This window comes from Vibrio sp. 1F255, assembly GCF_041439145.1.
In the GTDB taxonomy this organism is placed as follows: domain Bacteria; phylum Pseudomonadota; class Gammaproteobacteria; order Enterobacterales; family Vibrionaceae; genus Vibrio; species Vibrio crassostreae_C.
Genome location: NZ_JBGONQ010000031.1, coordinates 1 through 57,671 on the forward strand (window position 1 = coordinate 1; position 57,671 = coordinate 57,671).

Below are 57,671 nucleotides of genomic sequence, written 5' to 3' on the forward strand. Positions count from 1 at the left end.
GGTATTGTGAATCAGAAGCACATGCTAAAGGGCTCTGGGAGGCGTGGTGGGCACATCTTAGGTTCTGCTTATATCGAGATTAAGTTACCCAGCCAAGAAGTAGTTGTGTTTTCTGGCGACTTGGGCCCAAGTAACACACCACTGCTGCCGGATCCTCAGCCACCACAGCAAGCCGATTATCTGTTTATCGAATCCACTTATGGCACCAGTACACATGATGATATTGCTACGCGAGCTGAGCGTCTCAAAGCAATCATTGATCGTTCACTGCTCGACGGTGGCGTTATTCTAATTCCGGCATTTAGTATCGGCAGAACGCAGGAATTGCTTTTTGATATCGAACACCTGATCTTTGAGCATCAACTCAGTAGCGATATTCCTATTATTCTCGATTCTCCGATGGCTCAAAAAGTGACGCGTTCATACCGACGTTTTAAAGAGTTGTGGGGACAAGAAGCAAAGCAGCGTCTTGAACTGAAACGCCACCCACTCGCTTTTGAGCAGTGCATTACCGTTGATGGACATAGAATGCACAAGAAAATCGTGAATCGCCTCAAGTCGACAGGTGAACCTGCGATTGTGGTCGCAGCTTCTGGGATGTGTCAGGGTGGCAGGATAATGAACTACTTATCCGCCTTGCTTCCCGATAAACGAACCGATGTAATTTTAGCTGGCTATCAAGCGCACGGAACGCTCGGACGAGAGCTGCAACAAGGGGAAATGCAGGTTTATATTGATAACAAAGACGTTGAGGTTAATGCTCAAATTCATGGCATGTCTGGCTATTCTGCCCATGCTGATAAAGAGGATCTTTACCAATTTATAGACGGCATCGCGACGCCACCGAAAGAGGTGCATTTGATTCACGGCGAGCCAAATACTCAGTCTGAGTTCGCTAAAGAATTACAGGCGCGAGGGTTCGTAGTTGTTTGAAACAGGCATCAAATTAACAACTTTTACTAGGTAGATATTAAGGCCTCAATTATCAAACCTTCAAAAGCCATAGTCTCATAGACCTGCTAGCTCACCTGATGCAGGTGATATATTCCAACCTACTTATCCCACCATCCATATGTCAGCCGTTTATGCTAATCGGCTTTAACCGCTGTTTTGCGCAATTTCGTTTCTTATGCGCACCTCAAGATCCCCTTTCTGTATTAATCACTATTTATTCACTTTTCAAAACACAACAAATAACAACTAGTTGCATATCAGATTAAATGGAACGATTATAGAATTAGCACTAAGCATTAACAAACACCCTCTATAACTTGCTTTATGTCACAGTAATCCTAATGCGCAGTTAAATAATTTAACACTCGGGTTACAAGTGAAGTATTGTGTTGTTCGAAAAACAATCATAAGCAAAACTAACAGGGAAAATACTCATGCAGTCATTCGTTGATTTTTTGAATGGAATAATCTGGAGCCCAGTACTTATCTACCTATGTTTAGGTGCAGGTTTGTTCTACTCCATCATGACTCGATTTGTTCAAATCCGTCACTTCTTTGAAATGTGGCGCTTGCTACTATCGGGTAAAAGCTCATCAAAAGGCATCTCGTCTTTCCAAGCTCTAGCCGTTTCGCTATCTGGCCGTGTCGGTACAGGTAACATTGCTGGTGTTGCTGCCGCTATCGGTTTCGGTGGCCCAGGTGCCGTATTCTGGATGTGGGTTGTAGCCTTCTTTGGCGCCGCAACTGCTTACGCAGAATCTACGCTAGCGCAAATCTACAAAGAAGAAGACGAAGGCCAGTTCCGTGGTGGTCCGGCTTACTACATTGAAAAAGCAATGGGTCAGAAGTGGTACGCATGGATCTTCGCTATCGCGACTATTTTTGCATGTGGTATTTTGCTTCCAGGTGTTCAGTCAAACAGTATTGGTAATGCTGTAGAAGCTGCATTTGGATCAGGTGATATGATTGAAACAGCTGTCGGTACATTCAGTTTCGCTAAAATTTTCACCGGTACTGTTGTTGCAATCATCCTTGCTTTCATCATCTTTGGTGGTGTTAAACGTATTGCGAACTTCACACAAATCGTTGTTCCTTTCATGGCATTGGCTTACATCATCATCGCGTTCGTTATCATTCTGCTAAACATCAGCCAAGTGCCAACGGTTTTCGCAATGATTGTTGGTGATGCATTCACACCTATGGCAGGCTTCGGTGCTGCAATTGGTTGGGGTGTTAAACGTGGTGTTTACTCAAACGAAGCGGGTCAAGGTACTGGTCCTCACGCGGCAGCGGCTGCAAGTGTTGATCACCCAGCTCAGCAAGGTTTGGTACAAGCATTCTCTATCTACATCGATACTCTTCTAGTATGTTCTGCTACAGCGTTCATGATCATCATCACTGGTGCTTACAACGTTCACGGCGGCGCTGAGGGTGTGTTCCTTGTTCAGAACCTAGCAGCAAACATCGGTGCGAATGGTCCTGTATTTACACAGCTTGCTATTGAAAGTGCACTACCAGGCATTGGTAAGCCATTCATCGCATTTGCTCTGTTCTTCTTCGCATTTACAACGATTCTTGCTTACTACTACATCGCAGAAACGAATATTGCTTACCTACGTCGTACCATCAAGATCCCTGGCATGATGTTCGTACTTAAGCTTGTTCTTATCACTGCAGTTTTCTATGGCACAGTTAAAACAGCGAACCTTGCATGGGCAATGGGTGATGTTGGTGTTGGCTTGATGGCATGGTTAAACATCGTGGGTATTCTGATCATCTTCTTCATGTCTAAGCCTGCGCTTAAAGCTCTAGCTGACTACGAAGAACAACAGAAACAAGGTGTGACTGAGTACACATTCAACCCTGTAAAACTAGGCATTAAAGGTGCTACTTACTGGGAAGAGAAGTACAAGCGTAAAACAGGCAAGTCTCCTGAAGCAGAAGCTGCAGACACTAAACCTGTAGAGCAGCCTTCAGCTTAAGCTTTCCTTAGCAAATAGATCGCTTTAACAAATAGCGCTATTAATAACGCATAAAAAAGGGGTTAGCCATTTCGGCTAACCCCTTTTGTTTTATTCATAACCAATAAATGGCTTATAACAAACTAACTGTTCCCGAGTTAGAGTATTAAGCAGCGATTTCTTGTGTTGCCATTTGAGGTGCTTTCTTCTCACCGATAGGCAGTACTGTGCGGCCGTATTCGTTGTTGATTACTTGTGCCATTGCAAAGTAGATAGCTGAAGCGCCACAGAAGATACCTTCAAAACCAGCGATAGTACCGATTAGTTCGCTGCCAGTGAAATCACGAGCTGCAAGTAGGAAGAACAAGATAGTTAGTGAACCGAATACTACTTGCTTCGCCACTGGGTAGCATAGAGAGCCGATGAACATGAAGCCTGTGAAGATGCCCCATAGTAGTAGGTACCAACCCATGAATGCTGCAGGGCTTGCAGGTAGGCCCATGTAAGGCATCACGATTAAACCAACCAAAGACAACCAGAATAGGCCGTAAGAAGTAAACGCAGTTGTACCGAACGTGTCACCACGTTTGAAACACATTGTGCCCACGATAACTTGGCTCAAACCACCGTAAAAAATACCCATAGCAAGAATCATTGAATCGATTGGAAAGAAACCTGCGTTGTGGATATTAAGAAGAATAGTGGTCATACCGAAACCCATTAAGCCTAGTGGCGCTGGGTTAGCTAGTTTGGTCGACATTACGAATTTACCTTATTAAAGTGGTTGATTAAAAAAAAGCGATAAAAATTATCAGAAAATTTTAATCTATAAACCGTACAACTAGGTAATCCAGTTATCGAAAACTAAGATTGTACAAATGATCTTATGGAAAATAGGTTTCATAATGAACCTATTCAATTCACCGAAACTATCAATAAACAGATTCCCTATCACGTTCGTTCCTCACTGTAAGGAATGACGAGTGAGGTAAGTGTTGAGGCAATGAGACAAAGCCTGGTGCTACGTCACTCTAGAATCGAGGGACGAGATATCTGGAATCTCCTCTTCGATATAAGCACGTTTGGCGCACTAAAGAGATTCCCTATCACGTTCGTTCCTCACTGTAGGGAATGACGGAAGTTTGCTTAGATGCGAGTAAGTGAAATGAAGAACAAGAGAGCGAGCTTTTCGTTACTCGTTTACTCGCATCCCGTATCTACTCACTCACCTGTTATCTTAAATTATGCTTGTTGAGCTTTAGACTCAGACACTTGAGATTGAACGTCTGAAGAAGCGTTTTTACTCGCATCGCGCTTGGCTAACAACGTCACGACAATCAACTGAGCAACAAGAGCGCCTAACACAACCAATGCACTTCCCGTAAAGCCTGCGACTACAAAACTAATCAGAGCAATAGAGCCGTTCATCAATGCGTAAGGAAGCTGCGTCTTAAAGTGTTCAAACTGATCACACCCAGCCCCGGTTGAAGAAAGAATCGTGGTTTCAGAAATCGGTGAGCAATGGTCACCAAACAAGCCACCAGACAACACAGCGCCAATTGCGACGAGAAGCGGAGCATCTATCGCAATCGCGGTTGGAATAACCAATGGCATCATTATCGCGAAGGTTCCCCACGACGATCCCGTTGCGAATGAAATGATAGCCGATAATAAAAACGCGACCGCAGGTACTAACCAATATGGAAAGCCGCTCTGTGCTTGCTCAGCAATATAAGCTGCCGCACCCAACTCTTTACCAACGGTGCTTAATGCCCAAGCCAATACCAAGATGATCGCGACTGGCATCATGTTTCCCATGCCTTTTAAGTACACAGAAACACCATCAGACAACTTTCTTACACCGTAGTAAGCCATTAACGAAATTAATGTAATCGCCGCAAAGAAATAAGCCGATGATAACGCCGCTCTAAATGATGAACCTGCGACCTTTTGGAACGGGAAGCCTTGTGGAACCAACATGGCACACAACACCACCAGCATCACTAACAATGGTGCCCAGACAAAAGATGCCTTTGCATTTTTATGCGAGAACGGATTTAGTGATTCGTTATTCACGCCAGAGTTAATTCCCGCCTGGCAATCACGCTCAGCTTTTGCCATTGGCCCAAAATCTAAACCTTTAACGGACACGAGCGGAACGATGAAAATCGCGAGGAATGCGTAGAACTGAAAAGGAATCGCACCGATGAACGCATCCCAATCAGACATATTGACATTCAACGCCGTAAACTCTTTTTGAATCAGGCTCATGATATACACGCCCCACCCGATAAAAGGGATAAGGATCGCGACGGGTGATGATGTAGAGTCGATGATGAATGCCAACTTCTGTCTAGAAAGTTTCAGTTTATCGAAAAGAGGGCGAAAGACAGGACCAACAATCAACGGAGTACCTAAGTCAGAGAAAAATATAACGATTCCACCCAACCATGCTGACAATTGAGCTTGGCATTTATTGCTTACCCACTGAGTCACTCGCTTTGCAAACGCGACGCCACCACCGGACTTTTCCATCAATGCGACAAAGCCACCGATGAATACCAACAGCATGATCACACCAGCGTTATAGCTGTCGGTAAGTTGAGGGACTAGGTAACCTTTCACCATGGTACCAAACGTATCAAGCGGGTTAAGTTCGCTAAACATGCCAGTCAGCATTGCAACACCACTCAGCACACCAGCAAAAAGGCCTATCACCACATTCCTTGTCGCCAATGACAACACCAAAGTAATCACAATGGGGATGAGTGACGTGATATCTGTCTGTTCCATAGGTACACCTTAACCCTAAAATAATAGAATAAATATAAATTAAATTTGAATATAAATTCACAAGCATCATTTGTACAGAACTTTATCCTCTAACTGGATAATTAGTCTTTAAATGCGCTCCAACATAGCCAAATAGACCAATCACCCTGCTTAAATAGCCAAGTTCGAAACGGAAAAAAGCCGAAAGTAGACACTTTCGGCTTTTGATTATTTATATCGCTATGGTCGTACTACTGAGCTCGTAACTTAGGCCACCTCTTCAGTATTCAGACTATCAATTACAGCTGATTTCATCCCAGAACCAATTCGATTGAACTGGGCTTTCCCAAACACCTGGGCCGTTTTTAGCCACGAAGCACTTACCGTTATGCGTCACTTTATCGCCATTACTCACTTGGCTAACACCGGCTTGCCACGTAATAAATTCAGATGGATCGACAACCACTGGCGGTTCTGTCACAGGTGGTTCAACGGGTGCAGGGTCTACTGGTTCTGGATCGACAGGGGCAGGATCAACAGGCGTTGGATCTGTCACAACTGGTGGTGTTGGCTCGCCCGCTACTAGTTTCCAAGGGCCACCATTGGCAGGGTCATCCCCTTGTGTCCACCATTTCGCTTCGTAGGTTGCGCCATTATGAGTCACTTGGTCACCCGCGTTGTAAACCTTGCTCGCACTCCAACCATTACCACCGGGATTGGTTCCTGGATCTACCGGATCCAGCTTATCGACCACTTTCACTTCAGGCCAACTCGCATGTGACCCATAAAAATTGGTCACACACTTCTCGTAATCGCCAGCCACCAACGCAGAATAAGCCGTTTGGAAACCAACAAGCTCACACTCAAACGAGTAACCTTCTGGGCGGTCTGCGTAGTATTTCCAGTTACCATCCCAGTTGGTGTACAACACATCCGTTGCTCCGTTGAGGTTTAAGCTTCCGTAAGGCGTTTGCTGCCAACAAGTATTGGCTTCATCCGCTTCTACCGGAATTTCATAGTGCGCTGCTAACCCTTCCCAATAACGAATACGGTTAACGGGTTGGCCTTTGTCTTTGTTCTGCTCGCCACATTCAATACCACCATTGATCACGTTGATTGTGGTACCAAAGCCATAACCAATACCCGCATCCAATTCGCGTTGAGATGGCGTCCAAGTGCGGTCGATGACATGCAGCATAGCTGGTTTAGGTGCTTGAGGGGTAAGGAAAAACCAAATAGCAGAAGCTAAGTTCAACCAAGAGTCCGCCACTAAGCCCGGATTGTTGAGAAGCACCGTCGCGTCACCATCAAACATCACTTCAGAGAACGCGCCATAATTAAAATGGTAAGAAAGCTGTTTAGCACCACGTCCGAAGTAGCCCTGTCCCGCAGCACATGGCCAACGGGCATTCTGCCAATCGTTCTGACCACAACCGGTGGTGTAACCTTCTTGGCCTTCAGACCAACCCATTTCGCGAACATGCACCAGCGCTTGCTGCCACTCTTCTAGAGCTAATGGATTATCAGAGGTGTTGTCTATCGCGATATGCCCACCCGTCTCTTGTGAAAAGTGAGCAAAGGCCGTGATGATGGATTTCTTACAGATAGCATCAGAATCACGGCCATCGGTGTACTCTCCACAGAACGCTGGGAATTTACCGATCGCGCGTAAGAAGCGAGTGTAGGTGTATTCTGGCGCTGCCATCTGAGTGAGGAAGTCCCATTCAGATTGAGGGAACACGCGCTCTACACGCTTTATGTTTTCAGGATTCGAGGGGGAACCGGGTTCAATCGCTTCAACGATTGTATTCGGGCGAGTTTGAAGGGCCTGTGACCAGATCGCATACATAGGATCGGATGTTTTCGCTTGTTCAGCAGCTTGTAGAGCCGACTTTTCAACAAGGTAACCATTCGGATTTTGCGGATCAGGTTGAATGTTCAAAGACGCATGACTTTGCGCTGCTAATGTGCAGCCCAGTACTGTCGCCAAATATTTGATTTTTAACATGATGGATTCTCTTATCTGTCCTTAATAAGTCCATCAAAGAGTATGCTTCACATGTTAAATGGCCTAGCTGTAGCTGTGTGAATTTATAAAAAGTGCGAGTGATCTTTTTGATACATGGCTCAGCACAACAAAGCGTCTCATGGTTTCTTGAGCTAATATCTAGTTTCCAACTCATTTGGTTTCTAGGTATTGTTCATTTGATTTCGAGGTATTGCTCATAAGCCTTTAATGTAATGAATCAATATAATGAATCGACAACGAAAAAAGCCCCGAACTGAGTTCGAGGCTTAAGATCTTAATCAAAGCTGGTTAAATCTCTAAGAGATTATTCCCACTCGATAGTTGCTGGTGGCTTACCAGAAATATCGTAAACAACACGTGAAATGCCGTTAACTTCGTTGATAATACGGTTAGAAACCTTACCTAGGAAGTCGTATGGTAGGTGTGCCCAGTGAGCAGTCATGAAGTCGATAGTTTCTACGGCACGTAGAGATACAACCCAATCGTACTTACGGCCATCGCCCATTACGCCAACTGAACGTACTGGTAGGAATACCGTGAATGCTTGAGATACTTTGTGGTAAAGGTCAGCAGCGTGAAGCTCTTCAATGAAAATAGCATCTGCGCGACGCAGTAGATCACAGTACTCTTTCTTCACTTCGCCAAGTACACGAACACCTAGACCTGGACCCGGGAATGGGTGGCGGTAAAGCATGTTGTATGGAAGACCAAGCTCTAGACCGATCTTACGTACTTCATCTTTAAACAGCTCACGTAGAGGCTCAACAAGGCCCATTTCCATATCATCAGGAAGACCACCAACGTTGTGGTGAGATTTGATTACGTGTGCTTTACCTGTCTTAGATGCAGCAGACTCGATTACGTCTGGGTAGATAGTACCCTGAGCAAGCCATTTAGCATTCTTCAGTTTCTTAGACTCTTCATCGAAGATATCTACGAATACGTGACCAATGATCTTACGCTTAGCTTCTGGTTCAGCTTCGCCTTCAAGAGCATCAAGGAAACGTTGCTCAGCATCTACTTTGATGATGTTTAGGCCAAACTTGTTGCCGAACATCTCCATAACCTGCTCACCTTCGTTTAAACGAAGAAGGCCGTTATCAACAAATACACATGTTAGTTTGTCGCCGATAGCGCGGTGAGCAAGCATCGCAACTACAGATGAATCAACACCACCAGAAAGACCAAGGATAACTTCGTCGTCACCTACTTGTTCTTTAATACGTGCAACTGCATCTTCAATGATTGAAGCTGAAGTCCACAGACCTTCACAACCACATACGTTAAGAACGAAGTTCTCAAGCATTTTCAGGCCGTTTTTAGTGTGTGTTACTTCTGGGTGGAATTGAACACCGAAGTACTTCTTCTCTTCGTTTGCCATTGCAGCGTATGGGCAAGTGTCTGTTTCAGCGATCTTTGTGAAATCAGCTGGAATCTCAACTACTTTGTCGCCGTGGCTCATCCAAACATCTTGAGTAGACTCAAGGTCAGCGAAAAGTGCAGATTCACCAGTTACTTGTACAGCAGCGTAGCCGAACTCGCGTTCAGTAGACGTTGCTACTTTACCGCCAAGTTGCTCAGCCATAGTTTGCATGCCGTAGCAGATACCGAATACAGGAACACCTGAATCAAATACGTACTGAGGTGCACGTGGAGAGTTCTCTTCCGTTACACTTTCAGGGCCGCCAGATAGGATGATACCGTCTGGATTGAATTCACGAATATCCGCTTCTTCTACGTCCCAGCTCCAAAGTTCACAGTAAACACCGATCTCACGAATACGACGAGCTACTAGCTGTGTGTATTGAGAACCGAAGTCCAGAATTAGAATACGTTGGTCATGAATATTTTTAGTCATTGTAAGCAGTCTTATTGGCTATGTGATAAAACGGAGGTGAGTTTACTCACCTCTGATTAACTCTTCAAGAAATAAAGCAAACGTTTTCGTTAGATATCTTTAACCACGTGTTTTGAGACAATCGGACTTTTAACAAAACAGGCGGTAGATATAATACCAATCACAGTAAGTAAGTAAGTAAGTAAGTAAGTAAGTAAGTAAGTAAGTAAGTGTTCAGGAATAGCGTAGGAAAAAAGCCTGAGAACAAGGCTGCTCTATTCGACAAAGAGTTCTGATAAGTAGTTATTCTACAATCAAAAATTCTAACGAAGTTATCGAGGTTTTTAACAAGCTAGGATGACCAGTTATTTACTACGATTGGTATATTAATGTGCCGACTAAATCAGCACATTATTCAAACGTTTGGACGTATTATTAACCTAAACGGTAGTTAGGTGCTTCTTTCGTGATTTGAACATCGTGTACGTGAGATTCTTTCATGCCCGCACCAGAGATACGAACAAACTCAGCTTTAGTACGCATGTCTTCAACAGTTGCAGAACCCGTTAGGCCCATGCTTGAGCGTAGACCGCCCATCTGTTGGTGAACGATCTCTTTTAGACGACCTTTGTATGCGATACGACCTTCAATACCTTCTGGAACAAGCTTGTCTGCAGCGTTGTCAGATTGGAAGTAACGGTCAGAAGAGCCTTGAGACATAGCGCCAAGAGAACCCATACCACGGTAAGACTTGTAAGAACGACCGTTGTAAAGGATAACTTCACCCGGTGCTTCTTCAGTACCAGCGAACATTGAACCAACCATCACACAAGATGCGCCAGCAACGATAGCTTTACAGATATCGCCAGAGAAGCGGATACCGCCATCTGCGATTACTGGAATACCGTATTCGTTTGCAACTTCCGCTGCGTCTGCGATTGCTGTTACTTGAGGAACACCAACACCAGTAACGATACGAGTCGTACAGATTGAACCTGGGCCGATACCAACTTTAACTGCACTAACACCCGCTTCGATAAGAGCACGTGCGCCAGCACCAGTTGCTACGTTACCACCGATGATTTGTAGATCAGGGTATGCAGCGCGAGTTTCGCGGATACGGTTAAGTACGCCTTCAGAGTGACCGTGTGAAGAGTCGATAAGTAGAACGTCTACGCCAGCTTCAACTAGAGCAGCAACGCGCTCTTCGTTACCAGCGCCAGCACCAACAGCTGCACCTACACGTAGGCTGCCGCGCTCATCTTTACAAGCGTTTGGTTTACGTTCTGCTTTGTGGAAATCTTTTGCAGTGATCATTCCAGTAAGTTGGAAGTCATCATTTACAACAAGAACTTTTTCAACACGCGCTTCGTGCATTTTCTCTTGAACTTCTTCACGAGTTGCACCTTCTTTAACAGAAGCAAGGCGAGCTTTAGGTGTCATTACTACATCAACTTTCTTAGAAAGATCAGTAACAAAGCGAACGTCACGGCCAGTAATAATACCAACAAGTTCGTTTGTTTCAGTAACAACAGGGAAACCGGCAAAGCCGTGTTTTTGGGTAAGGGCTACAACATCAGCGATTGTCGCGTCAGGGCTTACAGTTACTGGGTGAGAAACCACACCAGCTTCGTAAATTTTAACCTGGCGAACCATTTCAGCTTGCTGCTCGATTGACATATTCTTATGAATAAAGCCAATACCACCTTCTTGCGCAAGGGCAATTGCTAGGCGTGCTTCCGTAACAGTATCCATCGATGCAGAGATCATTGGGATGTTTAAAGAAATGTTTTTCGTTAACTGAGTGCGAAGATCAGCTGTGTTCGGAAGAACGGTTGAGTGTGCTGGGACGAGTAAAACGTCATCAAAAGTTAAAGCTTCTTTTGCGATTCGTAGCATTTGCAATATCTCACAACAAAGGTGTTAAAAGGAGTAAACCCAACTTTATCGTTTCGCATAATAAAGTGATTTGGATTTGATATTGCAGACGGATTATACGCACGGCGAAATCGCTTGGCTACACATTTTTGTATTTTTAATTTGCATTTACCCCCTTGCTATGTATTATATTGCCGCTATCTTCCATACTCACGCCCTGTGAGATTCCAAGAAAGACCTTCCTTCAAGGAAAGATAGTGCTTCTATGACTAATCCAAACATCTTTACTGTTTCTCGCCTCAACTCAGAGGTTCGTCTCCTATTAGAAAACGAAATGGGAATAGTCTGGCTCGTTGGTGAAATCTCAAACTTCTCTGCACCTGTCTCTGGTCACTGGTACCTCACGCTAAAAGACTCTCGCGCTCAAGTTAAATGCGCCATGTTTCGTGGCAATAACCGCCGTGTGACCTTTAAGCCTCAGAACGGCAATCAAGTTTTAGTCAAAGCTCGCCTATCTCTTTACGAGCCACGCGGTGACTACCAACTGATCATCGAAAGCATGCAGCCAGAGGGTGACGGTAAACTTCAGCAAGAATTTGAAAAGCTGAAGATGAACCTTGCCGCAGAAGGACTGTTTGCTCAATCAAGTAAGCAACCACTTCCTGAACACCCAAAGCGCGTTGGCGTTATCACCTCAAAAACGGGCGCTGCGCTGTTTGATATTCTTGATGTACTGAAAAGACGCGATCCTTCATTGCCTGTTGTGGTTTACCCGACCATGGTTCAAGGCGAAGAGGCGGCAATTCAGATTGCTCAAGCGATTGGACGAGCTAACGAACGCAATGAGTGTGATGTGTTGATCGTGGGTCGTGGCGGCGGTTCATTAGAAGACTTATGGTGCTTCAATAACGAGATCGTTGCTCGCACAATTGCAGCAAGCCAGATCCCGATTATCAGCGCAGTTGGCCACGAAGTTGACGTCACTATCGCCGATTTCGTCGCAGATATGCGTGCTCCAACGCCGTCAGCTGCTGCAGAATTGGTTAGCCGTGACAACAGTCATAAAGAGCAAGCTTATGCCTCTAAACGTGCTCGCTTGGTGAGTGCGATTCGTCATGTGTTAATCAAACAAGCACAATCCACTCAAACGTTAAAATACCGCTTGGAGAAACAGCACCCGAGCTACCAACTGCAAAAGCAGAGTCAGCAGCTTGATGACCTAGACATGCGTTTGCGTCGTGGTATGACTCAATACCTAAAACAACATGCACAGCGTGTTGAACGTAAACAGCACCAACTTCAGTTGAACTCACCAGTGAAGCGCCTTGGTGAACAAAAACTGCATCTGCAACGTTCAGAGCAAAAGCTATTAGATGCGATGGATAAAACACTGCTAACCACTCGCCATCAGCTAGCCATGGCTGCAGAGAAGCTAGAAACCGTTAGTCCACTGGCAACCCTAAAGCGTGGCTACAGCATTACTCATTCCGCATCGAGCAAGACAGTATCATCAATTAACGATGTCGAAGTCGGTGAAGTGATCACCACTCAAGTTGAAGACGGTGTGATTGAATCGCAAGTGACAACAAGAGTCGCTAAGAGTGAGCTTTAGGTTCGACTAGAACGTTGAAAATCATTTAAAACCAGAAAGCCCTATCGATAATCGACAGGGCTTTTGTATATCTACTGGCTGTAAAAGAAAACAACCTGATTCAAACCTTACTCACGACTCCGTCGTAGAAGGCTCCTTCATGGTCAGCATCCCTTCCGTCACAATAAAGTTGATGATGAAATCTAAACCTTGGCTCTCTTTGAGGTTGGTGAACACGTATGGCTTAGTTGGTCGCATGCGTTGAGTGTCTTGCTCCATCACTTCAAGTGACGCGCCAACATACGGTGCTAAATCGATCTTGTTGATGACTAACAGATCGGATCGTGTAATACCCGGACCACCTTTACGTGGGATCTTCTCCCCCTCCGCTACATCAATCACGTAGATGGTAAGATCGGCTAATTCAGGGCTGAACGTCGCACTCAAGTTATCACCACCGCTTTCGACGAATACCACATCGAGGTTTTTGTGCAGCTTAGCCAGCTCTTCAACGGCCGCTAGGTTCATCGACGCATCTTCACGAATCGCAGTATGCGGGCAACCGCCCGTTTCAACACCGATGATACGGTCAGGTTCTAAAGCTTCAGCGCGAGTGAGGATCTTTGCATCTTCTTGGGTGTAGATGTCATTGGTTACGACTGCAATATTCAGCTTGTCTCGAATTGCTTTACACAGCACCTCTAACAACGCTGTTTTACCAGACCCTACCGGGCCGCCAATACCAATTCGAAGGGGTTGCTTATAACTTTCCATTGTCTACTTCCTTATATTCTTTTCTTGCTACCTCGTTCGCGCTGACCGCTACGAACGAAATAGTCTCGTGTATTGTGTTTCGTGCAGTGAGCTTGCTAATGCCATTGATGGCGAAAAACTGCCTACCATCCAATCTTCTATCGCGTGGGCCTTTTCGATCACCTCAGGAAAGGTGTTGGTGATATTAATCAATGCCAACTGCCCGTCGGTTTGACCTAAAGGCACCAGTTTCACGCCTGCGGTAACGATATTTTCAAGCCAGCTCCATAAGTAACCTTGCTTGAGGCTTTCTAAATCAATGCCCCAATGCTGAGCCGCCATACACATGCCCAACAATTGGTTTGGATGACTATCAACAGAATCCACAAGCGAAATATCGATATCCAAGCGCTTCAACAAGGTGTTCAATGCATGCCCACGCTGCTTTTCTTCCGCTCGCAATTCACTGGTTTCACGGCTTGAGTATAAGTAGTTACACCAATGCTCAATCTCATCGATTTCACCCTTTTCTAGCGCGTGATAAAGACGCTCTAAGATAGGTAATTCCAAAGTTGCGACACTGGAACTGACGATGGTATTAAGCCACTGTTCCATGCTGTTGCGATCGGTCACCCACCCCGCTTCAACCGCTAACTCTAAGCCTTGCGAATAAGTGAACCCACCAATCGGCAACGATGGACTGATCAATTGAAACAGACGATAGACGGCTACATTTTCTGTTGTGGTCATAATCGTGCCCTCAGTCTTCCAGAATCAAATAAGTTCGAGAGCCTACGCGCCTAACAACAATAGTGCGCTTGCTGAAGCCACGCCGACTGACAACCATTTAGAGTAAACCGCGCGACCAACAAAAGTACCGATAACCATCAGAGCCAAAGCACTGATACTCATGCCTGTTGCGAACTGAGTCAGGTTGCTCGCGGCTTCAACGCCGTGTGCGTAACCATGGAAAAACAACATAGCAATCGAAGCAACTAATACGCTGTTTACACGCTTGGTTGATGGTGAGAATACATGCCATAAACATAAGCTGACGACAAACAGAGAAGCGATAATGGCAGGCTCAACAATCACAGAGAAACCTAGGGCTTGGCCTGCGATAAGCCCTACCACTAAAGACACCAATCCACCGCCAATCAGAGCGGCTTTTATCTTGGTTGAAAATGACAGTGCGCCAATTAACAGACCAAAAGCGATCAGCATGATCAGATGATCCATGCCAGTCACAGGGTGAGTTAAGCCAGACATAAACGAGTGAGACTCATGAACTGAATGCGCCCCATGTCCTGGGTGAGCGAAAGCCATCGTTGATGTTGTTAGAGAAGCTATTGTGAAAGTGCATAAGCCTGCAGCTGTTTTAAAGTTCATCGCGAGTTCCTTGCTTTATACCAATCGTAGTAAATAATTGCTCACCCTAGCTTGCTAAAATGCTCGATAACTGCGTTATAATTTTTGATTGTAGAATAACTACTTATCGAAAAATTATGCCTTGTTCTCAAGCCTTTTTTCTGCGCTATTGTTGATCACTTACTTACTGTGATTGGTATTATTGTTATTAATATCGTTGTTATATAAATCGTCTAGTGAGCCATCAATGACTCGATTAATGATGGTGATGATGTCCACCAGAGCGACCGCCATAAGCACCGCCTTCTGGTTCAAACGGTTGTTTCTCAGTGGTCACTTTCGCGCCTAAGCCTTCAACCATTTCATCTAAAACATGGTCGTGTTGATAACGAACCCAACCCGCTTCCACTTGCAGCGGAACATGACGGTTACCAAGGTGATACGCCACTCGCGTTAACAGGAGCAAGTCTTCACAGTAAACAGTCGAAACGGTTTCTGGTGCCGCTTTCACTTCTACGACTAAACCGCATTTACTTGAGAGTTGTTCGCCACCACGCAAGATATGACCTCGTGGTAGAAACAGTCCGGCATTGCGCCCGTCATCGAGCATCACCTTAAGACGGCTCTTAATGCGGCTATCGATCGGCAGGCTTAAGTAGCCGTCCGGTGCATTTTGTATTTGAGTATTCAGTTGAGTCAGTTCAATCATGCTATTACCTCAATCTCCTTGTGAGATTTATAACGTTTAAATTAGGAGCCTTCAGCCTAAAAGCCCTTAGCTAAGAGCTAGAACAAGAGCCTTCAGCTCAGCGCTAAAATAAAAGCCTTCAGCCGAGCTCTTAAAATAGAAAATACCGTTGTGCCATTGGTAGTTCTTCAGCAGGCTCACAAGTTAGCAATTCACCATCGGCGCGTACTTGATACGTCTGAGAGTCGACTTCAATCTTCGGCATCCAATCATTGAGCTTCATGTCGGCTTTGCTGATGTTTCGGCAGTTGCTCACAACACCAATCAAGCTCTGCAGACCCAATTGCTTGTCGATGTTCTGCGCCTTGGCTTCTTTAGAGACAAACAGCATTGATGTGTTCTGACACGCCTTGCCGTAGCTACCAAACATCGAGCGATAGTGAACTGGCTGAGGTGTTGGGATTGAAGCGTTTGGGTCACCCATCGGCGCCATGGCGATCATGCCGCCTTTCAAAATCACGCTTGGTTTCACGCCAAAGAAGGCAGGCTTCCACAGTACTAGATCCGCCAGCTTTCCAGCTTCGATAGAGCCGATCTCATGTGCCATACCGTGCGTAATCGCAGGGTTAATGGTGTATTTAGCGACATAGCGTCTTAGGCGGAAGTTATCGCTGTAGTCGGAATCTTCTTTTAGGCTGCCGCGCTGAACTTTCATCTTGTGCGCAGTTTGCCAAGTTCGAGTGATCACCTCGCCTACACGTCCCATTGCTTGTGAGTCCGAAGCGATCATCGAAAAGGCACCTAAGTCATGAAGAATGTCTTCTGCGGCAATGGTTTCACGGCGGATACGTGACTCTGCGAACGCGACATCTTCAGCAATCGATGGTGACAAGTGATGACAGACCATCAACATGTCTAAGTGCTCATCGACGGTATTGATGGTGTAAGGGCGTGTTGGATTGGTTGAGGAAGGCAAAACGTTCGGCTCACCTGCAGCACGAATAATATCGGGAGCATGACCACCGCCCGCACCTTCGGTGTGATAGGTATGAATCACGCGGTCGCCGATTGCGCCAAGTGTCGATTCAACAAAACCAGATTCATTCAGAGTGTCGGTATGAATCGCAACTTGTACGTCCATCTCGTCAGCCACACTCAAACAGGTATCGATTGAAGCGGGAGTGGTTCCCCAGTCTTCGTGTAACTTCAAACCCACCGCGCCTGCCGCTACTTGCTCACGCAGTGCTTCAGGCTGACTGGCATTGCCTTTGCCTAACAAACCAAAGTTCATCGGGAATTGATCGAGTGACTCTAGCATGCGGTGCATGTTCCAAGGCCCCGGTGTGCATGTGGTCGCGTTAGTACCTGTGTTTGGTCCAGTGCCACCGCCGATCATGGTTGTCACACCCGACGCCAGTGCTTCTTCAATCTGTTGTGGGCAAATAAAGTGGATGTGTGAATCAATGCCACCAGCAGTCAGGATTGAACCTTCACCTGCTAAAATTTCCGTGCCCGGACCAATCACAATATCAACGCCCGGCTGAACATCTGGGTTGCCCGCTTTACCCAATGCCTGAACTCGACCATCTTTGATGGCGACATCGGCTTTTACGATGCCCCAGTAGTCCAACACAATCGCGTTGGTGATCACCAAATCCGGCGTTTCGGCACTTGGACGTTGGCTTTGCCCTTGTCCGTCACGGATAACTTTGCCGCCGCCGAATTTCACTTCGTCGCCGTATACGGTGTAATCTTTTTCAACTTCTAGCCATAAATCAGTGTCAGCAAGACGCACTCGGTCACCGACTGTTGGCCCAAACATTTCGGCATAAGCCTGTCTGGATATCGTCGCCATGTTCAATCCTTTGTTGTTTTCATTATTCCGTGGGAGCGCTTAGAGCTTGCCCATCACCTTTCCTTGGAAGCCATAGATCTCTAACTTACCGGCGTAACGCACTAACTCGACGCTACGCGACTGACCCGGCTCAAAGCGAGTTGCAGTACCCGCAGGAATATTGAGTCGAAAACCTTTAGTGGCTTCTCGGTCAAAGATCAGTGATGGATTTGCTTCATAGAAGTGGTAATGAGAGCCAATTTGGACAGGACGATCGCCAATGTTTTGTACCTTAACGGACGTTGTGTCTCGGCCTTCATTGAGAGTGATGTCACCCGGTGCGGTTTCTACTTTTCCGGGAACGAATCCTGAGTATTGTTTTGTGGAACCAGCCATATTACTTCTCCCTACACGATAGGTTCATGAACGGTCACCAGCTTGGTGCCATCAGGAAAAGTGGCTTCGACTTGTACATCAGGGATCATGGAAGGGATCCCCTCCATAACGTCATCGACAGTAAGAAGTGTGCGTCCAAAATCCATTAATTCTGAAACGGTTTTACCCTCGCGGGCACCTTCGAGAATGGCACTGCTGATCAGTGCGATAGATTCTGGGTAGTTGAGCTTTAAGCCTTTTTGTTTGCGCTGCTGTGCCAGCATTCCTGCGCAGAAGATAAGTAGCTTATCTTTTTCTCTTGGTGTTAATTCCATTTAGCCGCCCGCTGTTAGTGTTGTTTTCTTATTGCTCAAAAACGCATGAGCAGTAAGTGGGATTCAATCACAGCAAGCTTGAAAAAATGTACCTAGGGTCGGAAGTCACCCTAGGTACAAAAAGGGCTAATCGCTAAGTCGCCCAAATCCTTGGTAAATCAGGAGTCGTACCACATAAATGAGAGCGAGTTGCTTGCCAAATCTGACCAAAGGCTTGGAGGATATCTTCACTCCAATTACCCAAGGCTCGCACCACAATCAATCCTTCTATCTGAGTAGCACCCAATATTAATGTGGGTTCACTCGACGTTTTTGATGTAACTGATTGCTGTGAAGCTTGCTGTGTAATAGATATGAGCAAGCTCTGTACCAACTCTAGATCTTGCTTCTCATTTGAAGTGATATAAAAGGTTCCCATCATTGAATAATCAAGTAACCCCATATTTATCATTAACTTATCGCCACCATGAAAATTAAAGCCTTCAGTCAGAAGCCTTTGATTATCAAGATAGATTTCTGTTTTCCCAACGAGATGACCGTGCTCGAATCCCTCATTCTGTGCAGGACGTCCAAAACAGTGCATCTCCCAACCCCAAAATTGTGCACCCTTTTCAAGGCGAATTTCAGTGTCTAAACGAACGTGTGCATTCGGGAAAAAGATGTTCTCTTGCGGCATCCATTCCAAGCGAGCATCTTTCTTCACTCGTAAGGTCTGCTTCTGCTTGGCGTACTTGTTGTTTGAGCGATAAAACTTGGTCGCACCGGGTGTAGTGATCAACGCATGCGCACCGCTTTCGATGGTCGCTTCAATATTGAGTGTGTCACCACCTACCACTCCGCCGGGGGGATGAAGTAAGTAGGTGTGACACGTTTCCCCATCAGGATACAAGGGGCGTTGCACCGCAAGCGGACCAGACTGCTGACGATTCTTTAATACGGTTTTATCACCGCGGTCGACAAAAGTGAGGTTCAAGCTCGCTTGCCAACCGTCTCGAATATCTTGTTCGATGGTCTCATTCAAAGACAACACTCCCGCTAAAGAAGTGTTTATTGCTTCACTCGAAGAATATAGAGAGCTCATACGGTTAGGTACTCCTTAATCAAGGACTCATTGAGCCCTTTCATTTCACCTTCTGCTACCTGACGACCACGGTCGAGAATGCAAAATCGGTCACCGACCTTTCTCGCAAATGGCAGCTTCTGTTCAACAAGCAGGACTGTGAGTCCCATCTTCTCGTTGAGCATGCGAATGATGTCACCAATCTCTTGCACGATATTGGGCTGAATACCTTCGGTCGGTTCATCCAAGATCAACAGTTTTGGATTGACCACCAGCGCACGCCCAATCGCAAGTTGTTGTTGCTGACCACCAGATAAATCACCACCTCGACGATGCAGCATCTCTTTTAACACTGGGAATATATCGAAGATGAACTCAGGGATCTTACGGTCGCCCTTTTCTCGAATCGGCAAGCCTACTTCTAGGTTTTCTTGAACGGTAAGCATCGGAAAGATCTGACGGCCTTGCGGCACATAACCGATACCTTGGCGAGCACGCTCTTCCGCATCGGTTTTCAAAAGCGACTCACCCGATAACGAAATGTCACCGCTCTCGACCTTAACTAGCCCCATGATGCATTGCAGCAACGTCGTTTTACCGACACCGTTTCGTCCCATTAACACTGTGCACTTGCCTTCAGGGATCTGCATATCCAAATCCCACAGCGTGTGGCTCTCACCGTAATATTGATTAACTGATTTAACCTCTAGCATCCTATTCTCCGAGATAAACTTGTTTAACTTCAGGGTGAGCCTGCACTTGATCCATAGTGCCTTCAGCCAACACATGACCTTGATGAAGCACGGTGACATGGCTTGCGATAGAACGAACGAAATCCATATCGTGTTCAACCACGACCACTGAGTGCTTGCCTGCCAGTGAGTTAAGTAACTCAGAAGTACGATCCATCTCTTGGTGAGTCATCCCTGCAACGGGTTCATCCACCAGCAATAGCCTAGGGTTTTGCATCAATAACATGCCTATCTCTAACCACTGTTTCTGACCGTGAGACAGGTTACCTGCCAAATTCGCCGCTTCGTCTTTTAAATGAATCAGCTCAAGTACCGAGGTCAGTTTGTCTTTCTGCTCACCAGACATCACAGCAGTGAAAGTCGCCCACACTGAACGGTCACCAGCCATGGCTAACTCAAGGTTCTGCCACACGGTTAAACACTCAATCACGGTCGGTTTTTGGAATTTACGCCCAACGCCTGCATTGGCGATTTCGGCTTCGTTCATCTTCAATAAGTTGATGTTCGAACCCAACCACACCTCGCCGGTGTCTGGCTTAGTTTTACCTGTGATAATGTCCATCATGGTGGTTTTACCTGCGCCATTAGGACCTATGATACAGCGTAGCTCTCCCTCTTTGATGTAGAGGTTGAGGTCGTTTATCGCTTGGAAACCATCGAAGCTTTTGTTGACGCCTTCGACATACAACAGCACGTTATGTCGAGTATCGATGGCAGGATGAATATCGGGTTTGAGGTAATCAAAGACTTCGTCTCGACGAGTGAACGCCTGAACCGATTCCTTTACGCTATTAAATGTGGTCATGCGATCACCTCCTTGGCCTTGTGCTGATCATCCTTATCTTTATCTTGGTTTTTCCCATTTGATGCCTTGCGCAGCTGCTGCCACTTTTCACTGACAAAGCCAATCACACCTTGTGGGAAGTACATGGTTGAGAGTACGAATAGTCCACCCAGAGCAAACAGCCACACCTCCGGGAACTCAACCGTAAACCAACTCTTGGCGTAGTTGATGATCAATGCACCGACAATGGCACCAAACAGAGTGGCACGACCGCCTAAGGCTACCCAAACCACAATCTCAATCGAGTTAAGAGGAGCAAATTCTCCCGGATTGATAATACCCACTTGAGGGACATATAAAGCCCCGGCAATACCGGCGATAACCGCAGAAAGAACGAAGACCCACAGCTTGATGCCATCGACGTCATAGCCCATAAAGCGAGTGCGTGATTCCGTATCACGAATCGCTAATGCCACACGACCTAATCGACTGGTCACCACCATGCGACAAGCTATGTAGCTGAGAATAAGCGCAATACCAGTCGCGACAAACAGACCTATCTTGACCGCATCACTCTGCAAACTCAGACCGATGATGTCTTTGAAATCCGTCAGTCCGTTGTTGCCACCAAAGCCCATTTCGTTGCGGAAAAATGCCAGCATCAATGCGTAAGTTAATGCCTGAGTCATGATAGAAAGATACACCCCGGACACACGAGAGCGGAAAGCTAAATAACCGAACAAGTAAGCCAATGCGCCCGGCACTAGCACCACCATCAGGCAAGCAAACCAGAACTGGTCAAAGCCCTGCCAGAACCACGGCAACGCAGACCAATCAAGGAACACCATGAAATCTGGTAAGACTGGATCACCATAAACCCCACGGTCACCAATCTGACGCATCAAGTACATGCCCATCGCATAACCACCAAGCGCAAAGAAAGCACCGTGGCCAAGGCTCAAGATTCCGAGATAGCCCCACACCAGATCGAGCGCCAACGCCAACATTGCGTAGCTCAGATATTTGCCCATCAGCGAGATAGTAAAAGTCTCTACATGGAGCGGGTGCCCACTTGGTAACATGGTGTTAGCCAGTGGGATAAGAATAACGGCCGCTAGAATGGCAAGGATGGTCAGTTGGCCACCTTTGTCACCACGCATTGCCGAAAGTACAAATGATTTTGACTGCATGATGTTGTCCTTAACCTTCAGCCGCACGACCACGTTGCGGGAAGAGTCCGCGTGGGCGTTTTTGAATAAATAGAATGATGAAAACCAGTACCAGAATCTTGGCGAGAACCGCACCAGCCCATGGTTCTAAAATTTTATTGAACAGACCAAGGCTTAAGCCTGCGACTAGCGTGCCCCATAGGTTGCCAACACCGCCGAATACCACCACCATGAATGAGTCGATGATGTACGCCTGTCCCATATTAGGGCCAACGTTGGTCAGTTGAGACAGTGCCACGCCTGCAACACCCGCAACGCCAGAGCCTAAACCGAAGGTCATCGCATCAACTCGCTCTGAACGAATACCCATCGCACGAGCCATGCCACGGTTTTGAGAAACCGCACGAACCTGCAAACCTAGTGGTGTCTTTTTCAGAACCATTAATAAGCCCATAAACACCAAACCACAGAAGAGAATGATGTAAAGGCGGTTGTAGGTCAGGGACAACATTGGGTTTAATTGAAGTGCTCCAGACATCCATTCAGGCGTGCTCACTGAGCGGTTCAAAGGAGAGAAAATAGAACGAACAGCCTGCTGCAAGATTAAGCTAATACCAAAGGTCGCGAGTAAGGTTTCCAATGGGCGACCATAAAGATGACGAATCACACTTCGCTCAATCGCAATGCCCACTAAGCCAGAAACAATGAATGCCGCTGGAATGGAAAGTATCAGCGCTAGGCCAATATGATTCGGCATCAACAACTGCAATACGTAGGTGGTGTAAGCGCCAATCATGATCAGCTCGCCATGAGCCATGTTGATAACGCCCATCACACCAAAGGTAATCGCTAAGCCAATGCCTGCCAGTACCAATACCGAGCCTAAACTCAAACCGAAGAATACTGTTTCTACACCCGAATAGAGTGCTTGGCTTTGTTGATAGCTATCCATCGCACGTTCTGCTGCAGCGGTAATGCTTGGATCTTGCTCACTGTTCAGTAGTTGGTTCAGTGTTTTCAGAACGACCGAGTGTTTGAAGTCGCCAACTCGTTCAATTGAAGCCACACGATCTTCAATGGTGGCACTGTTATTAAGAGAAGTGGCAATCGCTAACGACAAATCCATTAGCTCAGCTACTTTGCCATCTGATTCATTGGCTCTGAGTTCAGTTAGTCGTTCGATAATGTCAGCGTCTTTGGTTCCTAACAAATCCAAAACCGCCTTATAACGCACATCAGGGTTGCCGCTGTTCAGTCCAATCGAGGCTATTTCCCCGCGTAATATCCCGCGAAGTTTGTTATTCACACGAACCTTTTTAAACTGTCTCGCATTCTCGATATTAAGCGTTGAATCATCCCATACTGACTGAGCTGACGTCGCTGTTTTGATACTTTGAATGAGGTAGAGCTGTTTGTACTGCTCGCTCTGTTTCTCATTGAAGTAGTAAAGGTTTCCGTTTAACCAGCCATCTAAAATAGCTTTCGACACATCTTCCGTTTGCGTCTCAATCACCCAATCGATAGCTAATTCTTTATCCGATGTTTTCTTACCAACTAGCGCCTTGGTAAAGCTAGCTTCATCCGTTATTCCAGCAAAAGCCAACTGAGTACTGACTGCCATGAGCAACAGCGCTTTAAATACGTTTAATACGTTTTTCATCCCTGCTTCCTTAACCAACCAAGTTAGATATTGTTATTTTTACTTGGAGGATGTGTGGATAGTGGTTGTTACCTGAAACGATGAGCCTTCCGTTCGCTTCGCCCGTTAAACAGACGCGTTCTTCCCAAACCGGAAGGCTCAATATTCCTGAATTGACGATCTAGTTACCGCCAGAACACTTCTTCGTTTCGACGTTAAACGCACCACATGAGAATGGCTTCGACCAGCTAGAGAACAGTTTTGCCGATTCAGGTAAGTAACTCGACCAAGCATCACCCGCCACTAGTCCAGTGGTTTCCCAAACGATATCGAATTGACCATCGCCTTGGATTTCACCGATCAGGACTGGTTTAGTAATGTGGTGGTTTGGCAGCATGGTAGAGTAGCCGCCAGAAAGGTTAGGTACAGACACGCCAATCAAGGCATCTTGCACAGATTCAGGATCGGTTGTGCCCGCATTAGTGACCGCTTGAGCCCACATATTGAAGCCAACATAGTGCGCTTCCATTGGGTCATTGGTGACACGCTTTTCACTCTTGATGAACGACTGCCACGTTTCAACGAACTCTTCATTAGCTTCAGTATCAACACTCATGAAGTAGTTCCATGCCGCTAGATGACCAACCAATGGTTCTGTGTCCATGCCTGACAGTTCTTCTTCACCAACAGAGAATGCAATAACTGGGATGTCTTCAGATGAAATGCCTTGAGCGCCTAGCTCTTTATAGAAAGGTACGTTCGCATCGCCGTTTACAGTAGAAACCACAGCGGTTTTCTTGCCAGCTTCACCGAACTTTTTGATGTCTGAAACGATAGATTGCCAATCAGAGTGACCAAATGGCGTGTAGTTGATCATGATGTCTTCTTCTGCGACACCTTTATCTTTTAGGTAGGCTTCTAAGATCTTATTGGTTGTACGTGGATAAACGTAATCGGTACCTGCAAGTACCCAGCGCTCGACTTCAAGCTCTTCCATCAAGTAATCCACTGCTGGGATCGCTTGTTGGTTTGGCGCGGCACCGGTGTAGAAAACGTTTTTAGAAGACTCTTCACCTTCATACTGTACTGGGTAGAAAAGGATGCTGTTGAGTTCTTCAAAGACAGGTAGCATGGATTTACGTGATACCGACGTCCAACCACCGAACACCACATCCACTTTCTCTTTTTCGATAAGCTCACGCGCTTTCTCAGCAAATAGCGGCCAGTTTGACGCAGGGTCAACCACGACAGGCTCTAGCTTCTTACCAAGCAAACCGCCCTTTTTGTTCTGCTCTTCGATGAGCATTAGCACGGTATCTTTTAGCGTTGTCTCACTGATCGCCATGGTGCCAGAGAGTGAGTGTAGAACACCGACCTTGATGGTCTCATCAGCAGCAAACACTGTTGCAGAAGAAAATGAAAGTGTTGTACACAGTGCAGCTAGCGATAAATTGAACACCTTGTTCATGATATTACTCCATAATTGTATTTTTGTTATTCAATTACAGAGTTACAAGAAGAGTGCCAAACTTATAAACCAACGAAGTTATTTATAAGTAATTGTATTAATAGAATTTAAAAGAAACTCACACCAATAGAGTGCATAGCAATCATGTAACTATGTTTCATACTGGTGCAGTGACGGTGGGAATGAACCAAGATGACACATTCCTGTTCTTCAGATACAAAAAAGACCCAACACTTTAGTATTGAGTCTCTGGTATAACATCACCGATGGTCGTTCAAACCATGAGTTTAAGGCTATTCCGCTGGTTTAAATTCGAATTTTACTCTCGACTTAGATTTCAACTCGTTGCAATCACCGTTGCAAAAATAGCTCGCCGCACCACAGGCTTGAAGCTTCTCAAGTTGGCTGCTGCACTCAGGACAAAACCCAACTTTAGTAAAGTGAGCCTGACAACTTTCACAGTGATACTTGCCATCCCAAGCTAGCTCAGACTGGCATTTAGGGCAGATATTTTCACTCATTAGCATTTCCTAATTTACTACTATTTTTACAATCTACTACTGCTGAGACTTGGCTTGCTTGATTTGATACATGTTCTTATCAGCTTGTGCGATCAACTGGTCTAATCCTTGAGGATCTTTCTCACAAGACAACCCAACACTCACTGAGAACTGCACATCATTGATATAAAGCGCTTGTTGCAGTGCTTTCTCTAAGCTGTGGTAGAAGCTAACAACGCTTTCTTGATCATCAAAGCAAGAGAACACCACAAACTCATCGCCACCATAACGGCCTATCTTGGCACATGCTGTGGTTGCCTCATCAAGAACTTCGGCAACCGCCAACAGCACATCGTCACCGAAACTGTGGCCATAGGTATCATTTATCGATTTGAACTTATCGACATCAACAAACAAACACGCCATCACCTTTTCAGAAAAGCATCGCTTGGCCAACACTTTCTCCGCTTCATTAAACAATGCGCGACGATTCAAGCAATGGGTTAAAGAATCTCGATTAGCGAAAAAGTTTAGCTAGTTCTCCAGCTCAAACTTCTCTAGTGCTACCGAATACAGGGAAGCCAGTAGCTCTAAGATCTCGAGCTCAAATTCATGTGGTTCAGAGATGTACTGGCTATAAATAGCGAAGGTAACCAACACATTACCGCGCGACGAGATAATGGGGACCGACCAACAGGCATGTAAATTCGCTTGATTGGTTAAGACCAGAAAAGGTGCCCAGTTTGGGTGTGCATTTATGTTGGAGACCATCACTGCTTTCTTAAGCGCAGCTGCCTCGCCACAAGAGCCTATCCCCGCACCAATTCCTATCCCTTCAATCTGTTGATTGTAAAAATCAGGCAGGTTTGGGGCATACTCAAGGTGTAACGTTTTAGACTCTGAGTTGAGCAGTAAAATTGAAGCCATGCGCTGCTCGGTAAGCTGAATAATCTTGTGATTTAAATCTTTGCGATCCATCCCAAGCACAAGCACAAGCTTCCGCAGCAAACTATTGACGGCTCGATGACCTTCTAATAAAAATTGTTGTTCCATTCACTAAGGCTTTCAATTGTGTAATCGGGTACAGCTTGTTCTTATGCAAGCTTGTTATTGGTTAATAATAGCACACTAAATTAGTACGACACACAATCGAAGATCATAGGTTGATCTTTCGCTTTATCTATTTTGATCAGCGATCTACCCCAAAAAGAATATTTATATCACCACACACCGAAAGCATAAGTTACATATGCTGCATTTCAATTTCAAATGGTCATTTATATCAAAAGTGGCATGTAAAAATAAAATAAACAGCACAAGCCATTTCGATCTGTAGTCTAGATCATCGAATTACATGCGTCAGCATTTCAATATGCTGGTCATCTAACTGGGTTAACTTAACGGATAATGCCTTAAGTTCTGAGGTGTTCTCAATGTGAGTACCACCACACGGAATAGACACTAAAGTGTCGGCATCCAACTGCCATTCCCAATAGCGAGAGTCTGTTAATGCTTCGCCTTCCAGTCGCATTGCAACTGGCGTCGGCTCTGCAAACCAGCCCGCAATCATTTGGTTGATATCAGCTTCGATGTCATCAAGACTTGCTAGCATATCTGCAACGTTCAAACCACGCTTCTTCAGGGTTTTGCCTAAGCGATACTTATCGGTACACAGCTCTGGAGTCACAAAGCTCGTCACTTGTGCGTAGCTATTGAAGTCGTAACTGCCAAGCGGATCTTTTCTGTCCGCATCTTTACGCCAGTAGCTTTCAGCCAATACTTTATTCAAGGCTAGGAAAGCGATGTGACCAGCACTGTGACCACGGCTCAAACTGGCTTGGTACTCTTTATCAACCGACAACACGACTTCGTCGTTAACCTTAATCATAGAAGCAGATGTAGGTAGCTGGTGGACAACAACAAACGCCCACCCTTCCGTATCACGCTTAACAGGGATATCTGCTGCGATATGAAGCTTGCCAGTAGATTGTTCTATAGCACCAACAAGGCAGTCTTCAACGGGAAATTGCACGTCACCAACATTCACAAAGCCTTGGTCTGCAGGGTGATCGGGCCAAATATGACTCACTGGGTGGAAAGGTGTTACGTCGGCAATCAGGTAAGTTTTGCTGTCGTCGCTTTCAACGTATAGCGCTTTAGCATTGAGCTGCCAAGCCTGATGACAAAATTGAATAATGGTTGGTGTGATTGCTGACGCTGGTGTAATCAAATCGCTAGTAGTCATATCGTTCTTCTTTTGGAATCTAGTCTGATTCGTTAAGCCATGATGATAAAAACATATTGTTATGGCTTAACGTGAATTTTGCTTAAAAAAATACCCGAGACAGGCTCGGGTATCAAATCTATTGGAAAGGTTTACTTACGACCTTTAACCATGCTCATCATACGCTTACGTTTACGTTCTTGAGAAATTGTCAGCTTGTTTGTCTTAGCTTCAAATGGGTTCTCGCTGTTCTGGAATTGAATGCGAATAGGTGTACCCATGATTTCTAGTGAACGACGGTAGTAGTTCATCAAGAATCGTTTGTATGAATCTGGCAAGTTACGAACTTGGTTGCCGTGGATAACGATAATCGGTGGGTTGTAGCCACCAGCGTGCGCGTATTTCAGTTTCACACGACGGCCACGAACCATAGGCGGTTGGTGATCATCAGTCGCCATCTTCATGATACGAGTTAGCACAGAAGTACCAACACGAGTAGTCGCTGATTTGTAAGCTTCTTGTACAGACTCAAACAAGTGACCAACACCTGTACCGTGAAGTGCAGAGATAAAGTGAATACGTGCGAAATCAACGAAGCCTAAGCGACGGTCTAGCTCTTTCTTAACGCGTTCTTTAACGTCGTTATCTAGGCCATCCCACTTGTTTACGGCAATAACAATTGAACGACCAGCGTTCAACGCAAAGCCTAGCAAGCTTAGATCTTGATCAGAGATGTTTTCGCGAGCATCGATAAGCAGCAATACAACGTTAGCATCTTCAATCGCTTTCAGTGTTTTAACCACTGAGAACTTCTCTACCGTTTCGTTGATGTTTTTACGACGACGAACACCCGCAGTATCGATTAGAACGTATTCACGCTCGTCACGCTGCATTGGGATGTAGATAGAGTCACGAGTCGTACCTGGCATATCGTAAACAACCACACGCTCTTCACCAAGAATACGGTTCGTTAGCGTTGATTTACCTACGTTAGGACGGCCAATGATCGCTAGTTTGATCGGTTGATCTTGAAGACGCTTGAATTCTGCTTCAGCTTCTTCTTCTGTAAATTCAACCTGCTCTTCTTCTTCGTCTTCAAACTCAGTTAAGTCGCTTACTTCGCCATTCTCAGCTTTTAGCGCTTCTGCGAATGGGTTAAGAGCAAGGTCAATAAGTGCAGTAACACCACGACCATGCGCCGCAGCGATTTGGTACATGTCTTCTACACCTAGTTGCCAGAAGTCAGCACTTGCAGCATCAGGGTCGATACCATCAACCTTGTTTACTACTAGCATTGAAGGCTTTTCTAGTTGACGTAGGTGCTTAGCAATCGCCACGTCTGAAGGTGTTAGACCCGCACGGCCATCTACCATAAATAGAACGACATCAGCTTCATCAATCGCCGCTAGCGACTGTTCAGCCATTTTAGTTTCAACACCTTCTTCAGTACCGTCGATACCGCCAGTGTCAATAACAATAAAGTCATGCTCGCTAAAATGAGCATGACCGTATTTACGGTCACGCGTTAAGCCAGGGAAATCCGCAACCAATGCATCACGAGTTCGAGTCAATCGGTTAAATAACGTAGATTTACCTACGTTCGGACGCCCTACTAGAGCAACAACAGGTACCATAACAACCTCTACAATTTCTTCTCTAAATGTAGTTATAGGTAAGCACTTGTTCGCAAGTTTAAACTCTTACCTATAACCACACGGTTTATTAATTTTTAACAACAAAACGGCTCCTGGCTGTTACCAACCAGGAGCCGACTGTGAATTATATCACGCTTTTATTGGCTAATCGTTAGTTTCTTTACATCGCCATTGCGAGTCGTCACTAAGTAGCCTTCAGGCAGTTCAATTGGTGCAACCGCAAAGCCGCTATCATCGACAAGCTGTTGAGCAACAAACTCACCCGATGAACGATCCAACCAGTGCAGATAACCTTCAGTATCACCCACGACTACATAACCATTAATAATAGCAGGTGCTGTCAGTAAGCGGTTTTCTAACAATGGAGTGCTCCACAGTTCAGTACCACTACGCGCATCAACCGCAACCACATGGTCTTTGTCGGTAACAACGAACAAACGGCTACCATCACTTGCTAAATCAATCGCTGATGAGTAGTTACGTTTCCAAATTGGCTTACCAGAACGAAGGTCGATAGCAATCAGCTGACCATTGATACCTACGGTATACAGGGTGCCACCAAGAACAATTGGAGATGCATCAACATCAACCAAACGATCAATTTCCGTTGCACCTTTTGGTGTGCCTACTGGCTGTTGCCAAATAAGCTGACCACGATCAACGATAGCCGCAGCTAGACGACCATTTGCTGTACCCCAGAATACACCACCAGAAACTGCAACAGGCGAGCTATCGCCACGCAGTGTTAGGCTTGGTACTTCCGTACTGATGGTCCATTTTTGTTCACCGCTTGCTTGATCTAACGCGATCAACATACCGCGACTGGTATGAACAATGACCATGTTGCTATCAGTTGCTGGGGATGCAAGCACCTCGCCATTGACTGATACACGCCACAGCTCTTCACCGGTCGATTCTTCCAGTGCGATCACTTCGCCATTTTCAGAACCAACAAAAACTTTACCGTAAGCCGCCGTTAAGCCACCCGATAAACGAGCCAATACGTCTTTCTCAAGATCGACTTTCCACAGCGCTTTACCTGTATCAGGATCAAGCGCTTTAACCATACCTTCACGGCTTGCAACAAACACTTTGTCGTAAGCCAATTCTGGCGTTAGTTTTGAAAAGTAGTGACCAACACCATCACCAACCGACGTAGACCATTCCTGACTAGGAGTGAACTCGCTGTTTACCGTTGGGACTGGAGCCATGATTACGGTGTCTTCTTCACCCGCACAGCCAGCTAGTAGGCCAAGAGCAATCGCACACAACGCCGCTTTTGGAAACATCTTCTTCATTCAAAGCGCCTTATTTAGCTAGGTCGTCAAGTTTGATTTGAAGCGTTTGGCTAGCGTCAACAGCTTGCTGTGCTTCTGTGTAAGCACTGTATGCTGCGTCTGTGTCGCCTTTACGAAGTGAGATATCACCACGCAGTTCAGCAACACGGCCTTTCCAAGATTCGTCTGTCATAGCAGCAAGATCAGTCAGTGCTGCGTCAAATTCACCTTGCTCAGCTTTAATACGTGCAACACGGTAAGTAAGTAGTGGCGCAAGTGCCGCGTCCTTAGTTGCCGATTTTGCCCACTCGAGCTGTTCAAGTGCCGCCGCTAGATCGCCTGCTTGTACTTGTACTTTTGCTAGTTGCATAGCAGCAAGTACTGAGTACTCAGCATCTTTGTTTGCGTCGATGAAAACTTGAATATCAGATTGAGCATCAACACCCTTAACATCAAGAGCTGAAATTACAGAGGTGTAGCTTTCTGAAGCTGCTTCACGCGCTTCAACTACTGAATCTTGGTAATAGCGCCAGCCAAATAGACCACCTAAACCAATAACCGCACCAAAGATTACGGCTTTACCGTTCTCTTTCCACCAATCTTTAATGGCTTCAACTTGTTGCTCTTCGCTATCGTAAAGTTCCACTTCCTGTCCTCTTTAATTCTTTAAACGCCAGCATAGTGCTGACGTTAGTATTCATTATGAGCGTTTGCTCAATGGCTAATTAGATTAGCGCAGCAACTTTCTCTGCAACTTCCGTTTGAGACACGGTTTCTTGCTCGCCGCCAACCAGATCTTTTAGCACAACTGTATTGTCAGCAACTTCGTTCTCACCAAGTACCAGCGCCACAACAGCACCTACTTTGTCAGCACGTTTGAATTGCTTCTTGAAGTTACCACCACCGAAGTGGTTCATTACACGCACGCCTTCAACGGTGTCGCGTAATTGATTCGCTAACTGCATGCCCGCGATCATAGTACCTTCGCCAGCAGCAACTACGTATACATCAACGCTACGACGAACTTCTGTTAGCTCTAGCGTTTCCATCATCAGAACCAGACGCTCTAGACCCATTGCGAAGCCAACTGCATTGGTTGCTTTGCCGCCTAGTTGCTCAACAAGACCATCGTAACGACCGCCGCCACATACTGTACCTTGAGCACCAAGGCTATCTGTGATCCACTCAAATACGGTGCGGTTGTAGTAATCTAGGCCACGTACTAGACGCTCATTAACTTGGTATTCGATACCAACAGCGTCAAGAAGTTCACACAAACCAGCAAAATGTTGCTTCGATTCTTCACCTAGATATTCAGATAGTCGAGGTGCGTCACCTAAGATAGCTTGAACATCAGGGTTCTTAGTATCAAGTACACGTAGAGGGTTAGTGTGCATGCGACGTTTGCAGTCTTCGTCAAGCACATCAATGTGTTGCTCAAGGAAAGCCACTAAGGCAGTGCGGTAGCTAACGCGATCTTCTTGAGAACCGATTGAGTTCAGCTCTAGGCGAACGTGCTTGTCGATGCCTAGCTCACGCCATAGACGTGCTGTCATCATGATAAGTTCTGCGTCAACGTCTGGACCGTCTAGGCCAAACACTTCAACACCACATTGGTGGAATTGACGGTAACGACCTTTTTGAGGACGCTCGTGACGGAACATAGGGCCCATGTACCATAGGCGCTGTTCATCACGGTTGATAAGGCTGTTTTGAATACATGAACGAACACAACCTGCTGTGCCTTCTGGACGCAGCGTTAGGCTATCGCCATTGCGGTCGTCAAAGGTGTACATCTCTTTAGAAACAACGTCTGTCTCTTCACCAACTGCACGGCTAAATAGGTTTGTTTCTTCAACGATAGGCATACGTACTTCGTTGTAACCGTATGCGCTCACCACGCTTTTAACTGCGCTTTCTACTTTCTGCCACAGTGGTGATTGAGTTGGAAGGCAGTCGTTCATGCCTCGAATTGCTTGGATATTTTTAGCCACAGTATTTATTCCGTAATTTCTCACGACCAGGTGTTAGTGCGAATAGACAATCACACCCCATCGCGTTGTATTAATCTTCTAAGTTTTCTACATCAATGCGATTTGCTTTATCAAGCACTGACGCTTTTGCACGAATCTTAGCTTCAAGTTTGTCGACAAGGTCATCGTTGTCGAAGCGCTCTTTCTGACGCTTACCGTCTTCGTAGAAGGCACTCTTACGAGCACTACCGGCTAAACCTAAGTGAGACACTTCTGCTTCACCAGGGCCGTTAACCACACAACCGATGATTGACACATCCATTGGAGTAATCACGTCTTCTAAGCGTTCTTCAAGGGCATTAACGGTGTTAATAACATCGAACTCTTGACGAGAACAGCTCGGGCACGCAATGAAGTTGATGCCACGCGAACGAATGCGCAAAGATTTAAGAATATCAAAGCCAACTTTGATCTCTTCAACCGGATCAGCCGCTAGCGAGATACGCAGCGTATCGCCGATACCTTCAGAAAGAAGCATACCTAAACCTACCGCTGACTTCACAGAGCCAGCACGCGCACCACCCGCTTCGGTAATGCCAAGGTGAAGAGGTTGATCAATCTGCTTAGCCAGCAAACGGTAAGAACCGACTGCTAGGAATACATCAGACGCCTTAACGCTGACTTTGAATTGATCAAAGTTCAGACGGTCTAGGATATCTACGTGACGCATTGCTGATTCAACAAGCGCTTCTGCTGTAGGTTCTGTGTATTTCTCTTGGATCTCTTTCTCAAGAGAACCGCCGTTAACACCAATACGAATCGGAATATTCATATCACGTGCACAATCAACAACTGAGCGGATACGGCTTTCGTTACCGATGTTGCCTGGGTTAATACGCAGACAGTCAACGCCGTATTCGGCCACTTTTAGGGCGATACGGTAGTCGAAGTGAATATCAGCAACCAAAGGAACAGAGACCTGCTGCTTGATTAGCTTAAAGGCTTCAGCGGCATCCATAGTCGGTACAGATACGCGAACGATATCAGCGCCAACTTTTTCCAGAGCTCTAATTTGAGCAACGGTCGCGGCTACATCTGTTGTTCTTGTGTTGGTCATGGATTGCACAGCAATTGGTGCGCCATCACCGATCGGCACATCACCCACATAAATACGGGTTGATTTGCGACGAATAATAGGAGATTCGTGTTGCATATTAACTCTAAGGTAAGGTTATTCTAGCTACTTTGCCTGAAGTATACCCAGAAAGGTCGACAGGTTCACTTGCAAATGTCATTGATACGCCTTCTGGCGCACCTAGAATCACTTTATATGGCGCAGTTCCTGAAAGATTTAACGACTGACCTGCTTTTTTGATGCCAGTAGATAATGTTTTGCCCGAAGCATCTTTCACTTGGATCCAACAATCAGCAGAGAACTGCATGACTAGCTCGTTAGCCACAGCTTCAGGAGCCGTGCTAGCTTCAACCGTTTCTACATTCGCAGCAGCTTCAGCAGTTGGCTCTGTCTCTGTTGCTTGTTGTGCAGGAGTTTCGTCAGCTGGAGTAACAGCACCTGAAGTATCTTCCGCATCGCTTATTGCAGCAAGGCCTTCAGTACCTTCAACAACAGAAGCACCCGCTTCGTTTTGTTCAGCTTCAATCACTTCTAAAGAGGTGAATTCAGGGGCAAGTGATTCTTCTACCGCTAGCTCTTCTGAGCTTTCAGTATTCGCTAAAGATTGAGATAGGGTGTCTTGTTGTTGGTTCTGCCACCACCAAAGTGAGGAGATACCCGCAATGACCGCAAAAATACTCCAAGTCAGGATCATAATACGGCTGTTGTGCTTCTCGGTTTTGGTCTTACGAGAAAAGCTCAACATTTCTTGCTCTTGATGCTGAGCATCACCGGCATGATGCAGCGCACTCAATACGACTTTTTCGTCAAGATTGACGTATTTCGCGTATGAACGAATATAGCCACGCATAAACGTCGCCACTTGATCTGACTCGAATTGGTTTTCTTCAATTTGTTGGATCAGCGTAACGCGAAGTTTCAAGCGATCAGAAATCTGCTTTTGCGTTAAACCAAGAGATTCTCGTTTGTTCTTAAGCAGCGTTCCCGCTTCCAAAGCTGGAGCTACGGTTTCTTGCGTTTGTGTATCTTGTTCTGTGTTCATAGAGAGTGAACTTCTAAAGTATTATCGCAGGTTGAGGAGAGCGTTTTCTTATTGTCGTTTAAGCTCAATCTAACAACCCACGTTATGTGGAATTTTTCCTGCTATCTAAATCATCAACCCTTAAAGGCGAACATCATTCATTTGTTATGGATGACCTTCTCAGGAAGCTAGTTTATCAAGTAGCCAACCTAAATAGACATATTGATGATCAGTAGCAAGCGAGCACTTAAATTAATTTAAGATTAGTTAATCATAAGCTAATGCCATTACAAGGCAAAAACACTTTAAACAAAATTTACCGTCAGCTCATGGTTTTGTCCAAAATTTGACGAAAAATGTAAGAAAGCGTGGGCAAGAAGTCCAAAAAATCAAAAACTGTACCCCAGAAAAGCAACAAGCCAGAAGTAGGACTTCTGGCTTGTTTAGGTTCTAATCGCGTTTTATACCGCTTTTACTTCAATCACACCACCGGCAATCAAGTTCGCTTCAGAGGCTGCTTTGATCATTTTGGTACGTTTGGTTCTATCAATCACATCACCGACTAACTGACCACACGCGGCATCAATATCATCACCACGAGTCTTACGAACGGTTACTGTGTAGTTGTATTCCATCAGCGTTTTTTGGAAGCGATCAATGCGAGAGTTGCTTGGCTTCTTATAAGGCGAACCCGGGTAAGGGTTGAATGGAATCAAGTTGATCTTACAAGGCGTCTCTTTCATTAGCTCTGCAAGTTCACGTGCGTGGTCCATATCATCATTCACATGATCCAATAGCACGTACTCAACCGTTACTTTACCGCGGTTAGCGTTTGAAGATGCAATGTAACGACGAACAGATGCTAGGAAGTCTTGGATATCCCAACGGTCGTTGATCGGCATGATTTGGCTACGTAGTGCATCGTTTGGCGCATGTAGAGAAATAGCCAATGCGACATCGATGTTGTCTGTCATTTGGTCAAGGCCAGAAACAACACCAGAAGTTGATACGGTTACACGACGCTTAGACAGTGCGAAACCTAGATCATCAAGCATGATTTCTAATGATGGCATTAGGTTCTTCATGTTCAATAGAGGCTCACCCATACCCATCATTACAACGTTAGTAATTGGACGACGACCGGTTTCTTTTTCTAGGCCGATTTCGCGAGATGCGCGCCAGATTTGGCCAACAATCTCTGAAACTTTTAGGTTACGGTTGAAGCCTTGTTGAGCTGTAGAACAGAACTTACATTCAAGTGCACAACCAACCTGTGAAGATACACATAGCGTCGCACGGTCACCATCTGGGATGTATACCGTTTCAACGTCTTGGTCGCCAACGCTCATCGCCCATTTAATTGTGCCATCTGAAGAGTGTTGAGCTTCAGAAACAACAGGTGCAACAATCTCACAGCGACGTTGAAGTTTCTCACGTAACTTTTTGTTGATGTTATTCATTTGTTCGAAGTCATCGACACCGAAGTGATAAATCCACTTCATCACTTGCTCTGCTCGAAACGCTTTCTCATTCAGTTCCTCTGTGAAAAATTTACGAAGACCTTTACGATCAAAATCGAGTAGATTGACTTTAGCTGTGGTCATGATGCCTCTCAATGACGGAACAATAATTAAGGGCGCGAATTGTACAGGCTTTACGCAACTTCAACAAGCATTGTAAAACCCTGTGTTTATTAAGACATTCAAACTTAAGCGATTAAAATTTGAACAATTGTATTTATCGGCCTGAGATTACCCAATTTAAACAAAGATTCCCGATTACACTCCTTCGTCGCTTTCGGGAATGACGTAAATAATCACCAATTGCTCGATAATATTTACCACGAGATGGTTGCTCCAAAGTTCCCCGTCATTCCAGAACTGAGGAACGAAGTATCTGGAATCTCCAATAACAAAAACAGATTCCCGATTACGCTCCTTCGTCGCTTTCGAGAATGACGACTAAATTGATTATCGAGAGCGTAAAATCCACTTACAAAAAAGGCCTCACCGAAGTGAAGCCTTTAGAATCATTTGCTGTGCCGATTATTGAGCTGGGCGTGGGCAAATTTCAGATTCTGGGAAGAAGAATTCGATTTCGCGAGCTGCAGACTCAGGGCTGTCGCTGCCGTGTACTGAGTTGTAACGCATGCTGATTGCGTAGTCAGCACGGATAGTGCCACATGCCGCTTCTTCTGGGTTTGTTTTACCCATAAGCTCACGGTAACGAGCGATAGCGTTTTCGCCTTCAAGCACTTGAACCATGATAGGACCAGAAGTCATAAACTCTTTAAGAGCTGGGAAGAACTCTTTACCTTCATGTTCAGCGTAGAAGCCACTCGCTTGCTCTTCAGTAAGACGAACCATTTTAGCAGCAATAATTTCTAGGCCTGCTTTTTCGATACGGTGGTAGATTTCACCAACAAGGTTACGCTTAACTGCATCCGGCTTAACAATTGAGAACGTTCTTTCTAGAGCCATAGGGATTCCTTCACTTCATTTTTTTGTTATTAAATACTGAAATTACTGAGATCTTTCGATCTGAGCTTTATGAATGAGCGGCACAAAATACCGCTCACCCTTATTATTATTTTGCTTGGTCGATAAGAAGACGAGCCAGTGTGCGAACGCCCATACCCGTTGCGCCTGCCGCCCACTTGTCACTTGCTGACTTACGGTAAGTACCCGCGCAATCCATATGAATCCAACCTTTTTTGTAGTCATCTACAAAGTAAGAAAGGAATGCCGCAGCTGTACTTGCACCCGGTGTGTAATCGCCCGTGCTGATGTTTGAAAGATCAGCAAAGTTTGAAGGCAACATACCACGGTGGAAATCAGCAAGAGGCAGTGGCCATAAGCCTTCTTTCTCTTGGTTTGCCGCTGTTAGCGCTTGGTGAGACAACTCATCATCGAAGCTTAATAGTGCGTGGTAGTCGTTACCTAATGCGTTTTTAGCCGCGCCTGTTAGCGTTGCACAGTCGATGATCAGCTCAGGGCTTTGTGCACTTGCGTACATCAGGCCATCAGCTAGCACTAAGCGACCTTCCGCATCAGTGTTCATGATCTCAACTGTTTTACCGTTTTTGTAGGTAATGATATCGCCAAGCTTCAATGCGCGACCAGAGATCATGTTCTCTGCGCAACATAGAATAAGCTTGATGCGCTTGTTAAGACCGCGTTCAATCGCAAGACCTAAACCACCAGTAATCGTTGCTGCGCCACCCATGTCAGCTTTCATCGCTGTCATGAATTGGCCTGGCTTGATACTGTAACCGCCCGAATCGAACGTAATACCTTTACCGACTAAACAGGCAAATACAGGTGCGTTTTCATCGCCTGTTGGGTTGAAGTCCAGTTGCAGCATTGCTGATGTACGCTCAGAGCCACGACCTACCGCGTAGATGCCTTCCCAACCTTCGGTTAGTAGATCCTTGTCTTTAACAATCTTCGCTTTAACAGTGCCCGCTGGTGCCACTGACTTGATGTATTCTGCAGCCATTGTCGCAAGTTGACGAGGTGCCACTTCTTCAGCGGTTTTATTAATAATGTCACGCGTCCAGTCAGTTGCGCGAATACGAGCTTCAAGCTCAGTTTGATCGGCTTCTGAAAGTGCATCCCATTCCAATGCATTCTTTTTCTTTGGTCCACGGTAGCCTTGGTAGAAAGCCCAAACGCTTTCTAGATCCCAACCTTCACCACGAAGTGAAACGAATGCGATACCTTGTCCGTCAAGCGTACGACCCGCACGTTGAACTGCGCCTAGATCGTGGCCTTCACCAATGTGAATTGTCGCTCCCGCTTCTGAGAACGATAAAATAGCTCTTGCTCCCCACTGAGGCTGGGCAGCTTCTTGACTTAAAAATACTGACATCTGTGTAGACATGATTTCTCCTTGTCATGAACCACTGTGAGTGTGTGATTCTGATTATTTTTTATTAGCGCACTGATGTTAGCATTATGTAGGAGGAAAATGTCATTTTGATAAAAAAACGGACCATAAGGTCCGCTTTTTTTAGTAAGAATTGTTAACTTGGCTGCGTTTTATATTGGACTGATACCAACCCGCGACCAAATCATTAGACAAGAGGATTAATCCATCTCATCCATCCAGCACAAAATAATAGCCTCTAAGATTTTCTCATTCGAGTGGTTAGGCTCGTCGTCGAACTCTTCAAGGTCTAGCACCCATTGATGCAGATCGGTAAAACGTACCGTTTTAGGATCAGTATCAGGGTACAAATCACATAGCTCAATTGCGATATCTCGCGAATCAATCCACTTCAAGCTCATAACACTTCCTTATATTTATCAGCGACGCTTGGTCACCTTTATGATCTATATTCTAGGCCAGTTTTCTTAGTATGTTTGTCTAAGCAATAACTCTCTCAGTCATCGCTGTATTAGCCATGACTGAGAACAGGTTCTTAATGGTCTTCAGAAGCCAGGTTCAACGTGTACTTTGGAATCTCTACAACAAGATCCGTATCAGCCACTTTAGCTTGGCAACCCAAGCGAGATTCCATCTCTAAGCCCCATGCTTTATCTAGCATGTCGTCTTCTAGATCATCACTCTCTTCTAAAGAATCAAAACCTTCACGAATCACAACGTGACATGTTGTACATGCGCACGATTTCTCACATGCGTGTTCAATACCAATACCGGCCTTCAGTGCAACATCAAGAACCGTCTCACCAGTTTTTGCTTCTAAAACAGCGCCTTCTGGACATAGATCTTCGTGAGGTAAAACAATAATCTTTGGCATGTTTATCTATTCTCTAACTATTAAATATTATCGACTGACTGACCTGACAGTGCAGCACGAATTGATTTATCCATACGACGAGAAGCAAAGTCTTGGCTCGCTTTGTCGGTATTCTTAATTTCTAGTTCAATAGCATCAGCGTTGTCGCCATTACGCACTTCAATCAGTGCTTCAATCGCTTGAACAAGTTGTTGTTTGCCTTGCTCATCAAGTAGCTCGTCACCGTCGGCTTGCATTGCAGCGATAAGGCCTTCGATAACGCGATCCGCTTCTACGCGTTGCTCAGCAAGAGCACGCGCTTGCATGTCTTCTTTTGCAAACGTCATCGAATCTTTCAGCATGCTAGCCACTTCGTTGTCGCTTAGACCGTAAGAAGGCTTAACTTGGATTTCAGCTTGAACGCCAGTGCTCTTCTCCATTGCGGTAACCGATAGCAGGCCATCAGCATCCACTTGGTAAGTAACACGAATATGAGCAGCACCTGCAGTCATCGGCGGGATGCCTTTCAGAGCAAATCGAGCCAGTGAACGACAGTCATCAACCATCTCACGCTCGCCTTGCACGGTGTGTACTGTCATTGCAGTTTGACCGTCTTTGAACGTGGTAAACTCTTGTGCACGAGCAACTGGGATCGTGGTATTACGAGGGATGATCTTTTCGACTAAGCCACCCATGGTTTCGATACCCAGTGACAGAGGGATAACATCCAATAGCAGCATCTCAGAGTCAGGCTTGTTGCCAACTAAGATATCCGCTTGAATCGATGCGCCAATCGCAACCACTTCATCAGGGTTAATACTGGTTAATGGAGTACGACCAAAGAAGCCACCGACCATTTCACGAACAAGTAAGGTACGAGTTGAACCACCTACCATCACGACTTCTAGTACTTCATCCGCGTCAACTTCCGCATCTTTCAGTGCTCGGCGGCACGAAAGCAGCGTTTTCTTAACGAGCGGTTTGATGATCTCTTCGAACTCTTCACGAGTTAAAGAGCCAGACCAACCTAGTGCTTCAACATTAACGCTTTCAGCTTCAGATAAGCCAATCTTCGCTTCTGTTGCGGCGTCTAGAAGAATACGATTCTGTTCTGCTGTTAACTCTGATAAGCCCATTTGTTCTTGGAAATGATCCGCAACTAAATGGTCAAAGTCATCGCCGCCTAATGCAGAGTCACCACCGGTTGCTAAAACTTCGAAGACACCTTTAGACAGGCGTAGGATAGAGATATCAAACGTACCACCGCCTAAGTCATAAACAGCGATTACCCCTTCTTTACCTGAATCCAAGCCATAAGCAATCGCGGCTGCAGTGGGTTCATTAAGAAGACGTAACACATGAAGACCAGCAAGTTGCGCTGCGTCTTTGGTACCTGCACGTTGTGCATCATCAAAGTACGCAGGGACGGTAATCACGGCACCAGCCAATTCACCACCTAACGTCGACTCAGCACGTTGACCGAGTGCACGAAGAATATCTGCAGATACTTGAATTGGGTTCTTATTTCCTTGCGCTGTGTTAATCACAGGCAGGCCATTATCACTTTCTTCAAACTGATATGGCAGAGATGGGTATCGCTGTTGAATATCTGACAGTGAACGACCGATTAATCGCTTAACTGAGATAATGGTATTTTTAGGATCAGTTTGTGCATTTACACGCGCTTCATCACCAGTGGTGTACGACTCTGACTGATAGTGAACAACGGAAGGGAGAATACTGCGACCTTGTTGATCAACAAGCGTGCTTGCCTCACCACTGCGCACTGACGCAACCAATGAGTTTGTTGTACCTAAATCAATACCCACTGCAAGCTTGTGCTGGTGAGGAGCGGCGCTTTGCCCTGGTTCTGCAATCTGAAGTAGTGCCATGGATGTGTCCTTGTTATACGAACTAGCCGATCAAACGATCTTCAACTAACTCGATTTCATTCTTTAATTTTGCAATAAACTTAAGCTTTCTTACTCGGTCTGCAGCTTCTAACCAAGCTTCGCTGTCGAGTTCTTGTTGGATAGCGCTTAATTGTTGTTTATACATTTTGCTAACCTTTCCTTCAAATGCAAACAAAGCATCTTCAGGATCAGAACTGTCGGCGATATCTTCCAGCTCTTCACGCAATTCCATTTGCTCCATCAGGAACATAGGATCTTGCATAGTCTGCTGCTCACCACGAATATCCTCACCATGTTGAACTAACAGGTATTCAGCGCGGCTGACTGGATTTTTCAACACCTGGTACGCATCATTGATTTGCGCAGCTTTTTGCACAGCCAGCAAGCGATCTCGCTCAGAAGCCGTGGCAAATTTATCAGGGTGGAATTGGCGTTGCAGATCTCTAAACTGAGAAGAAAGAAGGCTACCATCCAGTTGAAACTGAAGTGGTAGCCCAAATAATTCGAAATGATTCATGTAACGGTGGTCCTAAGTTTAGGCTCTTTACTTAGAGCCTAATTTTATTCTTCGCTCATTATAAACGCTCAACGATTGAGGCGTTTATACATTGAAGCTCTCACCACAACCACATTCGCCTTTCGCGTTAGGGTTGTTGAATTCAAAACCTTCGTTTAGGCCTTCTTTTACGTAATCAAGCTCAGTACCGTCTAGGTAAACTAGGCTCTTTGGATCAATGATGACCTTAACACCTGAATGCTCGAACACTTCGTCTTCTTCGTTGAGCTCGTCAACGAATTCCAGTACATATGCCATACCCGAACAGCCAGTAGTTTTTACCGCTAAGCGCAACCCGATACCTTTACCTCGGTTATCTAGGAAAGCTTGAACTCGGCTTGCTGCCGTATCTGTCATGGTGATGGCCATACTACAACCTTGTGTTTTATATAAATTGAGAACTCAGGGGGAGCACAAAGGGTGCTCCCAAATATTACTTTTTTGAAGTGATTACGTTGTAGAAACGATTAGTGCTTCTTTTTGTAATCCGCAACCGCTGCTTTGATTGCATCTTCAGCAAGAATTGAACAGTGAACTTTCACTGGTGGCAACTCTAGCTCTTCTGCGATTTCAGAGTTTTTAATAGCAGCTGCTTCATCAATACTTTTACCTTTAACCCACTCAGTGACTAGTGAGCTAGAAGCGATTGCGCTACCGCAACCGTAAGTCTTGAATTTTGCGTCTTCAATAATACCTTCTGCAGATACTTTGATTTGCAGTTTCATTACGTCACCACAAGCTGGTGCGCCAACCATGCCGCTACCTACACTTGGATCTTCTTTATCAAACGAACCTACGTTACGTGGGTTTTCGTAGTGATCAATTACTTTTTCGCTATATGCCATGATAGTTACCTCGAATCCTCTATTTCCGTGAGATTAGTGATGAGCCCACTCAACAGTGTTCAAATCAATCCCTTCTTTATACATATCCCATAGAGGAGACATGTCGCGTAATTTATTTACTGCTACACGGATTTGTGCAATCGCGTAGTCGATTTCTTCTTCCGTAGTGAAACGGCCGAATGAAAAACGTACTGAGCTGTGTGCCAGTTCATCGTTTAAGCCAAGAGCGCGTAAAACGTATGAAGGCTCAAGACTCGCTGATGTACATGCAGAACCTGATGATACCGCTAAGTCTTTTAAAGACATAAGCAGAGATTCACCTTCAACGAAAGCAAAGCTCACGTTTAGGTTATGTGGTACACGTTGATCTAAGTCGCCATTTACCGTTACTGCTTCTAGATCTTGAACCCCTTTCAATAGACGCTCGCGAAGTGCTAGTGCGTGGTCATAATCTTTCTGCATGTCTTGTTTAGCGACAGCAAAAGCTTCACCCATACCCACGATTTGGTGAGTAGCAAGCGTACCAGAACGGAAACCACGTTCGTGACCTCCACCGTGCATCTGTGCTTCAAGACGAATACGTGGCTTACGACGAACGTACAAAGCACCAATGCCTTTAGGGCCGTATGCTTTGTGTGCAGAAAGAGAGATAAGGTCAACTTTCATCTCTTTTACATCTAGTGGGATTTTACCCGCAGACTGAGCCGCATCAACGTGGAAGATGATCTTGCGTGAACGACATAATTCGCCGATTGCAGAGATATCTTGGATTACACCAATCTCGTTGTTTACGTGCATAATAGAAACAAGAACCGTATCTTCACGCATTGCTGCTTGTAGCTTGTCTAAATCAATGATGCCGTTTGCTTCAGGCTCAAGATATGTAACCTCAAAACCTTCACGCTCTAGTTGGCGACATGGATCAAGAACCGCTTTATGTTCTGTTTTGCACGTGATTACGTGCTTACCTTTCTTCTCGTAAAAGTGCGCTGCACCTTTAATCGCAAGGTTATCTGACTCTGTAGCACCTGACGTAAAAACAATCTCACGTGGGTCTGCATTTAGTAGGTCAGCAATTTGCTCACGAGCATTATCTACTGCTTCTTCTGCCTGCCAGCCGTAACGGTGTGAACGAGATGCAGGGTTACCGAAGTTACCGTCCATCGTCATGCACTGAACCATTTTCTCAGCAACTCGTGGATCGACTGGGCATGTAGCTGAATAGTCAAAGTAAATAGGCAGTTTCATTTTCTACTCCAATGTAAAAACTGACCGCTAAGAGCGGGCATTAACACCGTGAGGTGCTGCACTAATCGTTGTAGTGCTCGTATTTTTATGTGCAAAACCATTATTAACCGCAAGATCAATATCTTGACGATCAGAAATTTCTAAAACTTCGTTATCTTTCATTAGCTCACCGAGCGTAATGTCGTTTAAGAAGCTGCTGATTCGGGAGCTTAAATCACGCCATAGAGTGTGAGTTAGACAACGACTGCCACCTTGGCAATCTGCTCGACCGTGACACTTAGTTGCATCAACTGATTCGTCTACTGCAGCAATTACAGTTCCGACAGCGATGTCGCTCGCTTCAGCACCTAAACGGTAACCACCGCCAGGACCACGAACACTAGCAACTAAGCCAGCTTTACGTAACTTAGAAAATAGCTGTTCTAAGTAAGATAATGAGATGCCCTGTCGCTCTGAAATATCAGCCAGAGGAACTGGGCTTTTTTGCGAATGCAGTGCTACATCTAGCATAGCTGTTACCGCATATCTTCCTTTAGATGTAAGTTTCATATCACACCGAATCCACATTGTTTATGTGGTTGGAATCTTCCCATACCTGACTAAATTGGTCAAGTATTTAGTTGACTATTTTAGTCAAGTATTCACCCTTAGGGTTTGTGTGGTTTTTATTTGTCGTTTTTGCTCTTCTCAATTGAAGTCAAAATGCCGCGTAGAGTGTTGATCTCTTGCAACTCTGGACGAGCTCGACTGAACAGACGACGTAGTTTATTCATCACCTGACCTGGCTTATCCTTAGAGATAAATTGGGTATCAATGATCACTTTTTCAAGGTGCTCATAGAACATTTCTAGTTCTTCGTGACGAGGGTACTCATCTTGTTGCTGTTGCTGATATTGGCTAGCGACCATATCAAGGTGAGCTACACGCACTTCGTAGCTCAGAGTCTGCACTGCCATTGCTAGGTTTAGCGAGCTGTATTCAGGGTTAGCTGGGATACATACATGGAAGTGGCACTTCTGAAGCTCATCGTTAGTCAAGCCAGTACGTTCACGGCCGAACACTAATGCGACTGGGTGCTTTTGACCTTCAATCGCAAACTTTTGTCCACACTCACGAGGCTCAAGCATTGGCCATTCAAGCGTACGTGAACGTGCACTCGAACCAACCACCAAACCACAGTCTTTTACGGCTTCGTCTAATGTAGAAACGATGGTTGCGTTTTCTGCGATGTCACCTGCACCCGCAGCCAGTGCTAAGGTCTGCTCGTCAACTTCACATTGAGGGTCTACAAGAACTAATTGACTCAAACCCATCACTTTCATTGCGCGAGCTGCTGATCCGATATTTCCCGAATGAGACGTACCAACCAGAACGACTTTTACATTGTCTAACATGCTATATGACACCACTTTAAAAATAATCGCGAGATATTAACACATAGCAAAGTAAAATGGTCAGACCCTTCGCGTAATGTGAAACCAAGAGTTCAAAAAATAACCACTTCCCTTTTGGTAAAACTTTGGTATACTCGCCGCCGCTTTAAATTGTTCTTTAACATCTTGTGGGAAAAACCATATGCATCCAATGCTAAACATTGCGATACGCGCTGCGCGTAAAGCTGGCAACCATATTGCTAAATCTCTAGAAACAACTGATAAGATCGAATCGTCTCTAAAAGGTAACAACGATTACGTTACTAACATTGCTCAAGAAGCTGAGTACATGATCATTGAGACAATCAAAGCATCTTACCCAGAGCACAGCATTATTTCTGAAGAGAAAGGCCTGACTGAAGGTAAAGACTCTGATGTACAATGGATCGTTGACCCACTGGATGGCACCAACAACTTTGTAAAAGGTTTCCCTCACTTCTCTGTATCTATCGCTGTTCGCATGAACGGTCGTACAGAAGTTGCTTGTGTTTATGACCCAATGCTAAACGAGCTATTCACAGCTCAACGTGGCGCTGGCGCTCAACTTAACAACGCTCGTATGCGTGTTACTCAACTAAAAGACCTTCAAGGTACTGTTCTAGCGACTGGTTTCCCATTCAAGCAAAAACAACACTCTGAATCTTTCATGAAGATCATCTCTGGTCTATTCATCGACTGTGCTGATTTCCGTCGTACAGGTTCTCCTGCTCTTGACCTATGTTACCTAGCAGCTGGCCGTGTTGATGGTTACCTAGAACTTGGCCTTAAGCCATGGGATCTAGCAGCTGGCGATCTAATCGCTCGTGAAGCTGGTGCTATCATGACTGACTTTGCTGGCGGTACTGATTACATGACGTCTGGTAATGTTGTTGCTTCAAGCGCGCGTGGTGTTAAGTCTATTCTTAAGCACGTTCGTGAGAACTCTAACGAAGGTATGCTGAAGTAATTCAGACCTTACGTTAACGCTCCCTATTTTAAGGGCGCATAAAAATTCCAAAGCCTCGCTATATAGCTATAGCGAGGCTTTTTTGTATCTGCGATACGAGATACGAGATACGAGATACGAGATACGAGATACGAGATACGAGATACGATCAGGATGTCTCTTAGTGAAATGAAGTTCAACATACTTCAACGCTAAATTGTATTGAGCTTCCCTAGAATACAGACGTAAAAAAACCGCTAGTTGCCTAGCGGTTTTTTTGGTTTAGCGAAACTTATTAAGCCAAGGCCTAAGGCATCTCGTCAAACTCTTCACCTTCTTTGTCCACTTGTGGTGGCATTAGGTGTTCACGCGTAATACCTAACTTCATAGCCAGTGCAGATGCAACGTAGATAGAAGAGTAAGTACCAACCGTAATACCCAGTAGAAGTGCAGTCGCGAAGCCGTGAATCATAGCGCCGCCCTGAACGAACAGTGCGATAACTACGAATAACGTGGTACCAGAAGTGATCAATGTACGGCTCAATGTTTGTGTGATTGAGCTGTTCAGTACTTCAGGTGCTTCACCCTTACGCATCTTACGGAAGTTCTCACGAATACGGTCGAATACAACAATGGTATCGTTGAGGGAGTAACCGACGACCGTTAGCAAGGCTGCTACGATGGTAAGGTCGACCTCAATTTGCATTAGAGAGAACACACCCAGAGTGATGATAACGTCGTGCGCCAGTGCTAATACTGCACCCGCAGCCAAACGCCATTCAAATCGCACTGATACGTAGATCAAGATACAGATAAGAGAAACTAGGATAGCAAGGCCACCCGCTTCTGTTAATTCGTCACCCACGTTAGGACCAACGAACTCGATACGACGCATTTCAACTTGCTCACCAGTACCATTCTCAATAGCAGAAAGGATTTGGTTACCAAGCGTTTCGCCCGCTACGCCATCACGTGGACGTAAACGAACCATCACATCACGAGCTGAACCGAAGTTCTGTACCGTCGCATCACCAAAGCCTTCGGCTTCTAGTGCACTACGAATATCAGGAAGGTGTGCCGGTTGTTCAAAACCAACTTCAATCAGAGTACCGCCAGTAAAATCTAGACCCCAGTTCAACGATTTCGTTGTTAGGGTGAAGATAGCAGTACCAATCATCAAGATAGAAAAAACAAAGGCAACCTTTGACCAACGCATAAAGTCGATCATTTTGTCTGCTTTTAGAATCTGAAACATATTAATTCCTAGCCTTAGATCGACAGTTTTTTAACACGTTTGCCGCCATACATCAGGTTCACGATACAACGTGTTCCGATAATAGCTGTAAACATTGAAGTCAAGATACCGATAGACAGCGTTACCGCGAAGCCTTTGATAGCACCCGTACCCACAGCAAATAGAATGATTGCTGTTAGTAGTGTGGTGATGTTGGCATCGGCGATTGTGCTGAATGCGTTCGCGTAACCTTGGTGAATCGCTTGTTGTGGACTGCGTCCATCTCGAAGCTCTTCACGTATCCGCTCAAAGATCAGAACGTTCGCATCAACCGCCATACCAACCGTTAATACGATACCGGCAATACCTGGTAGGGTCATGGTAGCCCCCGGAATCATCGACATAACACCGATAATCAAAACCAAGTTAGCCATTAGCGCAACGTTCGCAATCAGACCAAAGCTACGGTAGTAGAGCAGCGTAAACAGCATTACAGCAGCCATACCCCAAACCATCGCCATGATACCCATATCGATGTTTTGCTGACCCATAGATGGACCAATGGTACGTTCTTCTACAATCGAGATAGGCGCAATCAATGCACCAGCACGCAGTAGAAGTGCCAAGTTATGAGCTTCAGCCGTTGAATCGATACCAGTAATACGGAAGTTACGGCCTAGCGCAGATTGAATCGTCGCTTGGTTAATCACTTCTTCGTGCTTACTCAAGATAACTCGACCTTCCGGTGTTTTACGACCGCTGTCTTTGTACTCTGCAAATACCGTTGCCATTAGCTTACCGATATTCTGACGAGAGAATGCAGACATCTTGCTACCACCTTCGCTGTCTAGCGAGATGTTAACTTGAGGACGACCATATTCATCAACACTTGAGCTTGCATCAGTAATACTTGAGCCGCCTAGAATAACGCGCTTCTTAAGTACCACAGGACGACCATCACGATCTTGCTTGATTTCGCTACCCGCAGGGGCACGACCAGAAGCGGCAGCGGCTAAGTCAGCACTGCTATCCACTTCACGGAACTCAAGCGTCGCGGTAGCACCAAGAATTTCTTTAGCGCGAGCCGTGTCTTGAACACCAGGCAATTCCACTACGATACGGCTAGAGCCTTGACGTTGAACCAAAGGTTCAGCAACACCAAGTTCGTTAACACGGTTACGTAGAATGGTAATGTTTTGCTCTACCGCATAGTTGCGGATTTCTTGAAGACGAGCCTCTGTGAAGCTAGCAACCAAAGAAAAACGACTATTAGATTCAGAATCTACAAACGTCATGTCTTGGTGCTTAGATTGCAGTAGCGATTTCGCTTCAGCAAGCTGCTCGGCGTTACGTAGAATCACTTCAACCGCATCTTTACCAGATGGGCGAATTGCACGGTAACGGATTTTTTCTTCACGAAGTTCGCTACGGAACGCTTCTTCTTGTTGGCCAACCAGCTTTTGCATCGCAGCGTCCATATCCACTTCCATCAAGAAGTGAACACCACCACGTAGGTCAAGACCAAGCTTCATTGGTGCAGCACCAATAGATTCAAGCCAATCAGGAGTTGAAGCAGCTAAGTTTAAAGCAACGATTACGTCTTCATCTAATGCTTCAGTGATGACATCACGAGCACTAATTTGAGAGTCTGTATCGTTAAAGCGAACAAGAATGGAACCGTTTTCTAGAGCAACGGATTTAGTAGAAAGGTTTTCAGCTTCAAGAGCATTGGTGACAGCATCCAGCGTAGACATATCTACAGAGGCGCCGCGCGCCCCTGTAACTTGAACTGCCGGATCTTCACCGTATATATTCGGAAGTGCGTACAACGCAGCGATGGCGATAGTAAACACCACCATCAGGTACTTCCATAACGGGTAACGGTTTAGCACAGCGAGGATCCTCTAGCTGTTTATAGAGATTTCAGAGTACCTTTTGGTAGCACTGCTGTAACGAAGTCTTTCTTGATAACTACTTCGTTGTTTGCATTCAGTTCGATAGCAACGTAGTCGCTGTCTTCTGCAATCTTAGTGATCTTGCCGATTAGGCCGCCGCTTGTAAGAACTTCATCGCCTTTGCCCATAGAAGACATAAGGTTCTTGTGCTCTTTAACACGCTTAGCTTGTGGACGGTAGATCATGAAGTAGAAGATCACAGCGAACATACCTAGCATGATAAGCATTTCGAAACCGCCGCCTGCTGGTGCACCTTCTGCTGCTGCGTGAGCTTGAGAAATAAACATTTAAAACATCCTCTATTATATTTTCGTAATTGTTTGTCTAATTGGGTCGCATCCCTTTATTTTCAAGCCCCATCACTCGGAAGAGAGATAGGGCTCGCAAAAAAGAAATACTAAGATTCTTTACCTAGTGGTGGCACTTCACGCCCCATTCTTGCGTAGAACTCTGCAACGAACTCTTCAAAGCGGTCTTCATCGATAGACTGACGAATGTCTGACATTACTCGTTGATAGAAACGCAGGTTATGAATCGTGTTCAGTCGAGCACCTAGGATTTCGTTACAACGATCCAAATGGTGTAAGTACGACTTGCTGTAGTTCTTACAAGTGTAACAGTCACACTCTGAATCTAGTGGTGTTGTATCGGTTTTATGCTTCGCATTACGGATCTTGATCACACCTTCAGTCACAAACAGGTGGCCGTTACGTGCATTTCGCGTTGGCATTACACAGTCAAACATGTCGATACCACGACGAACACCTTCAACCAAGTCTTCCGGTTTGCCTACGCCCATTAGGTAACGTGGCTTATCTTCTGGCAGTTGAGGACATGTGTGCTCAAGAATGCGGTGCATATCTTCTTTTGGTTCGCCTACTGCTAGGCCGCCTACTGCGTAACCGTCAAAACCAATTTCAGTTAAGCCTTTAACGGATACATCACGAAGGTCTTCGTACACGCCACCTTGAACGATACCGAACAGTGAGTTCGGGTTTTCAAGTTTGTCGAAGTGGTTACGTGAACGCTCAGCCCAACGAAGAGACATCTCCATTGAGTCTTTTGCTTCTTTGTGTGTCGCTGGGTAAGGCGTACACTCATCGAAGATCATTACGATGTCTGAACCTAAATCTTTTTGGATTTCCATAGACTTCTCAGCGTCCATGAAGATCTTGTCACCGTTTACAGGGTTACGGAAATGAACACCCTCTTCAGTGATTTTACGCATTGCACCTAGGCTGAATACTTGGAAGCCGCCTGAATCAGTCAGGATAGGACCGTGCCAGTTCATGAAATCGTGCAGGTCACCGTGCATTTTCATGATTTCTTGACCAGGACGTAGCCATAGGTGGAATGTGTTACCTAATAGGATTTCAGCACCTGTGTCTTTTACTTCTTCAGGTGTCATACCTTTAACAGTACCGTAAGTACCTACAGGCATGAATGCTGGGGTTTCGACGGTACCGCGTTCAAACTGAAGTTGACCACGACGTGCGCCGCTATTAGTTTTTTTAAGTTCGTATTTTAATTTCACGAAGCCTCCAATATGCCAGAGAAACAATCTGACTGTTAATTCAGAACCTTAGGCCAAACAAAAGTTCAGTCTAGTGGGTTCTATGAGGAGCGGTCGCGTATTCCTTGCGAGAGATTAGACAGACACCCTGCCCGACTCCTAGCTTACTGCTAGCACCCGTAAATTTTTGTATCGCTTAAACCAGCTTAAGTTAGCTCGTTTTCTTATTGATGAACATCGCATCGCCGTAGCTGAAGAAACGGTATTCGCTCTTCACGGCGTGATCGTAAGCGCCCATCACATTATCGTAGCCAGCAAATGCACTCACCAACATAATCAGTGTTGATTCTGGCAAGTGGAAGTTGGTAATCAGGCAATCCACCAACTGGTATTCATAGCCAGGGAAGATGAAGATTTCTGTATCACCAAAGAAAGGAACGAGCTCGGTGCCTTTCTTCAATGCATCTTGCGCTGCACTTTCTAGTGAGCGTACTGATGTTGTACCAACAGCAATAATACGTCCGCCACGAGCTTTTGCTGCAGCTACGGCGTCAACCACTTCTTGCGGCACTTCAACGTACTCAGCATGCATGTGGTGATCATTGATGTTATCTACTTTTACTGGCTGGAACGTACCAGCACCAACGTGAAGCGTCACGTAAGCAAACTCAACACCTTTTTCTTTCATGTCGGCCATTAGCTTGTCATCAAAGTGAAGGCCTGCTGTTGGCGCTGCAACCGCACCCGGCTTTTCATTATAGACAGTCTGGTAGCGCTCTTTATCTGCATCTTCATCAGGACGATCGATGTAAGGAGGCAGTGGCATGTGACCAACACTGTTAAGAATCTCTAAAACGCTTTGATCGGATGTGAAATGGATTTCGAATAACGCATCGTGACGCGCCACCATTTCAGCTTCATATTCATCGTTCTCACCAAGGAACAACTTGGTACCCGGCTTCGGTGATTTAGAACAACGAACATGCGCAAGAATGCTTTTCTCATCAAGCATACGTTCAACCAGCACTTCAAGCTTACCGCCTGATGCCTTGCGACCAAATACACGAGCTGGAATCACTCGAGTGTTATTGAAAACAACAAGATCGCCTGGCTCAACCAAGTCTAAAACGTCTTTAAACGAACCATCAGCTAGGTTACCGCTGTTGCCATCTAATTTAAGCAGGCGGCTTGCTGTACGCTCCTCTTGAGGGTAGCGAGCAATGAGTTCATCTGGTAGGTCAAAGTGAAAATCTGAAACTTGCATGTGTCTAGTCTTGTCTTAGTTGATGAGATTTGTGCCGTTGACGAATCATAAATCGTAGTTGCTGGATAATCGTTACGGTAAGTCAATCGTTACCAGAAACACATCGCAAACACGACTAAAAATTTCGCAGTGGGCTAGTATAGGCACACGAGCCGCAATAGCAAGGTTTACAGCACTGGATTATTGTAAAGAGGCGTAAAATAATGCGACTGATTCACCTCCTCAAGCTAAAGAATTAGTTGCATAAAACTCACCCAAGAATGCGTCAGATCTCAGTTATTTTTTGGATAAAAAACTATAGTAATAGCAACAAATAAAAAAGAAGGAGGTTCGTATGATCAAGGTTGAAGATATGATGACTCGCAACCCTCATACCCTATTGCGCTCACACTCACTGGCCGATGCTAAGCACATGATGGAAGCACTTGATATCCGCCATATTCCGGTCGTCGATTCCGACAGGCAACTACTAGGTGTCGTCACACAACGAGACGTTCTCGCCGCTCAAGAATCCAGCCTACAAAACATCCCACAAGCTCAATCTTTTACTCTTGCTACTCCCCTCAACGACATCATGCACAAAAGTGTTATGTCGGTAGAGCCGCGTGCAGGATTAAAAGAATCGGCTATCTACATGCAGAAACATAAAGTGGGCTGTTTACCTGTCGTAGAAAACCACGAACTAGTAGGCATTATTACAGACAGCGATTTTGTCACGATAGCGATCAATTTACTGGAGCTGCAAGAAGAAGTAGAGCCAGAAGAAGCAGAAGTAGAGTAACGCTCGGAATTGATATAAAGAAGAGCGGCCAATTCAGCCGCTCAGAGGGATTGTTGTCGCAGCGGATTATTATAGAAGCTCAGATACCACATCCGCTAATTGATGGAATGTCTCACGACGCGAAGAGCTTGGTCGCCAGACAAGGCCAATATCTCGGTAGGCCTGCTGACCAGGAGGATCGATCACAACGAGATTCTGGTTTTCCAATAAACCGTGGTCGATCGCCATTTGCGGAATAAAGGTGGTTCCTAAACCATTAGCCACCATTTGCACCAATGTGTGAAGGCTCGTCGCAGTGAACGGGTTGATCTTCTCTTTATCCGTTAACTTACAAGCCGACACAGCATGCTCGGTTAAGCAATGCTCGTTCTCCAACAAAAATACAGATTCGTCTGGCAGGTCATCGTATTTAATCGGAACGCGAATACCATCAGCTTGATTGCGACTGATCACCATCCGGAAAGGGTCTTGCCCAACAACTTGGCTTTCCATATTGTCGATATCGACAGGCAAAGCCAGAATCAGCACATCTAAATCTCCATGACGCAGCGCAGCCAATAGGTTGGTCGTTGTGTCTTCACGTAACAGCAAATTTAATTGTGGAAAGCGCTGGTTGGCTTCCTGTACCAAATCGCACAAAAGGAACGGCGCTATAGTAGGAATACACCCGACTCGCAGCTGCCCTTGCATCGCATCCCCGTTACATAGATTTCCAAGCTCTACGAGATCTTGTCCTTTCGCTAGTAGCTCTCGACCGTGCTTGACCACCAGCTCACCTGCTTGCGTGAAAACTAGCGGGCTCTTTTTATCTTTCTTCTCATAAAGCGGGCAACCAATCAGCTCTTCTAGGTTTTGAATGCCTTTACTTAGCGTAGATTGACTGACGAAACAGCGATCTGCGGCATCACTGAAATGACGAGTTTCGTGAAGAGTAACAAGATAGTGAAGTTGCTTAAGACTTGGCCATTTATTCATGAAATTACTTTGTAATATGAGTAGGATAAGTTAGGTAAAGGTCATTCGACCTAAGGACAGGACAAAGAATAAGCTTATCGCTTTTTTCGATTAACTTAATCTATTTAATTCGCTTTTTTCTATAGTACCGATTGTACTATAGTTTGTCCCGTAGAAACGGAGCCCAAACAAAGATGTGTTGGGCCAACTAATTTTTTAGGAGATTCCAAAATGGTACTAGTAGGTCGTCAAGCCCCTGACTTTACTGCAGCAGCTGTTCTAGGTAACGGTGAGATCGTTGATAACTTCAACTTCGCAGAATTCACTAAAGGTAAGAAAGCTGTAGTTTTCTTCTACCCACTAGACTTCACTTTCGTTTGTCCTTCAGAGCTAATCGCTTTCGACAACCGTCTTGAAGATTTCCAAGCTAAAGGCGTTGAAGTAATCGGTGTTTCTATCGATTCTCAATTCTCTCACAACGCATGGCGTAACACTGCTATCGCTGATGGCGGTATCGGTCAAGTTAAATACCCTCTAATTGCTGACGTTAAGCACGAGATCTGCAAAGCATACGATGTTGAGCACCCAGAAGCAGGCGTTGCTTTCCGTGGTTCTTTCCTAATCGACGCTGACGGTCTTGTACGTCACCAAGTAGTTAACGATCTTCCACTAGGTCGTAACATCGACGAAATGCTACGCATGGTAGACGCACTAAACTTCCACGAGAAGAACGGTGAAGTTTGTCCTGCACAATGGGAAGAAGGCAAATCAGGTATGGACGCATCTCCAAAAGGTGTTGCAGCATTCCTATCTGAGCACGCTGACGACCTAAGCAAGTAATTACCTCTTAAGCCCGAACTCAACGCGGGTTAATGGTTGGAAGATTCTCTTTAAAGAGACATAAAGCATAAGCTAATAGCGCAAAGCGCACCGCCAATCAGTTAAGAAGTAAAGTCCTATTAAAAGCCCGAAGTTAACGCTTCGGGCTTTTTGTTTTCCCCCTCCTCGCTCCCCTAGACTGACTCTTGTAATAGATAATTGAGGTAGCGATAAACCTAAACTTTACCTCTATTTTCCCTTATCCCCATCTATTCAGAATCACACCTAGATTGCTATTATTTCATCAGTATCTTTTTGAACGGATAAACACGATGAACACCGAAATTGAAGTCTGTATCGATAACTTAGAATCTCTTCATACCGCACTATCTGGTGGCGCGAATCGAATTGAGCTTTGCTCTTCATTAGCACTTGGCGGATTAACTCCAAGCTTCGGAATGATGAAACAAGCGGCAATAGTTTCGTCGGTTCCGGTCTACGCTATGATACGCCCAAGACAAGGCGACTTCATTTTCGATAACGACGATATGCTCTGTATGCTTGAAGATATTGAAGCTTGCGCAAATGCAGGATTGGATGGGGTCGTACTTGGTGTGTTAGCGCCGAACGGAAGTATTGATATGCCAAAGATGCAACAACTGGCTGACAAAGCGCACTCGTTAAAGCTTGGGATTACCTTCCACAGAGCCATCGATCAAAGCTCTGATTTCCAAGCAGCATTAGAACAAATCATTACACTTGGATGCGAAAGAGTCCTGACATCAGGGCTTGCTGCTAATGCTGAGCAAGGTATCGATGTATTGGCTGCAATGGTCAAACAAGCCGATGGACGAATTGATATCATGGCGGGGGCTGGCGTTAACGCTGCGAATGCCAAAATGATTCAAAGCGCTACCCAAGTACCTGCTCTTCACCTTTCAGGTAAATCGACAAGGCCGAGTCTAATGGAAAACAACTCAAGTGCTCAAATGGGCAGTGATAATATTGATGATTATCAGATCCCAGTGACAGATGCGAGTAAGATATCTGATGTGAGAGCCGCCCTCACCGCTTAGGGCAATAGTCGCCAGCATAAATCCAGAGAACCTCGCTGACTAATCTAACTGACTGACGTATATTAGATTTAATAGCGCAGAAAATTTTCATGGATAGATATGGCTAAAGACTTATTCAGCTCTCTTGATTTAAACCTGTTACGAAGCAAAACATGTTTGGAAGAAACCAAATCCACGGCTTTCAGGCTGAAATTGGCGTGGCAAGTTATGACGGTACGAAAACGCGCTCAGGCGAAGTAGAAGAGAAAACAACACATGGTATAAGCCTAGGCGGGGCCTACGTTTACCAAGCGACACCAATGCTTGGATTACGTGCTGGTGTTGATATGAATATTTTTGATCACAACAAAACCTTTGTGCCTTACGACACAACGGTCAATTTCAATCTTGGTGCCATTATTAGCTTCTAAAGATAAGCTCTATTTTAGTGCGTCATCAAGGCTTTGATCACCGAGGTGACGTACATCTTTACCCTTCACAAAGTAAATAATGTATTCGCAGATATTTTGGCAGCGGTCTCCCACTCGCTCAATCGCACGAGCTGACCACATCACCTGCAAAATATTAGGGATGTTCTTAGGGTCTTCCATCATATAGGTCATTAACTGACGAATAACGGCTTCGTATTCCGCATCCAACTTATCATCAAGTTTGTGAACTTCAGCAGCCGCATCAACATCCATACGAGCAAAAGCATCTAACACTTGGTGAAGCATGGTGATTGCCTGACGGCAAAGAGGCTCTAACGAAACATGGAATTTTTGCTCTTTGGTTGAAGGGATCTCAATAGCACCTTGCGCAATTTTAGAAGCAACATCGCCAATACGTTCCAGATCGGTAATCGTTTTGATGATCGCCATAATCAAACGCAGATCCTTCGCTGTCGGCTGACGCTTTGCAATGATTCGAGTACAAGCCTCATCAATCGACACTTCCATCGCATTCACTTTGTGGTCATCACGAATCACTTTTTTGGCCAATTCAACATCGTCTTTATGAAGCGCCTGCATTGCAAACGAGAGTTGCTGCTCCACTAACCCGCCCATGGTCAATACATGAGTACGGATCGATTCTAACTCGACATTGAATTGCCCTGAAATGTGGCGACCGAAATGCATACTTGCTCCTTGAAAGAAATGAAGAAAGCCATTTTTGTAGAGTGACTTAGCTCTAGATGACACCTTTGGAGAGGTTAGCCATATCTACCAGTAATGTAGTCTTCCGTCTGGTTTTTCAATGGAGACGTAAAAATTGAGTCCGTATCTGAGTACTCGATCAATTTTCCCATATGAATAAAGGCAGTATGGTCACTTACACGCGCGGCTTGTTGCATGTTGTGGGTAACAATCACCACTGTGTATTGCGTTTTGAGATCGTTGATC

At 45.4% G+C, this 57,671-nt stretch carries 53 protein-coding genes and 2 pseudogenes (1 of these 55 running past the window's edge); 8 read left to right on the forward strand and 47 right to left on the reverse strand.

Annotation, left to right across the window (positions count from 1 at the left end):
- A partial coding sequence (locus ACED41_RS16530) for an MBL fold metallo-hydrolase RNA specificity domain-containing protein (protein ID WP_371725300.1) occupies positions 1-933 on the forward strand: 933 nt, incomplete at its 5' end.
- 455 nt (positions 934-1,388) lie between these two features.
- Positions 1,389-2,936, forward strand: a complete 1,548-nt coding sequence (locus ACED41_RS16535) for a sodium:alanine symporter family protein (protein ID WP_017069529.1) — start codon at positions 1,389-1,391, stop codon at positions 2,934-2,936.
- Positions 2,937-3,081: 145 nt separating this feature from the next.
- Here the strand turns inward: ACED41_RS16535 and ACED41_RS16540 are convergent, their stop codons facing one another.
- The 5 genes from ACED41_RS16540 to guaB form a co-directional block, all read right to left on the reverse strand.
- Complete coding sequence (locus ACED41_RS16540; RefSeq protein WP_010440610.1) at positions 3,082-3,675, reverse strand: GPR1/FUN34/YaaH family transporter; 594 nt, start codon at positions 3,673-3,675, stop codon at positions 3,082-3,084.
- A 482-nt stretch (positions 3,676-4,157) separates the two neighbouring features.
- Positions 4,158-5,708: a Na+/H+ antiporter NhaC family protein gene (locus ACED41_RS16545; RefSeq protein WP_065584648.1), complete on the reverse strand. Its 1,551-nt coding sequence runs from the start codon at positions 5,706-5,708 to the stop codon at positions 4,158-4,160.
- Between the two features lie 274 nt (positions 5,709-5,982).
- Positions 5,983-7,695 carry a chitinase gene (locus ACED41_RS16550; RefSeq protein ID WP_065584649.1) on the reverse strand — a complete coding sequence of 571 codons (1,713 nt, stop codon included), beginning with the start codon at positions 7,693-7,695 and terminating at the stop codon, positions 5,983-5,985.
- A 325-nt stretch (positions 7,696-8,020) separates the two neighbouring features.
- The gene (gene guaA / locus ACED41_RS16555) at positions 8,021-9,574 is read right to left on the reverse strand and encodes a glutamine-hydrolyzing GMP synthase (protein WP_017066418.1); all 1,554 of its coding nucleotides are present in this window, start codon (positions 9,572-9,574) and stop codon (positions 8,021-8,023) included.
- A 414-nt stretch (positions 9,575-9,988) separates the two neighbouring features.
- Complete coding sequence (gene guaB, locus ACED41_RS16560) at positions 9,989-11,452, reverse strand: IMP dehydrogenase (protein WP_017062496.1); 1,464 nt, start codon at positions 11,450-11,452, stop codon at positions 9,989-9,991.
- Positions 11,453-11,696: 244 nt separating this feature from the next.
- On the opposite strand from guaB, the gene xseA reads away from it, so the two are divergent.
- Positions 11,697-13,043 carry an exodeoxyribonuclease VII large subunit gene (xseA, locus tag ACED41_RS16565; protein WP_017066420.1) on the forward strand — a complete coding sequence of 449 codons (1,347 nt, stop codon included), beginning with the start codon at positions 11,697-11,699 and terminating at the stop codon, positions 13,041-13,043.
- Between the two features lie 111 nt (positions 13,044-13,154).
- Here the strand turns inward: xseA and ureG are convergent, their stop codons facing one another.
- The 34 genes and pseudogenes from ureG to trmJ all read right to left on the reverse strand — a co-directional run bounded on the left by ureG (position 13,155) and on the right by trmJ (position 45,729).
- Complete coding sequence (gene ureG / locus ACED41_RS16570; RefSeq protein WP_004735125.1) at positions 13,155-13,796, reverse strand: urease accessory protein UreG; 642 nt, start codon at positions 13,794-13,796, stop codon at positions 13,155-13,157.
- 48 nt (positions 13,797-13,844) lie between these two features.
- Positions 13,845-14,525: an urease accessory protein UreF gene (locus ACED41_RS16575; protein ID WP_136974075.1), complete on the reverse strand. Its 681-nt coding sequence runs from the start codon at positions 14,523-14,525 to the stop codon at positions 13,845-13,847.
- 42 nt (positions 14,526-14,567) lie between these two features.
- Positions 14,568-15,164, reverse strand: a complete 597-nt coding sequence (locus tag ACED41_RS16580; RefSeq protein WP_102569721.1) for a HupE/UreJ family protein — start codon at positions 15,162-15,164, stop codon at positions 14,568-14,570.
- A gap of 235 nt (positions 15,165-15,399) precedes the next feature.
- The gene (ureE, locus tag ACED41_RS16585; RefSeq protein ID WP_017062501.1) at positions 15,400-15,852 is read right to left on the reverse strand and encodes an urease accessory protein UreE; all 453 of its coding nucleotides are present in this window, start codon (positions 15,850-15,852) and stop codon (positions 15,400-15,402) included.
- A gap of 130 nt (positions 15,853-15,982) precedes the next feature.
- The gene (gene ureC, locus ACED41_RS16590; protein WP_371725301.1) at positions 15,983-17,686 is read right to left on the reverse strand and encodes an urease subunit alpha; all 1,704 of its coding nucleotides are present in this window, start codon (positions 17,684-17,686) and stop codon (positions 15,983-15,985) included.
- A 39-nt stretch (positions 17,687-17,725) separates the two neighbouring features.
- Positions 17,726-18,061, reverse strand: a complete 336-nt coding sequence (locus tag ACED41_RS16595) for an urease subunit beta (protein WP_004735120.1) — start codon at positions 18,059-18,061, stop codon at positions 17,726-17,728.
- 11 nt (positions 18,062-18,072) lie between these two features.
- Positions 18,073-18,375, reverse strand: coding sequence for an urease subunit gamma (gene ureA, locus ACED41_RS16600; protein WP_004735119.1), 303 nt, complete (start codon positions 18,373-18,375; stop codon positions 18,073-18,075).
- Between the two features lie 133 nt (positions 18,376-18,508).
- Positions 18,509-19,456 carry an urease accessory protein UreD gene (locus ACED41_RS16605; RefSeq protein ID WP_371725302.1) on the reverse strand — a complete coding sequence of 316 codons (948 nt, stop codon included), beginning with the start codon at positions 19,454-19,456 and terminating at the stop codon, positions 18,509-18,511.
- Complete coding sequence (urtE, locus tag ACED41_RS16610; RefSeq protein ID WP_017079878.1) at positions 19,453-20,148, reverse strand: urea ABC transporter ATP-binding subunit UrtE; 696 nt, start codon at positions 20,146-20,148, stop codon at positions 19,453-19,455. The genes ACED41_RS16605 and urtE overlap by 4 nt, the downstream gene beginning before the upstream one ends.
- A 1-nt stretch (position 20,149) precedes the next feature.
- Complete coding sequence (gene urtD, locus ACED41_RS16615) at positions 20,150-20,992, reverse strand: urea ABC transporter ATP-binding protein UrtD (RefSeq protein ID WP_017056203.1); 843 nt, start codon at positions 20,990-20,992, stop codon at positions 20,150-20,152.
- The gene (gene urtC / locus ACED41_RS16620) at positions 20,989-22,161 is read right to left on the reverse strand and encodes an urea ABC transporter permease subunit UrtC (protein WP_017062507.1); all 1,173 of its coding nucleotides are present in this window, start codon (positions 22,159-22,161) and stop codon (positions 20,989-20,991) included. The genes urtD and urtC overlap by 4 nt, the downstream gene beginning before the upstream one ends.
- Before the next feature lie 10 nt (positions 22,162-22,171).
- Positions 22,172-23,800, reverse strand: coding sequence for an urea ABC transporter permease subunit UrtB (gene urtB, locus ACED41_RS16625; protein ID WP_371725303.1), 1,629 nt, complete (start codon positions 23,798-23,800; stop codon positions 22,172-22,174).
- 160 nt (positions 23,801-23,960) lie between these two features.
- The gene (urtA, locus tag ACED41_RS16630; RefSeq protein WP_017069306.1) at positions 23,961-25,247 is read right to left on the reverse strand and encodes an urea ABC transporter substrate-binding protein; all 1,287 of its coding nucleotides are present in this window, start codon (positions 25,245-25,247) and stop codon (positions 23,961-23,963) included.
- 293 nt (positions 25,248-25,540) lie between these two features.
- Positions 25,541-25,768, reverse strand: a complete 228-nt coding sequence (locus ACED41_RS16635; RefSeq protein ID WP_017062829.1) for a zinc ribbon domain-containing protein — start codon at positions 25,766-25,768, stop codon at positions 25,541-25,543.
- 36 nt (positions 25,769-25,804) lie between these two features.
- Positions 25,805-26,800: pseudogene (locus ACED41_RS16640) on the reverse strand (diguanylate cyclase).
- Positions 26,801-27,089: 289 nt separating this feature from the next.
- Positions 27,090-27,992 (reverse strand): metal-dependent hydrolase, encoded by a 903-nt coding sequence (locus ACED41_RS16645; protein ID WP_017071840.1) that lies wholly within the window; start codon positions 27,990-27,992, stop codon positions 27,090-27,092.
- 131 nt (positions 27,993-28,123) lie between these two features.
- On the reverse strand, positions 28,124-29,605 hold the full coding sequence (der, locus tag ACED41_RS16650; RefSeq protein ID WP_017062511.1) for a ribosome biogenesis GTPase Der: 1,482 nt from the start codon (positions 29,603-29,605) through the stop codon (positions 28,124-28,126).
- Between the two features lie 158 nt (positions 29,606-29,763).
- Entirely contained in the window at positions 29,764-30,924 is a 1,161-nt protein-coding gene (bamB, locus tag ACED41_RS16655) for an outer membrane protein assembly factor BamB (protein ID WP_017062512.1), read from the reverse strand.
- A gap of 10 nt (positions 30,925-30,934) precedes the next feature.
- Positions 30,935-31,549 carry a YfgM family protein gene (locus tag ACED41_RS16660; protein ID WP_371725304.1) on the reverse strand — a complete coding sequence of 205 codons (615 nt, stop codon included), beginning with the start codon at positions 31,547-31,549 and terminating at the stop codon, positions 30,935-30,937.
- A 79-nt stretch (positions 31,550-31,628) separates the two neighbouring features.
- Positions 31,629-32,897 (reverse strand): histidine--tRNA ligase, encoded by a 1,269-nt coding sequence (gene hisS / locus ACED41_RS16665; RefSeq protein ID WP_004735105.1) that lies wholly within the window; start codon positions 32,895-32,897, stop codon positions 31,629-31,631.
- 70 nt (positions 32,898-32,967) lie between these two features.
- Entirely contained in the window at positions 32,968-34,089 is a 1,122-nt protein-coding gene (gene ispG / locus ACED41_RS16670) for a flavodoxin-dependent (E)-4-hydroxy-3-methylbut-2-enyl-diphosphate synthase (RefSeq protein WP_009848294.1), read from the reverse strand.
- Between the two features lie 7 nt (positions 34,090-34,096).
- On the reverse strand, positions 34,097-35,053 hold the full coding sequence (rodZ, locus tag ACED41_RS16675; RefSeq protein WP_371725305.1) for a cytoskeleton protein RodZ: 957 nt from the start codon (positions 35,051-35,053) through the stop codon (positions 34,097-34,099).
- 440 nt (positions 35,054-35,493) lie between these two features.
- Positions 35,494-36,636 (reverse strand): bifunctional tRNA (adenosine(37)-C2)-methyltransferase TrmG/ribosomal RNA large subunit methyltransferase RlmN, encoded by a 1,143-nt coding sequence (locus ACED41_RS16680; RefSeq protein WP_019822113.1) that lies wholly within the window; start codon positions 36,634-36,636, stop codon positions 35,494-35,496.
- A 441-nt stretch (positions 36,637-37,077) separates the two neighbouring features.
- Complete coding sequence (ndk, locus tag ACED41_RS16685; RefSeq protein WP_016797173.1) at positions 37,078-37,512, reverse strand: nucleoside-diphosphate kinase; 435 nt, start codon at positions 37,510-37,512, stop codon at positions 37,078-37,080.
- Between the two features lie 106 nt (positions 37,513-37,618).
- Positions 37,619-38,914: an aminopeptidase PepB gene (gene pepB / locus ACED41_RS16690; protein WP_017062517.1), complete on the reverse strand. Its 1,296-nt coding sequence runs from the start codon at positions 38,912-38,914 to the stop codon at positions 37,619-37,621.
- A 206-nt stretch (positions 38,915-39,120) separates the two neighbouring features.
- Positions 39,121-39,321, reverse strand: a complete 201-nt coding sequence (iscX, locus tag ACED41_RS16695; RefSeq protein WP_004740335.1) for a Fe-S cluster assembly protein IscX — start codon at positions 39,319-39,321, stop codon at positions 39,121-39,123.
- A gap of 134 nt (positions 39,322-39,455) precedes the next feature.
- Positions 39,456-39,794: an ISC system 2Fe-2S type ferredoxin gene (fdx, locus tag ACED41_RS16700; RefSeq protein WP_010440525.1), complete on the reverse strand. Its 339-nt coding sequence runs from the start codon at positions 39,792-39,794 to the stop codon at positions 39,456-39,458.
- A gap of 20 nt (positions 39,795-39,814) precedes the next feature.
- Positions 39,815-41,665: a Fe-S protein assembly chaperone HscA gene (hscA, locus tag ACED41_RS16705; RefSeq protein ID WP_371725306.1), complete on the reverse strand. Its 1,851-nt coding sequence runs from the start codon at positions 41,663-41,665 to the stop codon at positions 39,815-39,817.
- Positions 41,666-41,687: 22 nt separating this feature from the next.
- A complete protein-coding gene (gene hscB / locus ACED41_RS16710) occupies positions 41,688-42,203 on the reverse strand; it encodes a co-chaperone HscB (protein WP_010440522.1) in 516 nt (171 codons plus the stop codon).
- Positions 42,204-42,287: 84 nt separating this feature from the next.
- The gene (iscA, locus tag ACED41_RS16715) at positions 42,288-42,611 is read right to left on the reverse strand and encodes an iron-sulfur cluster assembly protein IscA (protein WP_010440519.1); all 324 of its coding nucleotides are present in this window, start codon (positions 42,609-42,611) and stop codon (positions 42,288-42,290) included.
- A 98-nt stretch (positions 42,612-42,709) separates the two neighbouring features.
- A complete protein-coding gene (iscU, locus tag ACED41_RS16720; protein WP_004735094.1) occupies positions 42,710-43,087 on the reverse strand; it encodes a Fe-S cluster assembly scaffold IscU in 378 nt (125 codons plus the stop codon).
- Positions 43,088-43,120: 33 nt separating this feature from the next.
- On the reverse strand, positions 43,121-44,335 hold the full coding sequence (locus ACED41_RS16725; RefSeq protein ID WP_371721110.1) for an IscS subfamily cysteine desulfurase: 1,215 nt from the start codon (positions 44,333-44,335) through the stop codon (positions 43,121-43,123).
- 27 nt (positions 44,336-44,362) lie between these two features.
- On the reverse strand, positions 44,363-44,884 hold the full coding sequence (iscR, locus tag ACED41_RS16730; RefSeq protein WP_010440512.1) for a Fe-S cluster assembly transcriptional regulator IscR: 522 nt from the start codon (positions 44,882-44,884) through the stop codon (positions 44,363-44,365).
- A 116-nt stretch (positions 44,885-45,000) separates the two neighbouring features.
- Positions 45,001-45,729 carry a tRNA (cytosine(32)/uridine(32)-2'-O)-methyltransferase TrmJ gene (trmJ, locus tag ACED41_RS16735; RefSeq protein WP_371725307.1) on the reverse strand — a complete coding sequence of 243 codons (729 nt, stop codon included), beginning with the start codon at positions 45,727-45,729 and terminating at the stop codon, positions 45,001-45,003.
- 181 nt (positions 45,730-45,910) lie between these two features.
- Here trmJ and suhB point away from each other — a divergent pair, with 181 nt between their 5' ends.
- On the forward strand, positions 45,911-46,714 hold the full coding sequence (suhB, locus tag ACED41_RS16740) for an inositol-1-monophosphatase (RefSeq protein ID WP_371725308.1): 804 nt from the start codon (positions 45,911-45,913) through the stop codon (positions 46,712-46,714).
- Between the two features lie 286 nt (positions 46,715-47,000).
- Here the strand turns inward: suhB and secF are convergent, their stop codons facing one another.
- The 5 genes from secF to queA all read right to left on the reverse strand — a co-directional run bounded on the left by secF (position 47,001) and on the right by queA (position 52,659).
- Complete coding sequence (gene secF / locus ACED41_RS16745) at positions 47,001-47,948, reverse strand: protein translocase subunit SecF (RefSeq protein WP_017062837.1); 948 nt, start codon at positions 47,946-47,948, stop codon at positions 47,001-47,003.
- Positions 47,949-47,962: 14 nt separating this feature from the next.
- Entirely contained in the window at positions 47,963-49,819 is a 1,857-nt protein-coding gene (secD, locus tag ACED41_RS16750; protein WP_371725309.1) for a protein translocase subunit SecD, read from the reverse strand.
- A gap of 20 nt (positions 49,820-49,839) precedes the next feature.
- On the reverse strand, positions 49,840-50,169 hold the full coding sequence (yajC, locus tag ACED41_RS16755) for a preprotein translocase subunit YajC (RefSeq protein WP_010440492.1): 330 nt from the start codon (positions 50,167-50,169) through the stop codon (positions 49,840-49,842).
- Between the two features lie 110 nt (positions 50,170-50,279).
- Positions 50,280-51,416, reverse strand: coding sequence for a tRNA guanosine(34) transglycosylase Tgt (gene tgt / locus ACED41_RS16760; protein ID WP_017056177.1), 1,137 nt, complete (start codon positions 51,414-51,416; stop codon positions 50,280-50,282).
- A 190-nt stretch (positions 51,417-51,606) separates the two neighbouring features.
- The gene (gene queA / locus ACED41_RS16765; RefSeq protein ID WP_017062523.1) at positions 51,607-52,659 is read right to left on the reverse strand and encodes a tRNA preQ1(34) S-adenosylmethionine ribosyltransferase-isomerase QueA; all 1,053 of its coding nucleotides are present in this window, start codon (positions 52,657-52,659) and stop codon (positions 51,607-51,609) included.
- Between the two features lie 334 nt (positions 52,660-52,993).
- Here queA and ACED41_RS16770 point away from each other — a divergent pair, with 334 nt between their 5' ends.
- Positions 52,994-53,440: a CBS domain-containing protein gene (locus ACED41_RS16770; RefSeq protein ID WP_017062524.1), complete on the forward strand. Its 447-nt coding sequence runs from the start codon at positions 52,994-52,996 to the stop codon at positions 53,438-53,440.
- A 69-nt stretch (positions 53,441-53,509) separates the two neighbouring features.
- Here the strand turns inward: ACED41_RS16770 and ACED41_RS16775 are convergent, their stop codons facing one another.
- Complete coding sequence (locus ACED41_RS16775) at positions 53,510-54,415, reverse strand: hydrogen peroxide-inducible genes activator (RefSeq protein WP_017062525.1); 906 nt, start codon at positions 54,413-54,415, stop codon at positions 53,510-53,512.
- Positions 54,416-54,625: 210 nt separating this feature from the next.
- Here ACED41_RS16775 and ACED41_RS16780 point away from each other — a divergent pair, with 210 nt between their 5' ends.
- The 3 genes and pseudogenes from ACED41_RS16780 to ACED41_RS16790 form a co-directional block, all read left to right on the forward strand.
- Positions 54,626-55,234, forward strand: coding sequence for a peroxiredoxin C (locus tag ACED41_RS16780; RefSeq protein WP_017062526.1), 609 nt, complete (start codon positions 54,626-54,628; stop codon positions 55,232-55,234).
- A gap of 311 nt (positions 55,235-55,545) precedes the next feature.
- Complete coding sequence (locus ACED41_RS16785) at positions 55,546-56,289, forward strand: copper homeostasis protein CutC (RefSeq protein WP_017062527.1); 744 nt, start codon at positions 55,546-55,548, stop codon at positions 56,287-56,289.
- Between the two features lie 146 nt (positions 56,290-56,435).
- Positions 56,436-56,699, forward strand: a pseudogene (locus ACED41_RS16790) (hypothetical protein); the annotation flags it as partial.
- 9 nt (positions 56,700-56,708) lie between these two features.
- Here the strand turns inward: ACED41_RS16790 and phoU are convergent.
- On the reverse strand, positions 56,709-57,407 hold the full coding sequence (gene phoU, locus ACED41_RS16795) for a phosphate signaling complex protein PhoU (RefSeq protein ID WP_009848270.1): 699 nt from the start codon (positions 57,405-57,407) through the stop codon (positions 56,709-56,711).
- 74 nt (positions 57,408-57,481) lie between these two features.
- On the reverse strand, positions 57,482-57,671 hold the 3' portion of the coding sequence (gene pstB, locus ACED41_RS16800) for a phosphate ABC transporter ATP-binding protein PstB (RefSeq protein ID WP_009848269.1). The gene runs 629 nt beyond the window's last position; only the last 190 of its 819 coding nucleotides appear in the window; the start codon falls outside the window, past its right edge; it ends in the stop codon at positions 57,482-57,484.

What these genes read in the sequence shown, in the direction of transcription:
- ACED41_RS16780 (WP_017062526.1), top strand. Translation starts at nt 54,626, where the DNA reads ATGGTACTAGTAGGTCGTCAAGCCCCTGACTTTACTGCAGCAGCTGTT.
- xseA (WP_017066420.1), top strand. Translation starts at nt 11,697, where the DNA reads ATGACTAATCCAAACATCTTTACTGTTTCTCGCCTCAACTCAGAGGTT.
- ACED41_RS16680 (WP_019822113.1), bottom strand. Translation starts at nt 36,636, where the DNA reads ATGACCACAGCTAAAGTCAATCTACTCGATTTTGATCGTAAAGGTCTT.
- ACED41_RS16540 (WP_010440610.1), bottom strand. Translation starts at nt 3,675, where the DNA reads ATGTCGACCAAACTAGCTAACCCAGCGCCACTAGGCTTAATGGGTTTC.
- iscR (WP_010440512.1), bottom strand. Translation starts at nt 44,884, where the DNA reads ATGAAACTTACATCTAAAGGAAGATATGCGGTAACAGCTATGCTAGAT.
- iscX (WP_004740335.1), bottom strand. Translation starts at nt 39,321, where the DNA reads ATGAGCTTGAAGTGGATTGATTCGCGAGATATCGCAATTGAGCTATGT.
- der (WP_017062511.1), bottom strand. Translation starts at nt 29,605, where the DNA reads ATGGTACCTGTTGTTGCTCTAGTAGGGCGTCCGAACGTAGGTAAATCT.
- urtD (WP_017056203.1), bottom strand. Translation starts at nt 20,992, where the DNA reads ATGACCACATTTAATAGCGTAAAGGAATCGGTTCAGGCGTTCACTCGT.
- ACED41_RS16785 (WP_017062527.1), top strand. Translation starts at nt 55,546, where the DNA reads ATGAACACCGAAATTGAAGTCTGTATCGATAACTTAGAATCTCTTCAT.
- rodZ (WP_371725305.1), bottom strand. Translation starts at nt 35,053, where the DNA reads ATGAACACAGAACAAGATACACAAACGCAAGAAACCGTAGCTCCAGCT.
- ndk (WP_016797173.1), bottom strand. Translation starts at nt 37,512, where the DNA reads ATGGCTCTAGAAAGAACGTTCTCAATTGTTAAGCCGGATGCAGTTAAG.
- secF (WP_017062837.1), bottom strand. Translation starts at nt 47,948, where the DNA reads ATGTTTCAGATTCTAAAAGCAGACAAAATGATCGACTTTATGCGTTGG.
- guaB (WP_017062496.1), bottom strand. Translation starts at nt 11,452, where the DNA reads ATGCTACGAATCGCAAAAGAAGCTTTAACTTTTGATGACGTTTTACTC.
- ureC (WP_371725301.1), bottom strand. Translation starts at nt 17,686, where the DNA reads ATGGCGACGATATCCAGACAGGCTTATGCCGAAATGTTTGGGCCAACA.
- ACED41_RS16545 (WP_065584648.1), bottom strand. Translation starts at nt 5,708, where the DNA reads ATGGAACAGACAGATATCACGTCACTCATCCCCATTGTGATTACTTTG.
- ACED41_RS16770 (WP_017062524.1), top strand. Translation starts at nt 52,994, where the DNA reads ATGATCAAGGTTGAAGATATGATGACTCGCAACCCTCATACCCTATTG.
- ACED41_RS16605 (WP_371725302.1), bottom strand. Translation starts at nt 19,456, where the DNA reads ATGAGCTCTCTATATTCTTCGAGTGAAGCAATAAACACTTCTTTAGCG.
- urtC (WP_017062507.1), bottom strand. Translation starts at nt 22,161, where the DNA reads ATGCAGTCAAAATCATTTGTACTTTCGGCAATGCGTGGTGACAAAGGT.
- ACED41_RS16635 (WP_017062829.1), bottom strand. Translation starts at nt 25,768, where the DNA reads ATGAGTGAAAATATCTGCCCTAAATGCCAGTCTGAGCTAGCTTGGGAT.
- bamB (WP_017062512.1), bottom strand. Translation starts at nt 30,924, where the DNA reads ATGAAGAAGATGTTTCCAAAAGCGGCGTTGTGTGCGATTGCTCTTGGC.
- trmJ (WP_371725307.1), bottom strand. Translation starts at nt 45,729, where the DNA reads ATGTTAGACAATGTAAAAGTCGTTCTGGTTGGTACGTCTCATTCGGGA.
- suhB (WP_371725308.1), top strand. Translation starts at nt 45,911, where the DNA reads ATGCATCCAATGCTAAACATTGCGATACGCGCTGCGCGTAAAGCTGGC.
- urtE (WP_017079878.1), bottom strand. Translation starts at nt 20,148, where the DNA reads ATGCTAGAGGTTAAATCAGTTAATCAATATTACGGTGAGAGCCACACG.
- queA (WP_017062523.1), bottom strand. Translation starts at nt 52,659, where the DNA reads ATGCAAGTTTCAGATTTTCACTTTGACCTACCAGATGAACTCATTGCT.
- ACED41_RS16580 (WP_102569721.1), bottom strand. Translation starts at nt 15,164, where the DNA reads ATGAACTTTAAAACAGCTGCAGGCTTATGCACTTTCACAATAGCTTCT.
- guaA (WP_017066418.1), bottom strand. Translation starts at nt 9,574, where the DNA reads ATGACTAAAAATATTCATGACCAACGTATTCTAATTCTGGACTTCGGT.
- ACED41_RS16575 (WP_136974075.1), bottom strand. Translation starts at nt 14,525, where the DNA reads ATGACCACAACAGAAAATGTAGCCGTCTATCGTCTGTTTCAATTGATC.
- urtB (WP_371725303.1), bottom strand. Translation starts at nt 23,800, where the DNA reads ATGAAAAACGTATTAAACGTATTTAAAGCGCTGTTGCTCATGGCAGTC.
- ACED41_RS16775 (WP_017062525.1), bottom strand. Translation starts at nt 54,415, where the DNA reads ATGAATAAATGGCCAAGTCTTAAGCAACTTCACTATCTTGTTACTCTT.
- urtA (WP_017069306.1), bottom strand. Translation starts at nt 25,247, where the DNA reads ATGAACAAGGTGTTCAATTTATCGCTAGCTGCACTGTGTACAACACTT.
- ACED41_RS16535 (WP_017069529.1), top strand. Translation starts at nt 1,389, where the DNA reads ATGCAGTCATTCGTTGATTTTTTGAATGGAATAATCTGGAGCCCAGTA.
- ACED41_RS16725 (WP_371721110.1), bottom strand. Translation starts at nt 44,335, where the DNA reads ATGAAACTGCCTATTTACTTTGACTATTCAGCTACATGCCCAGTCGAT.
- ACED41_RS16550 (WP_065584649.1), bottom strand. Translation starts at nt 7,695, where the DNA reads ATGTTAAAAATCAAATATTTGGCGACAGTACTGGGCTGCACATTAGCA.
- iscA (WP_010440519.1), bottom strand. Translation starts at nt 42,611, where the DNA reads ATGGCCATCACCATGACAGATACGGCAGCAAGCCGAGTTCAAGCTTTC.
- hscA (WP_371725306.1), bottom strand. Translation starts at nt 41,665, where the DNA reads ATGGCACTACTTCAGATTGCAGAACCAGGGCAAAGCGCCGCTCCTCAC.
- ACED41_RS16645 (WP_017071840.1), bottom strand. Translation starts at nt 27,992, where the DNA reads ATGACTACTAGCGATTTGATTACACCAGCGTCAGCAATCACACCAACC.
- fdx (WP_010440525.1), bottom strand. Translation starts at nt 39,794, where the DNA reads ATGCCAAAGATTATTGTTTTACCTCACGAAGATCTATGTCCAGAAGGC.
- ureG (WP_004735125.1), bottom strand. Translation starts at nt 13,796, where the DNA reads ATGGAAAGTTATAAGCAACCCCTTCGAATTGGTATTGGCGGCCCGGTA.
- yajC (WP_010440492.1), bottom strand. Translation starts at nt 50,169, where the DNA reads ATGTTTATTTCTCAAGCTCACGCAGCAGCAGAAGGTGCACCAGCAGGC.
- hscB (WP_010440522.1), bottom strand. Translation starts at nt 42,203, where the DNA reads ATGAATCATTTCGAATTATTTGGGCTACCACTTCAGTTTCAACTGGAT.
- phoU (WP_009848270.1), bottom strand. Translation starts at nt 57,407, where the DNA reads ATGCATTTCGGTCGCCACATTTCAGGGCAATTCAATGTCGAGTTAGAA.
- pepB (WP_017062517.1), bottom strand. Translation starts at nt 38,914, where the DNA reads ATGTCTACACAGATGTCAGTATTTTTAAGTCAAGAAGCTGCCCAGCCT.
- ispG (WP_009848294.1), bottom strand. Translation starts at nt 34,089, where the DNA reads ATGCAACACGAATCTCCTATTATTCGTCGCAAATCAACCCGTATTTAT.
- ureA (WP_004735119.1), bottom strand. Translation starts at nt 18,375, where the DNA reads ATGGAATTAACACCAAGAGAAAAAGATAAGCTACTTATCTTCTGCGCA.
- ACED41_RS16595 (WP_004735120.1), bottom strand. Translation starts at nt 18,061, where the DNA reads ATGGCTGGTTCCACAAAACAATACTCAGGATTCGTTCCCGGAAAAGTA.
- ureE (WP_017062501.1), bottom strand. Translation starts at nt 15,852, where the DNA reads ATGATTGAACTGACTCAACTGAATACTCAAATACAAAATGCACCGGAC.
- iscU (WP_004735094.1), bottom strand. Translation starts at nt 43,087, where the DNA reads ATGGCATATAGCGAAAAAGTAATTGATCACTACGAAAACCCACGTAAC.